The organism is Pseudomonas sp. GW821-FHT05H12, assembly GCF_059419385.1.
This window is the reverse complement of the sequence record NZ_JBWKRS010000026.1, coordinates 1-51,631: the sequence shown is the minus strand read 5'-3', so window position 1 is coordinate 51,631 and position 51,631 is coordinate 1. Positions and strand designations below refer to the sequence as shown.

Annotated in this window: 50 protein-coding genes; 21 read left to right on the top strand and 29 right to left on the bottom strand. The window is 62.4% G+C overall.

What is annotated here, in order from left to right; translation table 11 throughout:
- Nucleotides 1-53: 53 nt before the first annotated feature.
- Entirely contained in the window at nucleotides 54-347 is a 294-nt protein-coding gene (locus tag AC07SU_RS21425; protein ID WP_494998161.1) for a hypothetical protein, read from the bottom strand.
- A 257-nt stretch (nucleotides 348-604) separates the two neighbouring features.
- Here AC07SU_RS21425 and pbpC point away from each other — a divergent pair, with 257 nt between their 5' ends.
- From pbpC to AC07SU_RS21395, 6 genes are all read left to right on the top strand, one after another.
- Nucleotides 605-2,917, top strand: a complete 2,313-nt coding sequence (gene pbpC / locus AC07SU_RS21420) for a peptidoglycan glycosyltransferase PbpC (protein WP_494998160.1) — start codon at nucleotides 605-607, stop codon at nucleotides 2,915-2,917.
- 148 nt (nucleotides 2,918-3,065) lie between these two features.
- Entirely contained in the window at nucleotides 3,066-3,374 is a 309-nt protein-coding gene (locus tag AC07SU_RS21415) for a MazG-like family protein (RefSeq protein ID WP_176999429.1), read from the top strand.
- The gene (locus AC07SU_RS21410; protein ID WP_494998159.1) at nucleotides 3,367-4,116 is read left to right on the top strand and encodes a methyltransferase; all 750 of its coding nucleotides are present in this window, start codon (nucleotides 3,367-3,369) and stop codon (nucleotides 4,114-4,116) included. The genes AC07SU_RS21415 and AC07SU_RS21410 overlap by 8 nt, the downstream gene beginning before the upstream one ends.
- Nucleotides 4,117-4,140: 24 nt before the next feature.
- Complete coding sequence (locus tag AC07SU_RS21405) at nucleotides 4,141-4,743, top strand: DUF4136 domain-containing protein (protein ID WP_176999427.1); 603 nt, start codon at nucleotides 4,141-4,143, stop codon at nucleotides 4,741-4,743.
- 45 nt (nucleotides 4,744-4,788) lie between these two features.
- On the top strand, nucleotides 4,789-5,346 hold the full coding sequence (locus AC07SU_RS21400) for a DUF4136 domain-containing protein (protein WP_494998158.1): 558 nt from the start codon (nucleotides 4,789-4,791) through the stop codon (nucleotides 5,344-5,346).
- A gap of 214 nt (nucleotides 5,347-5,560) precedes the next feature.
- Nucleotides 5,561-7,510 (top strand): pilus assembly protein TadG-related protein, encoded by a 1,950-nt coding sequence (locus AC07SU_RS21395; protein ID WP_494998157.1) that lies wholly within the window; start codon nucleotides 5,561-5,563, stop codon nucleotides 7,508-7,510.
- Here the strand turns inward: AC07SU_RS21395 and AC07SU_RS21390 are convergent.
- The gene (locus tag AC07SU_RS21390; protein WP_494998156.1) at nucleotides 7,507-10,242 is read right to left on the bottom strand and encodes an ATP-binding protein; all 2,736 of its coding nucleotides are present in this window, start codon (nucleotides 10,240-10,242) and stop codon (nucleotides 7,507-7,509) included. The genes AC07SU_RS21395 and AC07SU_RS21390 overlap by 4 nt on opposite strands.
- The gene (locus AC07SU_RS21385) at nucleotides 10,239-10,676 is read right to left on the bottom strand and encodes a TadE/TadG family type IV pilus assembly protein (RefSeq protein ID WP_176999423.1); all 438 of its coding nucleotides are present in this window, start codon (nucleotides 10,674-10,676) and stop codon (nucleotides 10,239-10,241) included. Before AC07SU_RS21385 ends, AC07SU_RS21390 begins: the two co-directional genes overlap by 4 nt.
- A gap of 72 nt (nucleotides 10,677-10,748) precedes the next feature.
- Between AC07SU_RS21385 and AC07SU_RS21380 the strand changes: the two genes are divergently transcribed.
- Together AC07SU_RS21380 and AC07SU_RS21375 are read left to right on the top strand one after the other, a co-directional pair.
- Nucleotides 10,749-11,198, top strand: a complete 450-nt coding sequence (locus AC07SU_RS21380) for a prepilin peptidase (protein ID WP_494998155.1) — start codon at nucleotides 10,749-10,751, stop codon at nucleotides 11,196-11,198.
- A 126-nt stretch (nucleotides 11,199-11,324) separates the two neighbouring features.
- Nucleotides 11,325-12,107, top strand: a complete 783-nt coding sequence (locus AC07SU_RS21375) for a response regulator (protein ID WP_176999421.1) — start codon at nucleotides 11,325-11,327, stop codon at nucleotides 12,105-12,107.
- Between the two features lie 37 nt (nucleotides 12,108-12,144).
- On the opposite strand, the gene AC07SU_RS21370 is transcribed toward AC07SU_RS21375, so the two are convergent.
- Genes AC07SU_RS21370 through cpaB form a run of 8 tightly spaced genes read right to left on the bottom strand, consistent with a single transcriptional unit; the run spans nucleotide 12,145 to nucleotide 19,584 of the window.
- On the bottom strand, nucleotides 12,145-12,414 hold the full coding sequence (locus tag AC07SU_RS21370; protein WP_176999420.1) for a DUF3613 domain-containing protein: 270 nt from the start codon (nucleotides 12,412-12,414) through the stop codon (nucleotides 12,145-12,147).
- Between the two features lie 10 nt (nucleotides 12,415-12,424).
- Complete coding sequence (locus AC07SU_RS21365) at nucleotides 12,425-13,150, bottom strand: tetratricopeptide repeat protein (RefSeq protein ID WP_176999419.1); 726 nt, start codon at nucleotides 13,148-13,150, stop codon at nucleotides 12,425-12,427.
- Nucleotides 13,151-13,160: 10 nt separating this feature from the next.
- On the bottom strand, nucleotides 13,161-14,048 hold the full coding sequence (locus AC07SU_RS21360) for a type II secretion system F family protein (RefSeq protein ID WP_494998154.1): 888 nt from the start codon (nucleotides 14,046-14,048) through the stop codon (nucleotides 13,161-13,163).
- Nucleotide 14,049: 1 nt separating this feature from the next.
- On the bottom strand, nucleotides 14,050-14,931 hold the full coding sequence (locus tag AC07SU_RS21355; RefSeq protein WP_176999417.1) for a type II secretion system F family protein: 882 nt from the start codon (nucleotides 14,929-14,931) through the stop codon (nucleotides 14,050-14,052).
- Between the two features lie 19 nt (nucleotides 14,932-14,950).
- Nucleotides 14,951-16,225 (bottom strand): TadA family conjugal transfer-associated ATPase, encoded by a 1,275-nt coding sequence (locus tag AC07SU_RS21350; protein ID WP_176999416.1) that lies wholly within the window; start codon nucleotides 16,223-16,225, stop codon nucleotides 14,951-14,953.
- Entirely contained in the window at nucleotides 16,222-17,415 is a 1,194-nt protein-coding gene (locus AC07SU_RS21345; protein ID WP_494998153.1) for a CpaE/TadZ family protein, read from the bottom strand. The genes AC07SU_RS21350 and AC07SU_RS21345 overlap by 4 nt, the downstream gene beginning before the upstream one ends.
- Nucleotides 17,412-18,629, bottom strand: coding sequence for a type II and III secretion system protein family protein (locus tag AC07SU_RS21340; RefSeq protein WP_494998152.1), 1,218 nt, complete (start codon nucleotides 18,627-18,629; stop codon nucleotides 17,412-17,414). Before AC07SU_RS21340 ends, AC07SU_RS21345 begins: the two co-directional genes overlap by 4 nt.
- Nucleotides 18,630-18,648: 19 nt before the next feature.
- On the bottom strand, nucleotides 18,649-19,584 hold the full coding sequence (gene cpaB / locus AC07SU_RS21335; protein WP_494998151.1) for a Flp pilus assembly protein CpaB: 936 nt from the start codon (nucleotides 19,582-19,584) through the stop codon (nucleotides 18,649-18,651).
- A 330-nt stretch (nucleotides 19,585-19,914) separates the two neighbouring features.
- On the opposite strand from cpaB, the gene AC07SU_RS21330 reads away from it, so the two are divergent.
- The gene (locus AC07SU_RS21330) at nucleotides 19,915-20,118 is read left to right on the top strand and encodes a Flp family type IVb pilin (protein WP_176999412.1); all 204 of its coding nucleotides are present in this window, start codon (nucleotides 19,915-19,917) and stop codon (nucleotides 20,116-20,118) included.
- A gap of 59 nt (nucleotides 20,119-20,177) precedes the next feature.
- Nucleotides 20,178-20,582, top strand: a complete 405-nt coding sequence (locus AC07SU_RS21325; RefSeq protein ID WP_176999411.1) for a response regulator — start codon at nucleotides 20,178-20,180, stop codon at nucleotides 20,580-20,582.
- Nucleotides 20,583-20,744: 162 nt separating this feature from the next.
- Here AC07SU_RS21325 and AC07SU_RS21320 read toward each other — a convergent pair whose 3' ends face one another.
- The 4 genes from AC07SU_RS21320 to AC07SU_RS21305 all read right to left on the bottom strand — a co-directional run bounded on the left by AC07SU_RS21320 (nucleotide 20,745) and on the right by AC07SU_RS21305 (nucleotide 26,658).
- Nucleotides 20,745-22,427: a ShlB/FhaC/HecB family hemolysin secretion/activation protein gene (locus AC07SU_RS21320; RefSeq protein ID WP_494998150.1), complete on the bottom strand. Its 1,683-nt coding sequence runs from the start codon at nucleotides 22,425-22,427 to the stop codon at nucleotides 20,745-20,747.
- A 181-nt stretch (nucleotides 22,428-22,608) separates the two neighbouring features.
- Nucleotides 22,609-24,162, bottom strand: a complete 1,554-nt coding sequence (locus tag AC07SU_RS21315; RefSeq protein WP_494998149.1) for a collagen-like triple helix repeat-containing protein — start codon at nucleotides 24,160-24,162, stop codon at nucleotides 22,609-22,611.
- A 301-nt stretch (nucleotides 24,163-24,463) separates the two neighbouring features.
- Nucleotides 24,464-25,312 (bottom strand): MaoC family dehydratase, encoded by an 849-nt coding sequence (locus tag AC07SU_RS21310; RefSeq protein WP_176999408.1) that lies wholly within the window; start codon nucleotides 25,310-25,312, stop codon nucleotides 24,464-24,466.
- Between the two features lie 2 nt (nucleotides 25,313-25,314).
- Nucleotides 25,315-26,658: a 3-oxoacyl-ACP reductase gene (locus AC07SU_RS21305; protein ID WP_494998148.1), complete on the bottom strand. Its 1,344-nt coding sequence runs from the start codon at nucleotides 26,656-26,658 to the stop codon at nucleotides 25,315-25,317.
- Between the two features lie 113 nt (nucleotides 26,659-26,771).
- Between AC07SU_RS21305 and AC07SU_RS21300 the strand changes: the two genes are divergently transcribed.
- Both AC07SU_RS21300 and AC07SU_RS21295 read left to right on the top strand, forming a co-directional pair.
- A complete protein-coding gene (locus tag AC07SU_RS21300; RefSeq protein WP_494998147.1) occupies nucleotides 26,772-28,049 on the top strand; it encodes an acetyl-CoA C-acetyltransferase in 1,278 nt (425 codons plus the stop codon).
- Nucleotides 28,050-28,173: 124 nt separating this feature from the next.
- Nucleotides 28,174-29,073 carry a PA4780 family RIO1-like protein kinase gene (locus AC07SU_RS21295; protein WP_178918476.1) on the top strand — a complete coding sequence of 300 codons (900 nt, stop codon included), beginning with the start codon at nucleotides 28,174-28,176 and terminating at the stop codon, nucleotides 29,071-29,073.
- 154 nt (nucleotides 29,074-29,227) lie between these two features.
- Here the strand turns inward: AC07SU_RS21295 and cueR are convergent, their stop codons facing one another.
- The 3 genes from cueR to AC07SU_RS21280 form a co-directional block, all read right to left on the bottom strand.
- Nucleotides 29,228-29,626, bottom strand: a complete 399-nt coding sequence (gene cueR / locus AC07SU_RS21290; protein ID WP_176999405.1) for a Cu(I)-responsive transcriptional regulator — start codon at nucleotides 29,624-29,626, stop codon at nucleotides 29,228-29,230.
- Nucleotides 29,623-31,824, bottom strand: coding sequence for a heavy metal translocating P-type ATPase (locus AC07SU_RS21285; protein ID WP_494998146.1), 2,202 nt, complete (start codon nucleotides 31,822-31,824; stop codon nucleotides 29,623-29,625). Before AC07SU_RS21285 ends, cueR begins: the two co-directional genes overlap by 4 nt.
- A 157-nt stretch (nucleotides 31,825-31,981) precedes the next feature.
- Complete coding sequence (locus AC07SU_RS21280; RefSeq protein ID WP_176999403.1) at nucleotides 31,982-32,362, bottom strand: hypothetical protein; 381 nt, start codon at nucleotides 32,360-32,362, stop codon at nucleotides 31,982-31,984.
- Nucleotides 32,363-32,593: 231 nt separating this feature from the next.
- On the opposite strand from AC07SU_RS21280, the gene AC07SU_RS21275 reads away from it, so the two are divergent.
- Nucleotides 32,594-32,791 carry a heavy-metal-associated domain-containing protein gene (locus AC07SU_RS21275; protein WP_176999402.1) on the top strand — a complete coding sequence of 66 codons (198 nt, stop codon included), beginning with the start codon at nucleotides 32,594-32,596 and terminating at the stop codon, nucleotides 32,789-32,791.
- An 87-nt stretch (nucleotides 32,792-32,878) separates the two neighbouring features.
- Entirely contained in the window at nucleotides 32,879-34,072 is a 1,194-nt protein-coding gene (locus AC07SU_RS21270) for a multidrug effflux MFS transporter (protein WP_178918478.1), read from the top strand.
- 8 nt (nucleotides 34,073-34,080) lie between these two features.
- Here AC07SU_RS21270 and AC07SU_RS21265 read toward each other — a convergent pair whose 3' ends face one another.
- From AC07SU_RS21265 to AC07SU_RS21255, 3 genes are all read right to left on the bottom strand, one after another.
- Nucleotides 34,081-34,263, bottom strand: coding sequence for a hypothetical protein (locus tag AC07SU_RS21265; RefSeq protein WP_176999400.1), 183 nt, complete (start codon nucleotides 34,261-34,263; stop codon nucleotides 34,081-34,083).
- Between the two features lie 145 nt (nucleotides 34,264-34,408).
- Complete coding sequence (locus tag AC07SU_RS21260; protein WP_494998145.1) at nucleotides 34,409-35,422, bottom strand: zinc-binding alcohol dehydrogenase family protein; 1,014 nt, start codon at nucleotides 35,420-35,422, stop codon at nucleotides 34,409-34,411.
- Nucleotides 35,423-35,444: 22 nt separating this feature from the next.
- Nucleotides 35,445-35,738 (bottom strand): putative quinol monooxygenase, encoded by a 294-nt coding sequence (locus tag AC07SU_RS21255; protein WP_176999398.1) that lies wholly within the window; start codon nucleotides 35,736-35,738, stop codon nucleotides 35,445-35,447.
- Between the two features lie 118 nt (nucleotides 35,739-35,856).
- Between AC07SU_RS21255 and vimR the strand changes: the two genes are divergently transcribed.
- From vimR to AC07SU_RS21240, 3 genes are all read left to right on the top strand, one after another.
- Nucleotides 35,857-36,786 (top strand): transcription regulator VimR, encoded by a 930-nt coding sequence (gene vimR, locus AC07SU_RS21250; RefSeq protein ID WP_494998144.1) that lies wholly within the window; start codon nucleotides 35,857-35,859, stop codon nucleotides 36,784-36,786.
- Between the two features lie 134 nt (nucleotides 36,787-36,920).
- The gene (locus AC07SU_RS21245; protein WP_494998143.1) at nucleotides 36,921-37,655 is read left to right on the top strand and encodes an ArsR/SmtB family transcription factor; all 735 of its coding nucleotides are present in this window, start codon (nucleotides 36,921-36,923) and stop codon (nucleotides 37,653-37,655) included.
- Between the two features lie 47 nt (nucleotides 37,656-37,702).
- Nucleotides 37,703-39,073 (top strand): MFS transporter, encoded by a 1,371-nt coding sequence (locus AC07SU_RS21240; protein WP_494998142.1) that lies wholly within the window; start codon nucleotides 37,703-37,705, stop codon nucleotides 39,071-39,073.
- A 128-nt stretch (nucleotides 39,074-39,201) separates the two neighbouring features.
- On the opposite strand, the gene AC07SU_RS21235 is transcribed toward AC07SU_RS21240, so the two are convergent.
- The gene (locus AC07SU_RS21235) at nucleotides 39,202-40,155 is read right to left on the bottom strand and encodes an adenosine deaminase (protein WP_178918484.1); all 954 of its coding nucleotides are present in this window, start codon (nucleotides 40,153-40,155) and stop codon (nucleotides 39,202-39,204) included.
- Between the two features lie 194 nt (nucleotides 40,156-40,349).
- Here AC07SU_RS21235 and AC07SU_RS21230 point away from each other — a divergent pair, with 194 nt between their 5' ends.
- Nucleotides 40,350-41,444 carry a calcium:cation antiporter gene (locus AC07SU_RS21230; protein ID WP_494998141.1) on the top strand — a complete coding sequence of 365 codons (1,095 nt, stop codon included), beginning with the start codon at nucleotides 40,350-40,352 and terminating at the stop codon, nucleotides 41,442-41,444.
- A gap of 154 nt (nucleotides 41,445-41,598) precedes the next feature.
- Here AC07SU_RS21230 and AC07SU_RS21225 read toward each other — a convergent pair whose 3' ends face one another.
- From AC07SU_RS21225 to AC07SU_RS21215, 3 genes are all read right to left on the bottom strand, one after another.
- Nucleotides 41,599-42,957 carry an 8-oxoguanine deaminase gene (locus AC07SU_RS21225; RefSeq protein WP_494998140.1) on the bottom strand — a complete coding sequence of 453 codons (1,359 nt, stop codon included), beginning with the start codon at nucleotides 42,955-42,957 and terminating at the stop codon, nucleotides 41,599-41,601.
- A gap of 172 nt (nucleotides 42,958-43,129) precedes the next feature.
- Nucleotides 43,130-43,816 carry an SDR family oxidoreductase gene (locus AC07SU_RS21220; RefSeq protein ID WP_494998139.1) on the bottom strand — a complete coding sequence of 229 codons (687 nt, stop codon included), beginning with the start codon at nucleotides 43,814-43,816 and terminating at the stop codon, nucleotides 43,130-43,132.
- A 25-nt stretch (nucleotides 43,817-43,841) separates the two neighbouring features.
- Complete coding sequence (locus tag AC07SU_RS21215) at nucleotides 43,842-44,192, bottom strand: MerR family transcriptional regulator (RefSeq protein ID WP_178918488.1); 351 nt, start codon at nucleotides 44,190-44,192, stop codon at nucleotides 43,842-43,844.
- 83 nt (nucleotides 44,193-44,275) lie between these two features.
- Here AC07SU_RS21215 and AC07SU_RS21210 point away from each other — a divergent pair, with 83 nt between their 5' ends.
- The gene (locus tag AC07SU_RS21210) at nucleotides 44,276-44,692 is read left to right on the top strand and encodes a hypothetical protein (protein WP_494998138.1); all 417 of its coding nucleotides are present in this window, start codon (nucleotides 44,276-44,278) and stop codon (nucleotides 44,690-44,692) included.
- Nucleotides 44,693-44,758: 66 nt separating this feature from the next.
- Here the strand turns inward: AC07SU_RS21210 and AC07SU_RS21205 are convergent, their stop codons facing one another.
- The 4 genes from AC07SU_RS21205 to AC07SU_RS21190 form a co-directional block, all read right to left on the bottom strand.
- Nucleotides 44,759-45,340 carry an IMPACT family protein gene (locus AC07SU_RS21205; protein WP_494998137.1) on the bottom strand — a complete coding sequence of 194 codons (582 nt, stop codon included), beginning with the start codon at nucleotides 45,338-45,340 and terminating at the stop codon, nucleotides 44,759-44,761.
- A gap of 12 nt (nucleotides 45,341-45,352) precedes the next feature.
- Nucleotides 45,353-46,012, bottom strand: a complete 660-nt coding sequence (locus AC07SU_RS21200) for a TetR/AcrR family transcriptional regulator (protein WP_176999471.1) — start codon at nucleotides 46,010-46,012, stop codon at nucleotides 45,353-45,355.
- A gap of 87 nt (nucleotides 46,013-46,099) precedes the next feature.
- Nucleotides 46,100-47,494, bottom strand: coding sequence for a uracil-xanthine permease family protein (locus AC07SU_RS21195; protein WP_176999470.1), 1,395 nt, complete (start codon nucleotides 47,492-47,494; stop codon nucleotides 46,100-46,102).
- Between the two features lie 80 nt (nucleotides 47,495-47,574).
- Nucleotides 47,575-48,495, bottom strand: a complete 921-nt coding sequence (locus tag AC07SU_RS21190) for a LysR family transcriptional regulator (RefSeq protein ID WP_159962882.1) — start codon at nucleotides 48,493-48,495, stop codon at nucleotides 47,575-47,577.
- Nucleotides 48,496-48,620: 125 nt separating this feature from the next.
- On the opposite strand from AC07SU_RS21190, the gene aptA reads away from it, so the two are divergent.
- The gene (gene aptA, locus AC07SU_RS21185) at nucleotides 48,621-49,970 is read left to right on the top strand and encodes an omega-aminotransferase AptA (RefSeq protein ID WP_494998136.1); all 1,350 of its coding nucleotides are present in this window, start codon (nucleotides 48,621-48,623) and stop codon (nucleotides 49,968-49,970) included.
- Nucleotides 49,971-50,009: 39 nt separating this feature from the next.
- Nucleotides 50,010-51,503 carry a CoA-acylating methylmalonate-semialdehyde dehydrogenase gene (locus tag AC07SU_RS21180; RefSeq protein ID WP_176999468.1) on the top strand — a complete coding sequence of 498 codons (1,494 nt, stop codon included), beginning with the start codon at nucleotides 50,010-50,012 and terminating at the stop codon, nucleotides 51,501-51,503.
- Nucleotides 51,504-51,631: the final 128 nt, after the last annotated feature.

The window sequence follows — 51,631 nt, the reverse complement described above, 5'->3', positions numbered from 1 at the left end:
CTCCCCCCCCCCCCCCCCCCCCCCCCCCCCGGCTCCTACAAGGGATTGCGGTGTCAGTGCACCACCCAGCTCAGCAGCCACAACCCCAGCATCAACCAGATGATCCCCATGATGATCGACGCCCGCATGAACGCGCGCACGGCCGAATACAGCAGCATCAGGCCGATGATCAGGGTAAGGATGCTAATGATCGAGGTGTCCATGTCCAACGTGCGCGACAGGCCTTCGATAAAGTTGCCGCCGGCGTGGGTCAAGGCACCGAACAAACCGCTGAGCCCGTCGACGATAAAGCGGATGACGGAACCGAGCGCCTGGCCCAACCATTCGAAGAAGCTTTCTACCTGCATATGTGTGTCCTGATGAGAAGGTGGGCGTATCTGTGCCTTTGGTTGTTAATGCGACAGGCTAGTTCCCTACCAGCATAGAGGTTTGAAGGTTTAAACATGGGTTTCCTTTATCGCGGGTGTACTCGGTCCAATGTGGGAGCTGGCTTGTCGAAACGTCGCACCGCAGCGAAGGCGGTGGAGCGGTGACACATCTGCCAACTGTCTCACCGCCACCGCCACCGCCACCGCTATCGCCGGCAAGCCGGCTCCTACGGGTTTTGCGCTGGGCCTTGGGCATTGTGATGTTGATCATTGCCCTGCTGTGGCTCGCCGACCGCATCTGGCCCTTGCCCTTGCCCAAGGACGACCTGGCCCGGGTGGTACTCGCCGAGGATGGCACGCCGTTATGGCGGTTTGCCGATGCCAACGGCGTGTGGCGCTACCCGATTCAAACAAGTGAAGTCTCACCCTATTACCTCGACGCGCTGCTGACCTACGAAGACCGCTGGTTCTACCAGCACCCCGGGGTAAACCCGCTGGCGCTGGTGCGGGCGACGTGGCAGAACCTCACCGGCGCACGGGTGGTGTCGGGCGGTAGCACCTTGTCGATGCAGGTGGCGCGGCTGCTGGACCCACATTCGCGCACCTTCCACGGCAAGTTGCGCCAGTTGTGGCGCACCGCGCAGTTGGAGTGGTACCTGTCCAAGGACGAGATCCTCAACCTGTACCTCAACCGCGCACCGTTCGGCGGCACCTTGCAGGGCGTGGCCGCGGCCAGTTGGGCATACCTGGGCAAATCCCCGTCCCAACTGACCCACGCCGAAGCTGCCTTGCTCGCCGTATTGCCCCAAGGCCCCAGCCGCCTGCGCCCGGACCGTCACCCCCAGCGCGCCCAGGAAGCTCGCGACAAAGTGCTGCGCCGTCTCGCCGAATTTCAGGTGTGGCCGCAGTCAGCCGTCGATGAAGCCCTGGAGGAACCGCTGCTGCTCGCGCCCCGCCTGGAGCCGAGCCTGGCGCCGTTGCTGGCCCGGCGCCTGAACCGCCCCGACAGTCCGCCGTTGATCCGCACTACCCTGGACGCCACCCTGCAACGCCGTCTTGAAGACCTGCTGCTGGGCTGGCGGGCGCGTCTGCCGGAGCACACCTCGGCCGCGATCCTGGTGGTGGAAGAAGAGAGCATGGCCGTACGGGCTTACCTGGGCTCGGTGGACATCAACGACGCCAAGCGCTTTGGCCATGTGGACATGGTCAGCGCCCTACGCTCACCTGGGTCGACTTTGAAGCCGTTCCTGTACGGCATGGCCCTGGACGACGGGCTGATCCACTCCGAATCCCTGTTACAGGACGTGCCCCGGCGCTATGGCGATTACCGGCCGGGCAACTTCTCCATGGGCTTCAGCGGTGCGGTGCCGGCGAGTACGACATTGTCCAGCTCGCTGAACCTGCCGGCCGTGCAGTTGCTGGAAGCCTACGGGCCGAAGCGGTTTGCCGCGCAGATGCGCATCGGTGGCGTGCCGTTGGCCTTGCCGGCGCTGGCCGAGCCCAACCTGGCGCTGATCCTCGGCGGTGCCGGCAGCCGCCTGGAAGACCTGGTGAGTGGCTACAGTGCCTTCGCGCGGGACGGCAAGAGCGCGACGATTCGTTTGCAGCCCGACGATGTACTGCGCGAGCGCCCGATGCTGTCGCCGGGGGCGGCGTGGATTGTGCGGCGCATCCTCAGCGGCCAGGCCCGGCCCGACCGTGACCCTCGTGCCGAATTGGTGCAGCGCCCGGTGCTGGCCTGGAAAACCGGTACCAGCTATGGCTTTAGGGATGCCTGGGCGATTGGCGTGGGGCCGCGTTACCTGATCGGTGTGTGGATCGGCCGCCCGGACGGCACACCGGTGCCCGGCCAGTTCGGCCTGGCCTCGGCGGCGCCGTTGATGTTGCAGGTGCATGACGTGCTGACCAACCGCGACAGCCAGCGCGGCATCAGTGCCCCGGTTAAGCCGGTGCCGGCCAATGTCGGCGTGGCGGCGATCTGTTGGCCGCTGGGCCAGCCCATGAGCCGCTCCGACCCCAACTGCCGCCGCCAGCGCTTCGCCTGGACGCTGGACAACACCACGCCGCCAACCCTGCAGGCGCTGGATCAGCCGTTGAGCGTGGGGTTGATGGAGCCTGTCTGGGTCAATGCGAAGGGCTTGCGGGTCGATGCCAGTTGCCCGGGAGCGTCGCTCAAAAATATCGCCCTCTGGCCCGCGCCCTTGGAACCATGGCTGCCCAGGATCGAACGTCGCGAAGCCCGTATTCCGGCCGCTGATCCCGACTGCCCGCCACCGGCGTTGGCGGCGTCTTCACCCCTGTCGATCGTCGGCGTGCGTGAGGGCGATCAACTGCGGTTGCCAGCGGGTAGCCAGCAAGCACTGCGCCTGAAGCTTTCCGCACTGGGGGGCAGTGGGCGGCGTTGGTGGTTCCTCAATGGCGCGCCGTTGGGGGACAGTGCTAACCAGGATTTTATCAACACCAGTTTCGAGCAATTGGGGCGTTATCAATTGAGTGTGCTGGATGAGGCTGGCCAAACTGCCCGGCTGGAGTTCAGCGTCGTCGATTAGATCGCTATCGCGGGCAAGCCCGCTCCCACATTTTGACCGTGTGAACCCAATCAACTGTGGGAGCGGGCTTGCCCGCGATGGCGGCCTAAAGGTTCACTTGCCTTCAACGCCCATCCCCCCGAAGCTATACACCTTCAGGAGCCCCCGCATGAACCTCGAACACCTCACCGAACGCCTGCACCGCATCCGCGATAACAACGACTGGAAGCCATTTCACAGCCCGAAAAACCTGGCCATGGCTGCCAGTGTGGAAATGGCCGAGCTGGTGGAGATTTTCCAGTGGTTGACCGAAGACCAGTCGCGCCAGTTGCCCGCTGACAAACTGGCCCACGCCGGCCAGGAAGTCGGCGATATCGTGCTGTACCTGCTGTTGCTGTGCAGTGAGTTGGGCCTGGACATGAATGAGGTGGTGCGCGCCAAGTTGGCCGACAGCGAACGGCGGTTCTCCCATGAGTGATCGTCATTTCGACCAGTTGGCCACGCGTTTTGCCGAGAAGATCTACGGCGGCGCCAAGGGGGCTATCCGCCTCGCGGTGCTCCAGGCTGACCTGACTGAAGCGTTGCCGGCGCGTCCGTTGCGTGTGCTGGATATCGGCGCGGGCCTGGGGCACATGTCATTGTGGCTGGCCGAGCAGGGCCACCAGGTGACCCTGGCCGAGCCCGCCGAGCCGATGCTCGAAGGCGCGCGCCAACGGTTCGCCGACGCCGGGCAGACCGCCACGTTTATTCACGCACCCTGGCAAGACCTGCTCGGCCAGCTCACCGAACCCTACGACCTGGTGCTGTGCCACGCCGTGCTGGAATGGCTGGCTGAACCCCACGCGATCCTGCCGGTGCTGCACCAACTCACGGTGCCCGGGGGCTGGCTGTCGCTGGCGTTCTACAATCGTGATGCGTTGATTTATCGCAACCTGCTCAAAGGCCACTTCCGCAAAATGCGCAAGAACGACATGGCCGGCGAGAAGCAGAGCCTCACGCCGCAACAACCGCTCGACCCACGCGAGCTGGCGGCGCAACTCGAAGGGCTTTGGCAGGTCGAAAGCCAAAGTGGCGTGCGGGTGTTCCACGACTATATGCCGGTGGAATTCCAGGCCCGCGCCGATTTGCAGGACCTTTTGGAGATGGAACTCGCTCACCGTCGTCACCCAAGCTTTGCCGGACTTGGGCGTTATTTGCACTGGATCTGCCGTCCGGTTTAAGCGGCCCAGTCTGCGGAGGTCGAAATGCGTCGTCTCTGTTTGATCCTGTTGTCCCTGGGGTTGGGCGCCTGTTCCAGCCCCAACCCATATGTTGCTGCTTCGGCGCCGATCCCACCGGCGCCGGCCCAGGCGGCGAATACCTTCGATGCCAGCGCTTATCCGGCGCCGGTGCGTGACTACGGCGCCTACCGCAATTGGGCCTGGCTCAACGGCCAGTTGCCGGCGGGCTCGGCCTGGGCCGACTCGGCACAGATTGCCGAGGCGGTCAGCGGCGCTCTGGACCAACGCGGCCTGCGCCCCCTGCATGACAAGCGTGCGCCGGACCTGTTGGTCAGCGCCGACGTGCGCCTGGAGAAACGCCTCAAGCAAGTCCAGGACGACTATGGCTACGGGTATGGCGGCTATAACCGCTATGGCAACGGCTACGGCATGTACAACTCGGTGCCGGTGGTGCGTACCTATGAAGTGACGGTGGCGGTGGTGCGGGTCAACCTGTTCGATGCGCGCAACGGCCAGCCCGTGTGGAGCACCAGCGCGGAGACCACCAGCCAGGGCAGCCTCAGCGAGCGCGCCGACTCCCTGCGCGAGGCCGTGCAGAAGGCAATGACGGCCTACCCGCCCAGTTAACCGCTATTCTCATCTCAAGAACGCCTCGTTTTTTGGAGAACAACCATGCTTCGTCGCATCGCTGCACTTGCTGTCGTTGTATTGCTGGGCGGCTGCCAGACCAATCAGGTCAACCATGACTTTGACGCCAGCCGCGACTTCGGCGCCTACCGCAGCTGGGCCTGGAAAGACCCGGCGCTGCAATATCGCCCGGATGACCCGCGAATCAAGAGTGACCTTACCGAACAACGCATCCGCGAGGCCGTGGGCGAGCAACTCGACCAGCGCGGCCTGCGCCCCGCAGCACCGGGTACCAAGGCTGACGTGAACGTGCAGGCCTACCTGATCGTCGAAGACCGCCAGCAACAGGTCACCACCAACTACGGCGGCGCCTGGGGCGGCCCGTGGAACGGCTATTGGGGTGGCCCGATGTACAACGAAACGCGCAACATCACCTACAAAGTGGCCACCATCCAGATCGACCTGCTCGACGGCAAGGACGGCAAGCTGGTGTGGCGTGGCAGTGACGAGCAGATGATGAGCAGCACGCCGAACCCTCAGGACCGCAGCAACGCCATTCGCACTACGGTGAGTCGGATCCTCTCCACCTACCCACCCCACTAAAACCCTGAAGCTCCCTTGTGGAAGCAGGCTAGTGTGGGAGCTGGCTTGCCTGCGATGCGGGCACCTCGGTCTTTCAGGTAGACCGAGGTGATGCCATCGCTGGCAAGCCAGCTCCTACAGGGGGCTGTTGTGTCTGTAAAATCGTCATCACCCCTGCCTAGCCTTGACTACACTTCATTGCACCTACGGAGAGTAAGCGCCAAAGGAGTGCTCGATGTCTCCCCGACTTCGTTCCAGGCAACGTGGTGCAATTGGCCTGATGGCGGCGGGTACCTTGGCGCTTGCCTTGATATTCATGCTGTTGGCGGTCGACAGCGGGCGGTTGTACCTCGAAAAGCGCAAGGTGCAATCCATCGCCGACACCTCGGCGCTGGAGGCCGCAGGCCTGGGCGGGCAATGCGGCAGCAGCAGCACCGCCAATGCCTATGCCGTGCAAAATGCCAAGCGCAACGGTTTTACCCTGGTGGCCGGCGACAACAGCCGCACGCTGGTGGTGACCTGCGGCACCCTTGCCACCAACGCCAGCAACCTGCGTGTGTTTACCGCCGATGCCACCAAGAACGACGCGATCCGCGTGGTGGCCTCGCGTACGGTGATGACCAGCATCGCCAATGGCATCCTGAACTTGTTCCACGGTAAAACGTTCAACGCGCAGACCATTCTGAGTGCTACCGCCGTGGCGGCCCAGGCACCGCCGGTCGCGCAACTGACCATCCGCAGCAGCCTGGCCACGGTCGACTCCACGAAATCGCCACTGCTGAATTTCACCTTCGGCAATTTGCTCGGCGGCAGCCTGTCGCTGACGGCCGCGGGTTGGAACGGGATCGTGTCTACCAACGTCAACCTGCTCGGTTACCTGGACCAGCTGGCCATCCGACTTAACGTGACGGCGGGCGATTACACCGCGCTGCTGGCGGCCAAAGCCTCCGCCACGGACCTGATTCATGCGACGGTGATGCTGCTGCAAAAGAACGGTGCCGCGGCCACGGCGGTCATCAACAACGTACTGGCGCTGGAAGCTATCGCCCCCAATACCCAACTGCTGACCGTGGGCAGCTTGCTGAACGTGGCCACCGGCACGCCGATTGCGGCCTTGAACTCCACGGTGCAGCTGTTCCAACTGCTGGAGGCGGTGGCGCAACTGTCCAGCAGCAAGAGCGCGGTGAGCGCGGCGGTTCAACTCAATATCCCCCTCGTGGGCAATGTCTCGATCCAGACCAAGGTGATCGAACCGCCGCAACTCTCGGCGATTGGCAACCCCGCACTGGCCAAGGCCGGGCTGGCCAAGACACCGCCGACCGATCAGATTTTCGTGCGCACGGCACAAGTGCGCACCCTGGTGGTGGTACAGGCACCGGTGCTCAAGCTGGTGTCGGGGGTGGCCTCGATCCTGACCGGTCTCGCCACGCCCGTGTCGAAGGTGGTGGGTGGTCTGCTGAACCTGAATATTCCTGCGGTGGTCGGGGGTGTCCTGTGCCTGGTGGCGTGCAACGTCACGGACGTGGATATCACCCAGTCCCTGTCCATCTACATCGAGGCCGCCAGCGCCGAGAGCCACGTGACGGATTTCAGTTGTGCCACACCGGCCACCAAGTCGTTGACGGTGCAGGCCACTACCGCCGTCGCCACGTTGGGCGTAGGTTATGTGGACCCTGTATCGGCGTTTTCGTCCTCGGCGCCGGTCAATGTTCAGCCGGTCAGGCTGATCGACTTTGGCGAACACTATTGCATCGTGCTGACCTTGATCTGCGGCCCACGCACGGCCGGGGTAGGGGGCGGCTTGAACTTGAAAGCGTTGTCCACCATCGGCCAGCAAACCAGCCCCTTGCTGTTTCTACCGGTGGCTGAAATGAATGCGACACCGACGTATAAGAGCCCTCCCGGCACAGCGAATATCATCAACAGTCTGGGCGCCACGCTGTCGGGCCTGCAGGTGACTTACGTGCCGCCCACCGGCAGTACGCCCAACAGTGGCAACGCGACGGTGGCCAACGCGTTGACCACCATCATCTCGTCGTTGGTGGGGCTGATCCAGAATGTGCTGGCACCGGTGCTCGACCCCATCGTCAACACGCTGCTTTCGGCCTTGGGCATCAGCCTGGGCAACGCTGAAGTCGGGGCCAACCTCACCTGCCATATGGGCCGCGCTTACCTGGTGATCTAGGCGGCGCTTATCGGCAGTTCCACGCAGAACCGGGCGCCGTGCTCGCCGTTGCTGACACTCAGGCGTCCGCCCATGTTTTCCACGATGCCGTAGCTCACCGACAAGCCCAATCCGGTGCCCACGCCAATCGGCTTGGTGGTGAAGAACGGCTCGAAAATCCGCTCCAGCAGACGCGGGTCGATGCCGCCACCGTTGTCCTCGACCCAAATGCGCACATGGCGGCTGTCATGCTCGGTGTGAACGGCGATCCAGGGGTTCAAACCGGGATTTTTTTCCCGCTGGCTCAGCAGGGCATCGCGGGCATTGACCATCAGGTTGATCAGCACCTGTTCAAGCTGGTCCGCGTAGCCGATAACCTTCACCGAGAAGTCCGCAGGCGTCAGGCGCACTTCCACACCCTTGCCACGCAAGCCTTCGCTGAGCAGCGACAGCGTACCTTCCACGGCCTGCGCCGGGTCGAAAGGCTGCTGTTCGATTTCCGAGCGGCGGCCGAACACACGCATATGGTCCACCACCTTCGCGGCCCGTTGCACTTGGGCATCGATGCGCTGGAGCTTTTCGGTGAGGTAGTCGATCTGGGCGTCGCCGTTGCTCAAGCGCTTGAGCACGTTGACGATGGCCATGCGCATCACGTTCAACGGTTGGTTGATCTCGTGGGCCAGGCCGGTGGCCATTTCGCCAAGGGTGGCCATCTTGGCGCTTTGGGTCAGTTGTTGCTGGGAGCGGCGCACTTCGGTGTTGTCCCGGCCAACGGCTTGCACTTCTACCAGGGTGCCGCTTTCATCGAACACCCCACGGTCCGACCACACCCACCAGGCATGCTCGCGCCCCGGCAATTGCAGGCTGATTTCGGCGGTGCTCACGGGGAATTCCGGGGTCAGTTGGCTGATGCGCTGCACAAAGGCGTGCCGCTGTTCGGTCGACAGCCATTCCCCCAGGTTCACCCCCGGCAGTTGCGCCGGCAGGCATTCCAGGTAATTGGCAAGGGGCGTGTTGCCGAACGTCAGGGTCAGGTCGGGCCGGTAGCGGCAGATCATCGCCGGGGAGTCTTCCACGAGGATGCGGTAGCGTTCCTCGCTCTGCTTGACCTGTTCGGCCGCCAGTGTCGCTTCGGTGACGTCCAGCCACAGGCCGACCGCTTCCACCGGCAGGCCGAGGTCGTCGCGCAGCAGCTTGGCCTCGTCGAGCAGCCAGTGGTAGTGGCCCTGTTTATCGCGGACCCGGTAGCGACTGCGCACGGTGCCTTCGCGCAGCAGTTGGCGGGTGCGTTCGAAATACAGTTCGCGGTCTTCGGGGTGGATCAGCAATGCCAGCGCGACCCCGTCGCACTCGGCCAGCGTCCAGCCCAGCAGCGGCAGCAGGCTGTCGCTGAAGAACACCGGTTGCAGCGCCCCGTTGACGTAGCGCTGCACATAGATCACGGCAGGGGAGCTGGCGATCACGTTATCCAGACGCGCATGGGCGGCGGCGGCTTGCAGTTGCTGGTTCTTGATGTCGCTGATGTCGAGCATGAAGCCGATCCAGCGACGATTGTCGCCCACGCCGAGCACCTGGCCCTGTACGCGGTACCAGACAGGGTGCTCGGTATCGCTGCGTTGCAGGCGCACGCTGGTGAGCAAGGGTTTGCCCAAGGCTTGCAGGTCATGCAGGCGACTGCCGAGTTCCTGGCGGTCGGCGGGGTGGATCAGTTCCAGCCATAAGTCGAGGGGCTGGCGAGTGGGGCCGTCGTCCTGGCTCAGGCTGCGTTGCAGTTGCGGGGCCAGTTGAATCTCCTGGGTGGCCGGCAACAGCTCCCACCAACCGGTGCCGAGCAGACCTTGCAAGGCTTCGACACGCTCCAGTTGCTGGTGGTGACGCTGCTCACGCAACCGGCTCAGCAGGGGGGCGGCGAGGGCGGCGGTGAGGTTCAGCCAGTCCCGTTCGCTGGTCTGGGATTGGCTGTTGTAGAACCCGCACAGCAACCAGGCGGCCACGCCTTGGCCATCGCGGTAAGGCACCAGGAAACCGTCGGCATTGCCGAACACGCTGTGCAGGCGCGGGTTGTCGTTGTGGCCCCGGGCGATGTCCAGGCTCAGGGGGGCATTGCCGTTGACGCTGTCCAGGCTGGTGCCCAGGCGTTGTGCGGTTTGCCACAGCGTAGGGGCGTCGTGGGCGGCGTACTGGCCGTAGATGCGCCAACCCTGGTCGTCATCGTCGAGCAACGCCAGGGCAATGCAGGGGATGCGCCAGCGTTGGGCCACGCTGGCCAAGTGTTCGTTGAGCACCTCCGGCAGGCGGCTGAGGGTGCAGACCCGCAACTGTTCGCTCATCTGGCAGGCCAACTGGTGGTTCTGCTCACGGTGCTGGGCCAACTGGCGGCCGGCCAACAGGTCGCTGACGTCGAGCAGGCGTAGGGTCCAGTGGTCGCCATCGGGCTCGATCCAGCCACGGGTGTGCAGGGTTTGGCCGGCGATGCCCTGGAAGTCGAGGTCCAGGCCATGGCGTTGCCAGTCGACAGGTTGGCCTTCAATGCTCAGCGCGCTGTTGGCACGCAGTAAGCTGTGCAAAGGCGGCGTGGCGTTGTGGGTCAGGTGTTGGGCGAGCTGCGTGCGCAAGGTGCCGGTGATGCTCAGCACATGGCCCTGAGCGTCCAGTTGCAGTTGCAGGCCATTGAACGCTGGGGGCGTCGCATCGAAAGGCAGCGGGCTGCTGCGGCCCAGCAAACGCCCGAGCAGCTTATCCCCCGGGGTCAAAACTGAAGGCTCGACGTGGCGGAGAGGTAAGTCGGCAGTTTGGGCACTGCGCCTATGCCGGGCAGCACCAGCACCGGCAACACGGACGTGAGGCTGGAGGAGGGGTAACTGATCGTCACCGTCAGGGTGGTGCCGACGTAGGTCGCATTCACGTAGCTGGGCAGGAATTTGAACGAAGCGGGAATCCAGTTCAGTTGCGCCAGGGTGGCGGCCTGGGCGCGTTGCGTCACCAGGCCTGAGTAGCCGACGGTGGCAGGGTCCAGTGACACGCTGCGGCGCACGCCTTCGGCGGCCGCCTGGTGGAACGACTGCATCAGCAGCAACGGCAGGCTATAGCTGACCAGTCCGTAGAACACGGCAAAAAAGATCACGAACACCAGGGCGAACTCTATCGCCGCGGCACCTTTTTGCTTGCGGGGGAGGCTTGTTTGCATGACCGCGTCTACCCTGACGGCTACTACTTGATATCAGCATAGAATCATTCAGCGAAAAGGGATGTTTTTTACGTGACCCAAGGCTTGGTAATCCTGCTCTGGTTGGTGCTGTGCTCAGTGCAAGACATTCGACAGCGGCAAATCGCCAACGGGTTGACGCTGGGCGTCGGCCTGGTCGCGCTGATCTATCTGCTGTGGATGGGGGGCACCTGGATCGGAGCCCCGGCCGGTGAGGGCGGCTGGGCCTTTGCCCTGGCGCTGCTGCTGGGCTTGCCGGGCTATGTATTGGGGCGCTTTGGCGCCGGTGATGTAAAGCTGCTGGCCGCGCTGGCACTGGCGACTAACCCCGACTATTTGCTGTGGTCGCTGATCGGGGCCGCCGTGGCAATGGGCGCATGGGTCGTTGTGGGTCAAAGGCTTAGCACGCGTGTTGCGCCTGGGCCCGATCAGGCGCCAACAAAGCAGCCGTTTGCACCCTATTTACTGACAGGTTTTGCCTTGTACTGGCTTTGGATCCATTAGTCGCAGAAGGCCTCTATCGCTATGTACATAGTCGGAAAGTAGGTCTACGTTTATTGAGTAGATGTATAGGATTCTTCGTCAGAAGGGATAGGTCAAACTTTTGGCTTGCCAGGCATGGAGTAGCGCGTGAACAAGCTTACGTCAGCAGTGAAAGTGCTCGTGGTCGACGACCAGCCGTTGATCGTTGAAGAGCTCTGTGAGTTTCTTGAAGGCAACGGCTACCGTTGCGTGCCCTGTGAGTCCAGCCGGCACGCCTTGAAGCGTTTCAGCGAAGACACCGAGATTGGACTGGTGCTGTGCGACCTGCACATGCCGGACATGGACGGTATCGAGCTGGTGCAAGCCCTGCAGCGGGTGGCCGGCAAGCAGCGTGCGTTCGAGGCGATCATGCTCACCGGCCGCGCTGACAAGCAGGACGTGATCAAGGCCCTGCGTGCGGGCATCTCCGATTACTATCAAAAGCCGATCAACCTCGATGAACTGCTCGAAGGCCTGCAGCGCCAGGAAGCGGCCTTGGAGGAGCGGCAGAAGGAGCTGCAACTGGGGCACTTGAACCAGAAATTGCAGTACCTGTCCGAGTCCATCAACGACCTGTACCAGGACCTCGACAAAGTCCGTCGCAGCCCTGCGCAGGACACCGATGGCGATACTTCGGCAGACGACGCAGTGCCGCTTGAAATTCCGACGATCTTCAACCAGCTGTCACCTCGGCAGTTGGATGTTGCGAGGCTTGTGGGCAAGGGCCAGACCAACTACCAGATCGCCTGTGAACTGGGGATCACCGAAAACACCGTGAAACTCTATGTGTCCCAGGTGTTGCGTTTGACCCACATGCATAACCGCACCCAGCTCGCGTTGGCGCTATCACCGAGCAATTCGGCCATGCGCCAGCGGGTCACCGCCCATTGAAGTGGCCGAGGTGAGGGAGCGTGCTCCCCTCGCCTCGTCATTTGCTGGAACCGCTTCCTGACTTGCCCCCGGTGCCAGTCTCAAAAAACTCCGGAATCGGATGCTTGTTGCTGTCCAGCCAACGCTTGAACGCCTGGTCGCGCTCAGTCGGGCTCACCTTTTGCGGGATGCTCGAGGCTGCGCGACCGCTCACCTGCAACGTCATCCAGTTTTCGGTCTCGGCCTGCTGCGGGGACGAGGGGCCGGGCTCGATGGCTTGGGCCATCAACGGCAGCAGGGCCAGGCAGGCGAGGTAGTGGGCTTTCATCTTCAACTCCCTATTTCACGGTGGCTGGCAGCGCATCGCTGACGGCGGCCACTTGGTCCTTGGGTTTACGCGCTACCGCCTTGCTCGACGTCTTGAGCTTCTGGGCCCGAACCTGTGCATTGTTCACCTGTTCCGGGCTCAGGCTCAGTTGGCTGACGAGTTGCGCGGCTTGCCCCCAGTTGTCCTGGTAGATCAACAGGGTCATCAGGTTGACGGCGGCCAGTTGGTCGCTCGGCTTGAGCTCCATGGCCGTGAGGAATTCGAAGCGGGCGTCCTCCAGGCGCAACTGGTCGAGGTACACCACCCCCAGGTCATTGCGGATTTTTTCGTTGGTCGGGGCCAACTGCGCCGCCCGTTGCATGTGGGCCAGGGCCTGGTCGTTGCTGCCCCTGGCCGACGCCAGCTGGCCCAGGCCATGCTCGCCTTCGGCAGCCAGGCAAGTGCCCACCAGGCTGCGGTACATCGGCTCGGCCTCGCTGCGGCCCAACAAGCGCGCGGCCCGGGCCTTGCGCAGGCGCACCTGGGGCAGTGCATCGGGCAGGCTTTGCAGGTTGGCCAGGCTGGCGTGCAGCTTGCCTTCGTTGGCCATGTCATCGGCCAGGTTCAGCGCCAGCTCCTGCTCGGCGCTGGGCTTGGAACAACTGGTCGAGCCGCTCAGCGCGGCCCAGGGTGTTTGGCCGTTGGTGGCACAGCCGCCAAGCATCAACAGGCTCAGTGCGCCGATCAGTAGTTTCATCAAAGGCTCCTCAAAAGTTATTCAGGGCGCGGGCGATCGCGATAAAGGCCGGCCCGCCGAGTACCGTCAGCAGGGCCGGGAACAGGAACACCATCATCACCACGGACATCTTGGCCGACATCTTCGAGATGTATTCCTGCAGGCGAGTCAGGCGCCGGTCATCGAGCAGTTGCTTGAGCGCCAGCAGCGACTTCATCGCGCCGCCGCCCTGCGTGATCAGTTGCTGCAGGATCACGCAGGTGTCGGTGAACTCATCCACGGCCAGCAACCGTGCGGTCTTGCCCAGCTCTTCACCCAGCTCCAGGCCGGAGTCGACCCGCGCCAGGATCAGGCGCAGCTCCTGGGTAAGGTCCGGCAACAAGCGCTGGGCCTCGGTGCCCAGCACGCGCAACGATTGCTCGACTGCCATGCCCGATTCGAAGAGGATGCGCAGCAGCGGGATGAACGTCGAAATCTCCCGGGCGATACGTTGCTGACGGGCTTTCGCCGCCGCAGCCAGAATGCGTTTTGGCAGCAGGTAGCCAATGCCCAGGGCGATTACGGGCGCGATCCACGGCGATTGCGCATGGGGGAACAGCAACTGCTGCCCGACCACCGACACCGCCAGCAACACAATGGGCACGCCAACCTGAAAGGCGGCAAACAGCGAGCGCTGGTTGGTCTTGCGCCAACCGATGCGGTTGAGCAGGGTCTGGGTCTCGTTGTCCAGGCTCACCGAACGCTGGGCGAGGGGGCTGGCGCCCAACTGGCGCAGCAGGCTGCCGAAGCGGTCTTCGCGGCTCAGTTGGCCCTGCAGGCGCTGGGTGACCAGGCGCTGGCGCCGGCGTTGTTCCAACCAGCGGCCGCTGATCAACACCACGGCAGCGAGCAGCAACAAGGCACTGGCCAATAACGTCATCTCAAATACTCCGCAACATGCGCCACATGACGAAGGTGCCCGTCACGTCCATCGCCAAGGCACCGAACAGCAAATAGCGCCCGGTTTCATCGTTCCACATCGTCATCAAGTAGCCGGGGTTGATCATCAGGAAGTAGCCGACCATGAGCACCGGCAAACCCGCCAGCACATAGGCGGTCATGCGCGTTTCGCCGGTCATCGCCTTGAGCTGGCGGCGGCCTTGCTCGCGCTCGCGGATCATCTTGATCAGGTTTTCCAGCAGCTCGCTGGCGTTGCCGCCGTAGCGGTGGTTGACCTTCAGGCCCAGGGCAAACAGGCGGAACTCATCCTGCTCGTAGAACTCGGCGAAATCGCTCACGGAGTCCGGCAGGCTCACGCCCATCTGCACGTTGCGCTGAATGCGGCTCATCGCGTGCTTGAGCGGGTTTTCGGTGCTTTCGATGCCGCCCAGCACCGCGTCTGCCAAGGTGCGCCCGGACTTGAGGCTGCGCACGCTGTGGTCCAGCAACTGCGGCAACTGCTCGATCATGCGTTGCATACGCCGTTGGTAGCGCCAGGCGATGTACAGGCGCATTGCCAGGGGCGGTAATACCAGCATCGCCAGCGCGCCCAACCAGTGGGCAAGGTAGTAGCCAACCGGGGCGCACAACGCCCAACCCGTGAGCCATAGCCATAGGCGGTCGGTAGGTTTGCCCAGGCCGGCTCGCTGGAACATGCGCTCCACTGCGGTCCAGGTGGTGCTCGGGGCTTCCTGCACCGGCTGGCCGTCGGTGAGGCGCTCCAGCACACGGTCGTTGCCGGCCTGGCGCAAGCCGTGTTGAAACAGGCGATATGACAGGCCGATGAGGATGATGCAGATCAGCAGCAGAATGGGTCCGGTCATCCGTCCTCTCCCCTCTGGGCTATGGCAGCGGCAAGGCCGATTCGTGACGCAGCTTGTCGCCTGCGGGGTTGATCGCCTCGCGCAGGAAACCAAAGCCGGTACGCCGGTCCAGGCGGAACAGGGTATTGATGACGTAGACGTCGTCACGCACGCCGACCACTTCCACCACCTCGCTCACGCAGCGGCGACCGTCGGGCAGGCGGGTCAGCTGGATCACCACGTCGAGTGCCGCGCAGATCATCTGCCGCAAGGTCTTTTCCGCCACCACGCGACCGGTCAGGCCCACGAGGGTTTCCAGGCGCAGCAACGCGTCCTGGGCGTTGTTGGCGTGCACGGTGCTCATGGAACCGTCGTGGCCGGTGTTCATCGCGGTCATTACATCGAGCACTTCCACACCGCGGATTTCGCCGAGGATGATGCGGTCGGGGCGCATCCGCAGGGCGTTGCGGATCAGGTCACTGGCCTTGACCTCGCCGTGGCCTTCGGCATTTGGCGGGCGGGTTTCCAGGCGCACCACGTGGGGGTGGCCCAGTTGCAGTTCGGCCACGTCTTCGATGGTCACCAGGCGCTCGTGAGGGTTGATCAACTGGCTGAGGATGTTGAGCAAGGTGGTCTTGCCGGTGCCCGTACCGCCGCTGATCAAGACGTTGCAGCGTTTGCCCACCGCCTCCTGGAAGAACTCGAAGATGCTTTGGTCGATGGTTTGCATCGCCACCAGGTCGCTGCTCTTGAGCATGTCCTTGCGAAACTTACGAATCGACAGGCAGGGGCCATCCAGGGCAATCGGCGGGATGATCGCATTGACCCGGCTGCCATCGGGCAGGCGCGCGTCCACCATCGGCGAAGACTCATCCAGGCGCCGGCCCAGCGGCGCCAGGATGCGCTGCATCACCCGCTCCACGTGGTGGGCGTCGATAAAACGCAGGTCGCTTTGGTGCAGCAGGCCGTCGCGCTCGATAAACACTCGGTGCGGGCCGTTGACCAGGATCTCGGTCACCGACGGGTCGCGCAACAGCACTTCCAGGGGGCCGAAGCCGGTAAGTTCGTCGACGATCTCTTCGGCCAGGCGCTCCATCTCGTAGCGGGAAATCGCCAGGTGCATGCGCGTGATGTACTCGGACACTTTGTCGATCACAAACTGCGCGAGGGATTGGCGCGAACCTTCCAGCAGGTTTTTGCCCGACTCTTCGATGGCATCGATGATGTAGCGATGCAGCACCAGTTTCAGGCCGTCGTGGTCGCTGTGGCCCGCCGCGCCACGGGCGGGTGCGCCGAAGAGTTTTTCGCCGTTCATCGACCACTTCCCATCAGGCGCTCGAACCAGCTCATCGACGGTTTCGCCAGGCCTTCGGAGCGTTTGGCCAGGCGTTCGCCCAGGGTTTTGAGGGCATGGGTCAGGCTTTCGCGGGGCGACAAGGTGAACAGGGTCTGGCCCTGGTTCTTGGCATTGAGGCGCACCTCCGGGCTGAACGGCAGCACGGCAATCACCTCCAGGCCGAAGCTTTTGCCGAGGGCTTCGGTGTCGGGGGCGCAGCCCTTGAGGTAGCGGTCGACCAGCAGCTTGGCGTGATCCAGGCGCATGCCTTTTTCGCGCCATTGATTCAGCACTGCAAGGTTGCGTCGGCAGTCGAGCACGCTCTGGTCGGTGCACCACAGCAGCTTGTCGCAATGGCTGACAAAGGTGCGCAGCGCTTCGCTGTCGGGCTGGCCGGTAAGGTTCACCACGATGTGCTGGAAGTGTTGGCGCAGGGCGCTGAGCAGCATGTACAGCTCGGCGGCGCTGGTCAGTTCCAGCGGCTCATCGCTGGGAGCATAGGCAAGGATGCGCAAGCCGTCCTCGGCGGTGGCGAAGGCGCTGTTGATCAGGGTGGTATCGAGGCGGCGCAGGTGACGCAGGGCGTCGCCGAAGTTGAAGGTACTTTCCAGGCCCAGCAGCGCCAGGCTGTCGCCCCGTGGCAGGCCCAGGTCAAGCAGCAAGGTCTGTTGCCCGCTCTTTTGCACCACCATGGCCAGGTGGCTGGCCAGCAAGGCGCCGTCCGCGTTGCCTTGGGTGCCGTAGAGCACGGTGAGGCCGCCCAGTTGGGTATTCGGCGTGGCAGGTGGCAGGCGTTTGCTCAGGCGCCGCACCAGCCCGGCCACTTCGCTGGAGCGTGAACCGTAGGCGACGAAGTCCCGTGCTCCGGCGCGCATGGCATTGAGCACGAGCTGGTTGTCCATGCCATCGCCGAGCGCCACGATTGCCAGCATCGGCTTGGCTTCCAGCGCGCCTTCGATCAATGCGCTTTGAGCCACCACGTGCTCACGATCCAGGCCCACGAACACCAGGTTGGCGAAGGTCACGTCCACCAGGGCCAACAGTTCATCCAGGCTACCGCCACCGGCGCTGACCACCTGGCCCAAGGGCGCGAGGGCACCCTGCAGCCATTCCAGGTCAGTGGTGTTGCGTGTGATTGCCAGAAACGTCTGGCTCAGGCTATCGCTCATTGGGAAAGTCCACTGCGACGGTCGAAGTTGCCGTTTTCCAGGAAGAACAGGCGGTACCAGTTCGGGTCGTAGTTGCGCAGTTTTTCACCGGGCAACGAGGGCAGTTGGGCGTTGGCAGCCAGCGGTTGCACCAAATGCGGCGTGACGATCATCAACAGCTCTTTCTCTTCGCGGCTGATATTGGAGTCGCGGAAAAACGCACCCAGGATCGGGATGTCACCCAGCCCCGGAAACTTGCTGATAGAGGATCGGTTGGTACTGCTGATCAGGCCGCTGATCACGAAGCTTTCGCCATCGGCCAGGGACACACTGGTGTCGGTACGGCGCACGGTGAGGGCGGGCACCTGGATGCCTTCGATCTGCACTGCGTTGCTGTAGTCCAGCTCGCTGACTTCGGGCGCCACCTTGAGGGTGATGCGGTTACGGTCGATGACGGTGGGTGTGAGGGTCAGGCGGATACCGAACTCCTTGTATTCGATGGAGATGCTGTCGCTGCCGCTGCTGGGCACCGGGATCGGCACTTCGCCACCGGCGAGGAAGGTCGCGCTCTGCCCGCTGAGGGCCACCAGGCTGGGACGTGACAGGGTGTAGGCGAAGCCGCTCTGCTCCAGGGCGTTGATCATGGCCGAGATCCGCCCGCCACCAAAACCGATGTTGAAGAAACCGTTGTTCACCCCCTGCCCACGGAAACTGTTGGCGGTGGTGGCGGGAATGGAGCCGTTGCCCGGGCTGCCGAACAGGAAGTTGCCGCCCTGGCCGAACAGCGACGTGCTGGCCTCCTTGAGCTTGGTACGGCTGACTTCGACGAAGCGGATATCGGTCTGCACCTGGCTGGGCAACGTCGGGTCTTCGGAAGGCGACAGCGACAGGCTGGTCAGGGCCGAGGTGGCCTTGCCTTTGACGAACACCATGCTCTGGCGCGGGGTGGTCGAGCAACCGGTCCAGACCATCAGGCTGGTCGCCCCGGCGCCAACGCCGGTCAACAGGAAGTTGCGGTCGCCGTTGATCCGTACATCGGCAATCCTGGGGTCGCCGATGGCCAATCGTGTAATGGCGACCGGCGATTGCATTTCCTGTTGCAACCCTTCTCCCACCTCAACCACGGCGGGCAACTGGCCCAGAGCGCTGCAGCTACCTGGCGCGGCGAAGGCCATGCCCACGGGCAGGCTCGACAGCATCAGGACCAAGGCCATTTGAGCGTAGCGATGGCTCATTCAAGGCTTCCTTGTTCAATCAGGGCGTTTGTTGGGCGGCTTGCGCACCACGGATCACTTCAATGCCACGGCGTTGGCCGCCAGGAGCGGTCGCGACCGGTGCGATTCTTTTTGGCGGGGGCGCCATCGCCAACTGGGTGAATTGGTAGAGATCGCGGTCGGCGCTTTGCACTTTTTCCGCTGAGTCGTTTTCGCCGGCCCAGTAACGGCTCAGCAGTTGTTCGTCGGCGCTGCGTACGGCCAGGCGCAAAATGCCTGCCTGGGACGCCAGCATCAGACGACTCAATAAGGGTTCGGGAACCGCCAGCACCACCGTGCGCGCGGCGGCTCGGCGTTGGGCGGCCTGGGCTTTTTCTTCGGGTGTGGAGGGCGGCAGGACGGCGGGTTTGCCGTCATTGGCCAAGCCGACCTGGTCGCCCACGCTGAGCAGACGCATGGCCGGAAGCACCACCTGCGCCGACTGCTCGGTATTGCCGGGCTCCTGGCGCAGGAACAGCAGGATATCGACGAAGTCGCCGGGGCTCAGTTGGCCTCCCGCGCCGATCACCTCGTCGACAGGCACCGCCAGGGCGCGCTCGTCTGGGCGAATCATGCGGGCCAGCGGGCCTCCGGCGCTGAAGCTTTCCTCACTCAACCAGTTGCCGGCACCCAAGGTGCGCAGCGGAATACGGCCGATGGCTTGATCGAGGCGGGTGAGGCTGCCCGCGGGCACGGTGCGCAGGTTTTCGATGACCAGGTCAGTGGCGGCGAGGGGGACGAAGGGGGGCACGTCATGCACCAGCACCACCACCGGCTGGCGGGTTTTGTCTTCGACGGCGGCGACGCTGTTTTCGACGGAAATGACAGGTGCTGCAATAGGTTCCGGTGCGCGGCTCAGCGCCAGACCCCAATAGCCGGCGATCAAGGCTCCTATTAGAAGTACGCCGGCCAGGATCATGCTGAAACGACTGTTCATGACGGCTCTCCTTATCCCGTTGCACCGCTGCCCGCTAATCCAAACGGGTTAATCCGCAACACTGGCTGCTATGAACATCTAACTATTTCGCTATTGGAAGGTAGTTCAGCTAGGACGAAATGCCATTACCCGCGGCAAAATTTCTCTGAACTAAAAAAGTTTTCATGAAAAGCACGGTTTTATGACGCCAACTTTACGACTAATACTTTGTGATTAATTCGTTCTTACAGTTGTGAGGGTGAGGTTTGTTGACAATGCTCTAATGGCACACGGCAATCATCGTGCAACACAGCTGTACCGGCGCTCTGCGGCGCATTAGGGAGAAGTATTATGTTCCTTGACTTGATCTTGAAGGCGTTTGTCCAGACCCAGTTGTTTTTTCGACGCAGGGATGGGGCATCGGCCATCGAATATGTGATTATCGTGGCGATTGTCGCGCTGGTAATTATCGGTGCGGGTTCTGGGCTCGGCGATAAGATCAAAGGTGTTTTCACTTCTGTATCAAATGCGTTACCGGCGGGTAGTGGTACTTGATTTTTAACTAAGTTGCATACAACGCTCTGTTGGCGAACATTAATCACTGGGTATCGTCTATGACACCGTCGTCGTCTCGCCGCCAGCAAATCCTATTGGTGGACGATGAAGAGGACGCCCTGATCGAACTTGCCGAATCCCTCGAAAATGAGGGATTCGTGTGCTTCACCGCCACCTCTGTCACTTTCGCCTTGCAGGAGCTGACCCTCAACCCGGATATCGCCCTGGTCATCACCGACCTGCGCATGCCCGAGGAGAGTGGCATCTCCCTGATCAAGCGCCTGCGCGAACACACCTCGCGTTCACACTTGCCGGTCATTGTGATGTCGGGCCATGCTGAAATGGACGACGTCAGCGACATGCTGCGTCTGCAGGTACTGGACCTGTTCCGCAAGCCGATCTACCTGGTGCGCCTGATCGACACCTTGAACAGCCTGTTCCCCCTCCCCAAACCTCGCCTCTGATGTAGTGAGCGGGCTTGCCCCGCGCCGAGGCGGCAAACCCACCCCGAACTATTCGACGCGGGTTGGTTGAAGGCATGAGATCGGTGGTGGGGCTGGCGCGGGGTAAACCCGCTCACTACAAGGACCGGTGTTTATACCCCGCCCCGGCCCCGACGTCGGGTTTCAAAGCTGGTAGCTGAAACTCAGCGAATACCGTGGCCGCCGGTCATAGTTGTCAAACGCCACCTCCGACAACGGCTTGGCCGCCTCGAGCGCTATGTTGTAGTACTTGGCGTCGCCAAAACGCAGGCCCAACGCCGCCGATGACATGTCGTTGCCGTGGATCGGCAGGTCGTTGTACCAGGTCTTGGCGCGGTCGAAGACAACGTACGGCTGCAGGATCCTCACCCAGTCGCCGGCGCGGTTGTAACTGTAATTGACCTCGTACGCCAAGCCCCAGCCCTTGTCGCCTGAACCCTGGTCATCGGGATAACCACGGCCGAAGTTTTGCCCGCCAAAGGTGGCCCGCTCGCTGTCAGGCAGGGTGTCATTGGTCCAGTAAGCCGCAGCCGACAGCACGCCTTGCCAATTATCGAACAGCTTGTTGCTCTGCACCCCCGACAGCCGCACGCGGAAGAAGTCGAGGTCTGGCGTGAGGCCGCCGAAGTCCGAGTGGGTCCTGGCGCCCATGCCGTTGATGCCTTGGTACAACCCGGCGCTGAGGATGCGCAGTTGGGTGGTGTCGGCCTTGCGCCAATCGCCTTCAAACGCGAGGGCGCGCAGGTCGGTTTTCAGGTCAAAGCGTTGTGGGAAACCCTCCAGTTTGTAGCGGGTGGTCTGGTCGACGGCGTACAGGCGCGTACCCAGGCTCAACGACTCGCTGGGCGAGGCGATAAAGGGGTGGGTGAACCCCACGGAGTAACGGTCGATCTCCTGGTGTGGCTTGAGCTCCAGGCCGTCCCCCAGTTGCACGTTGGTACGGGGGTCGGCGCGATAGCGTTCGCCCGACAGCACCAACTGCGTGCCCTCGGCATTGATGAACTGACTGTAGGCCGCACGGTAGTAGTGTTCTTTGTCGTTCCCGGGCGGGAACAGTCCGCTGACGCTCAGTTGCTCGCCCATGGACGTCTGCGAATTGCTGGTGGCGCTGAGCAGTGCCTGGGTGCCGGCCCGGCTGGCTTCGGTGAGGCTCATGCTGGTAGTGAACGGCTTGCGGCTGGCGGTGATTTGCATATGGGTGCCGCCGCCGGTGGTGCTGGGGGGCGGTACTTGGGCTTGCAGTGTCACGCCCGGAATAGTGCTCATCAAGGTGGTGTAGCGCTCGAAGGTCTTGCGGGTCAACGGGCGTTCGGCCTTGAGTTTTTCTGCCAGTTTGTCGATGTAGGACGAGACCGAGCCGACGTCGCCTTGCAGCTGGTAGTCGCGGATATAACCCTCCACCACCACCACGTGCACCAGGCCGTCGTCGAAGCTTTGTTCCGGCAGGAACGCGTAGGACAGCAGGTAGCCGTCCTGTTGATAGCGCCGGGTGATACCGCGCGTGGCTTCGATCAGTTGAGCCAGGTTGGTCTCGTGGCCGGTCAGCGGCTCGAAGACCTGGGCCAATTCCTTGAGCGGGTAAATCGTGCCGCCGTCGATCTGCAGTTTGCGAATGGTCACTTTGGTGTCCATCAACAGGGGTTGGGCTTCAGTGGCGGCGGGTGTCGGCAGTTGGGTTTGCGGGGCGACCGGACGATAGGCGTCGGCGGGCAGGTTGGGCACGGGCAGGTTGCGGATGGTGTCGTTGCTATTGAGGAAGCTGGGTAGGGTATCGGCGCAGGCGTAAGTACTGAGGGTGAGCAACAACAACGGCGTCAAAGCGCGCATAGGACACTCCATGGTCAAAGCAGCAGCGTTTTGCAGATTCCCGCCGGGCTCTGGGGGCGCGGTTCGGGTACTTCCCGGGCATTTCATTTGCCCATAAAAAAGACGAGAGGCTTATAAGGTCTCTCGTCTCAACCAAGCGTAGGCGCTGTAGGTGAGGCCGTCTAATCGGCCAGGTGCAATTCTATTTTTTGCCGGTCAGGCCACCGAGCAAGCCGCCCAGCAGACCGCCGTTGGCGCTGGCGCCGGCACTGGCCCCTGCGGAGGCAGATGCGCTACCCCCCAGGTTCAGGCCGCCACCGAGCAAACCACCCCCGGCGTTGGTGCCGCCGGTGACCAGGCCACCGATGGACGCTACGGTGCCACCGACGGCGCTGACAGTGCCGCCCAAGGCGTTGGTGACCGGGTTGGCGTTGGCGCCGCTGAGGGCACCGCCCAGGTTGCTGATTGCGCCGCCTGCGTTGGTGACCAGGCCGTTGATCGGTGCACCCAGGCCGGTTGCGCCGCCGACGTTTTGGGTCAGGCTGGTGACGCCGTTGGTCACAGGGTTGAGAGCATTTCCGAGCACCTGAGTCACTTGCCCAACCGGTGCGCCCGCTGCGGTGTTCGGTACGCCACTGCCACCCAGCAGAGTGCCCAGGGACGCCACGGTGCCACCCGCTTTGCCACCGGTAGCGCCTGCTGCGCTGACCACACCGTTGGTGCTGCCTGCATCGAGGCCGTTACCGGCGCCGGCGATGATGCCGCCAATCAGTTCTGGCAAGCCGAGATTACCCGCGCCGCCAGTGCCGCCGCCGCTACCATTGCCGGAGCCGGTGCCGGTGGCTGGGTCGACATAGCCGCTGGCTTTATCCACCACGGTGCCTACACCATTGAGTACGTTACCCACGATGCCGGTCACAGGGTTGCCGGTGCCGCCAGCGTCGGCGACTTTATCGCCCAGGCCGTCGACGGTGCTGCCGACTTTCTTCAACAGGCCGCCTACTGGGGTATCCAGGCCGGTCGCGGTGCCCACTTGGCCGGTGGTTTTTTCCACCAGCGACACAACCGGTACCAGTACTTTTGCGCCGACGGTATTGGTGACCGAGCCCAGTGGGCCGGTGGTGCTCGCAGTGCTCAAGGTGTCGCCGAGCATGGTCACGACATTGCCGACCTTGTCGACCACGCCGCCAACGACAGGGGCTGCGCCGGCAACGACCGGTACGTTCCCCAGCAGGGTGGCCACATTGCCACCTGTGGTGCTGACGCCATCGCCCAGGTCGGCGACGCCTTTGCCGACACCGGCCAGTGTTTTGCCCAGTGCATTGCTGTCGGTGCCGATGGTACCGAGTCCTGTGGACAGGCCGTCGCCGATGCTGCTGACCGCGGTGCCAGTGGCGGTCACCAGGCCGCCTGTGGTTGCGCCGACAATCGGCAAGCTGCCAAGGGTAGTGCCGAGGCTTTTGACGGCGCCGCCAACGCCGGTCACGGTGTCGCCCAGGGTGTCGACTACGGTTGCGGTCACCAGAGGCGTGGTGGTACCGCCACCGGTGCCACCGCCTGTTCCGCCGCCGGTGCCACCACCGGTCCCGCCACCTGTACCACCGCCCGTGCCACCACCGGCTGCCGAGTCGGTTGAAGCCGAACCACCACTGTGATGTCCACCGCCACCGCTGCTGCAGCCTCCGAGCGCCAATGCGACTGCCAGGGCCAGCGCTGTACTTGTTTTCCAGATCACCACTTGAGTTTGAGTGTTCATGATTGAGTTCCTTGCACCTGTACAACCTTGGGTTGTTTTCAAACGCTCGTTATTTCTTGGATAGCGATGCGTTTGTCCGTGTGGCTATAACAGACCCGGGCACTCTTTCTCACAATGCTCAACTTGGTATTAACGATTTATATACTGGGTTCAAGTCATGGCTTAATGACTAATACCAAAGCGATAAAGGGTAGATGTATCTGGATATATATATTTTAAAAATCAACGACATAAATAAAAAAGCGGGCTTAAAAAAGCCCGCTATAACTTAGGGTGTATATATACAATTAATCGGTGATTTTCACGCGATCGGCTGCCACTTGCCTACCATGTGTTGTAGTTCGCCCGCGCCTTTCAACAGCAACTCGCCGCTGGAACCGGGGGCGCTGCTATACAGGGTGACTTCACTGGGCAGGCGCACGGGCTTATTGAACTCGACATGCAGTTCAATATTGGCAGCGGGCAAATGTTCACCCAGCGCAGCAAGGGTATGCGCTGTGTTCCACAAGCCGTGGGCGATGGCCTGCGGGAAGCCGAACAGCCTGGCGGTCAGGGCGCTGAGGTGGATCGGGTTGTAGTCGCCGGAGACCCGCGCATAACGGCGCCCGATATCGGCAGGGGCTTTCCAGCGCGTCAGTTCGCTGATTTGGCTGGGCGTGGGCAGTGGATTATCCAGCGCCTCGCCTTCGAGCTTGACGCCCCGGCACAACATGCGGCTTTCGGCTTCCCATAACAGCCCGAGGGAATCCTCGGCGGTGGTCAGCAAGTCAAAGGTTGCCCCTTTGCTGTGGGGCTGGAGGTTGCATGTCTGTACGCTGATCGTCAGTTCACTCACGCCGCCCAAAGGGCGGTGAATGCGGATGCGGTTGCTCAGGTGAACCAACCCCAGTAACGGGAAGGGAAAGTTCTTGGCCGTGAGCAGCTGCATCTGCAGGCCGAACGCCAGGATATGCGGATAAGTCGCCGGCAGGATTGGGCTGTCGGCGAAACCACAGACCTTGCGATACGCCGCCACGTCGTTGGGGTTGATGCGCACCCGGCAGCGCAAGCCCTGCTCGGGCAAGGTGGTGCCGGTGATCTTGCGTTTGAGTGCCGCTCGCCAGTACAACGGCGGCAAGAAGGGTGTGCTGCCTAAGGTGTGCCAATCCATGTTTATGCTCCCAAAAGGCTTTGCCCACACACCCGCAACGCTTGCCCGCTGACCGCGCCGCTGCCCGGCTGGCCGAGCCAGGCGACGGCTTCGGCGACGTCCTGGGGCAGGCCGCCCTGGCCCAGCGAACTCATGCGCCGCCCGGCTTCACGCAAGGCGAAGGGGATGTGTGCGGTCATCTGAGTTTCGATAAACCCGGGCGCTACCGCGTTGATGCTGATACCCCGCGCTTTGAGCAGCGGCGCCCACGCCTGGGCCAGCCCGATCAAGCCCGCCTTGCTCGCGGCATAGTTGGTCTGCCCACGGTTGCCGGCGATACCGCTGATGGACGCCAGCAACACCACGCGGGCGTTGTCGTGCAGGGTGCCGCTGTCGAGCAGCGCCTGGGTCAGCACCTGCGGAGCATTGAGGTTGACGGCCAGCACGGCGTCCCAGTATTCCGGGGTCATGTTGGCCAGGGTCTTGTCGCGGGTAATGCCCGCGTTGTGCACCAGGATGTCGAGGCCGTCGGGCAGGTGTTCCACCAGCTGCGTGGCGGCGTCTTCGGCGCAGATATCCAGCACCACCGTGCGCGCGCCCAGGCGCGCGGCGAGGGCTTCCAGGTCGGCCTTGGCCTGGGGCACGTCGAGCAGGATCACGTCGGCGCCGTCGCGGGCGAGGGTTTCGGCGATGGACGCACCAATGCCCCGGGCAGCGCCCGTGACGAGCGCCTTGCGCCCGGCGAGGGGGCGCGTCCAATCCTCGACCGGGGTGGCACACGCTTCCAGGCGAATGACCTGGCCGGAGATGTAGGCACTTTTCGGTGAAAGGAAGAAGCGCAGAGCACCTTCCAGTTGGTCTTCGGCACCTTCGCCAACGTAGAGCAGTTGCAGCACGCCACCGTTGCGCAACTCCTTGGCCAGAGATCGGCTGAACCCCTCGAGGGCGCGTTGGGCGCTGGCGGCAAAAGGATCGCTGAGGGTTTCTGGAGCACGGCCGAGGATCACCAGGTGCGCGCTGTTATCCAGGTTCTTCAACAGCGGTTGGAAGAACTCGCGCAGTTGCTTGAGCTGATCGGTGTGTTGCAGGTCGCTGGCGTCGAACACCACGGCCTTGAGCTTGGGGCCATGTCCGGGAATCCACGTCGAGGCCTCGGCGCCGTAGGTGTAGGTCGCGTCGGTCAGCTTGTGGGCGAACGCTTGCACCTTGGCCGTCAGCGCACCGCCGCCCAGTAGCAGGGCACCTTCAACGGGGCGCAAGCGCCCGGCTTGCCAGCGTTCCAGGCGTACCGGTGACGGCAGGCCAAGGGCAGCGACCAGGCGATGGCCGAGGCTTGAGTTGGCGAAGTCGATATAACGGTCAGACATGGAACGCTCTCCGAAAGCTGGGGTTCAAAGGGTTGACCACCCCGGGGCGGTAGTCGTTCGATCAGCCTAGGCTAGGCTGGATGATTACACCCACAACCCACAGGGAGCTTTCCATGACTCAATTGCGCCGTGTAGCGATCATTGGCGGTAACCGCATTCCATTCGCTCGCTCCAATGGCCCGTATGCCACGGCGAGCAACCAGGCAATGCTGACTGCGGCCCTGGAAGGCCTGATCGAACGCTACAACCTGCACGGCCTGCGCCTGGGCGAAGTGGCTGCCGGTGCGGTGCTCAAGCACTCCCGGGACTTCAACCTCACCCGCGAATGCGTGCTCGGCTCGCGCCTGTCGCCGCAGACCCCGGCCTATGACATTCAACAGGCCTGCGGCACCGGGCTGGAAGCAGCATTACTGGTGGCCAACAAGATTGCCTTGGGCCAGATCGAGTGCGGCATCGCCGGTGGCGTGGACACCACCTCCGACGCGCCGATCGGCGTGAACGAAGGGCTGCGCAAACTCCTGCTGCAAGCCAACCGCAGCAAATCGTTGGGGGATAAATTAAAACTCCTGTTACAACTTCGCCCCCATCACCTCAAGCCCGAGCTGCCGCGTAACGGCGAACCGCGCACCGGGTTGTCCATGGGCGAACATTGCGAGTTGATGGCGCAAACCTGGCAGATCCCCCGCGCCGAGCAGGACCAGTTGGCCCTGGAAAGCCATCAAAAATTGGCCGCGGCCTACGCCGAGGGCTGGCAGAACGATTTGCTCACACCGTTTCTCGGTCTTACCCGCGACAACAACTTGCGCCCCGACCTGACCCTGGAAAAACTCGCCAGCCTCAAGCCGGTGTTCGAGCGCAGCGAAAAGGGCACGCTCACGGCGGGCAACTCCACGCCGCTGACGGATGGCGCCTCGCTGGTGCTGCTGGGCAGCGAAGCCTGGGCCAAGGAGCGCGGCCTGCCGATCCTGGCGTACTTGCGCGACGGTGAGGCGGCGGCGGTGGATTTCGTCAACGGCGCAGAAGGCCTGTTGATGGCGCCGGTGTATGCGGTGCCGCGCCTGCTGGCCCGCAATGGCCTGACGTTGCAGGACTTCGATTACTACGAGATCCACGAGGCCTTCGCTGCCCAGGTTTTGTGCACGCTCAAGGCCTGGGAAGATGCCGACTACTGCAAGACGCGCCTGGGACTTGACGCCCCCTTGGGGTCCATCGACCGCAGCCGGCTGAATGTGAAGGGCAGTTCCTTGGCGGCGGGGCACCCGTTTGCGGCCACCGGAGGGCGTATCGTCGCCAACCTGGCCAAGTTGCTGGACGCGGCCGGCAAGGGGCGCGGGCTGATTTCCATCTGTGCAGCAGGCGGGCAGGGGGTTACGGCGATCATTGAACGCTGAAATTGGCATATTGGATGCATTCTTAAGTGATCAACGGTCGGTAGCCTCTCCCACCGGCGAGCCGATTGCCGTATAACGAGTGCCATACGCGTATTTGGTAATAAAGGACCCACAATAAAAGCTGATGAAGACTCCTAAACGCATTGAACCCCTGATCGAAGACGGTCTGGTCGACGAAGTGCTGCGCCCACTCATGAGTGGTAAAGAAGCAGCTGTTTATGTGGTGCGCTGCGGCAACGAATTGCGTTGCGCCAAGGTTTACAAGGAGGCGAACAAACGAAGTTTTCGTCAAGCGTCCGAATACCAGGAGGGCCGCAAGGTCCGTAACAGCCGTCAGGCCCGGGCCATGGCCAAGGGTTCCAAGTTCGGCAAGAAAGAAGCCGAAGATGCCTGGCAGAACGCTGAAGTGGCGGCGTTGTTCCGCCTGGCCGGTGCGGGCGTTCGCGTGCCCCAGCCGTTCGACTTCCTTGAAGGCGTGCTGTTGATGGAGTTGGTGGCCGACGAGTACGGCGATGCGGCGCCGCGCCTGAACGACGTGGTGCTGGAGCCGGACCAGGCGCGTGAATACCACGCCTTCCTGATCTCCCAGATCGTGCTGATGCTGTGTACCGGCCTGGTGCACGGTGACTTGTCCGAGTTCAACGTACTGCTTACGCCGACGGGCCCGGTGATCATCGACCTGCCCCAGGCAGTGGATGCGGCGGGCAATAACCACGCGTTCAACATGCTGGAGCGGGACGTGGGCAACATGGCTTCCTACTTCGGGCGTTTTGCCCCGGAGTTGAAGAAGACCAAGTACGCCAAAGAGATGTGGGCGCTGTACGAAGCCGGCACCTTGCACCCGGCCAGCGTGTTGACCGGTGAGTTTGATGAGCCCGAAGAGTTGGCGGACGTGGGCGGCGTGATGCGCGAGATCGAAGCGGCGCGGCTGGACGAAGAGCGTCGCCAGGCGATCCGCGCGGCGGATGAAGCGCCACCGAGCAAGGTCCCGGACGAGCCACCGCCGCCGCCTTGGATGCAGTAACACGCTGTGGGAGCTGATCCTGTGGGAGCTGGCTTGCCTGCGATAGCATCCCCTCGGTGCAACTGATGGACCGAGGTGTCCGCATCGCAGGCAAGCCAGCTCCCACAGGACCGGCTCCCACAGTTGGTTTTGTGTTTCGTCAGATGAATCCGTGTCAGCAGCAATTGCCCGATGCCAACTCCTTGAGAATCGGGCAATCGGGCCGGTGATCGCCCTGGCAGTGTTCCACCAGGTCCTGCAGCGTATCGCGCAGTTGCCCAAGCTCCAGGATCTTCTGGTTCAGCTCCTCGATGTGCTGGCGCGCCAAGGCTTTCACATCGGCGCTGGCCCGTTGCCGGTCCTGCCACAGGGCCAGCAGTTTGCCGACCTCCTCCAATGAAAACCCCAAATCCCGCGAGCGTTTGATAAACGCCAGGGTGTGCACCTCGTCCGGGCCGTACACACGGTAACCGCTGTCGGTACGGTGGGCGGCTTTGAGCAGGCCGATGGATTCGTAATAGCGAATCATCTTGGCGCTCAGCCCGCTGGCGCGAGCGGCTTGGCCGATGTTCATGGGCGCTGATCCTCCAGGTCCAGGGGTTTCCAAGTCTTCAACAGTAACGCATTGCTCACCACGCTGACGCTGGACAAAGCCATCGCTGCGCCGGCCAACACCGGGTTGAGCAGGCCGAAGGCCGCCAGTGGAATACCGATCAAGTTATACACAAAGGCCCAGAACAGGTTCTGGCGGATTTTTGCGTAGGTCTTGCGGCTGATCTCCAACGCGGCGGGCACCAGGCGTGGATCACCGCGCATCAGGGTGATGCCGGCCGCGTGCATGGCCACGTCGGTGCCGCCGCCCATGGCGATGCCAATGTCGGCGGCGGCCAGGGCAGGTGCGTCGTTGATGCCGTCACCGACCATGGCAACCACGCCGGTTTTTTTCAACGCGGCGACCGTGGCGGCTTTGTCGGCGGGCAGCACTTCGGCGTGAACATCGTCGATGCCCAGGGCCTGGGCGACCACGCGGGCGCTGCCGCGATTGTCGCCGGTCAGCAGGTGGCTGCTGATGTGTTGAGCTTTAAGCCGGTTCACTGCCTCCAGTGCGCCCGGCTTGAGCGTGTCACCAAAGGCGAATAGTCCCAGCACGCGCGGTTGCGCGCCTTGCTCGATCAACCAGGACAAGGTGCGGCCTTCGGCTTCCCACTCGCTGGCCTGGGCGGCCAGGTCGCCAGCGCTGAGGCCGCTTTCTTCCAGCAGGCGACGATTGCCCAGGGCCAGTTGCCGGCCATCGAGGGTGCCGGCAATGCCGCGCCCGGTCAGGGATTGGCTGGCCGTTACATCGGCGACCACCAGCCCCCGCTCGCGGCAGGTATCCAGCACCGCCTTGGCCAGGGGATGTTCGCTGCCGCGTTGCAGCGCGCCGGCCTGTTGCAGGATCGCCGCGTCATTGCCGTCCACCGCCACCAAGTGCGCAATGTTCGGCGCGCCGGAAGTGAGGGTGCCGGTTTTATCGAACACCACGGCGCTCACCTCATGAGCGCGCTCCAGGGCTTCGGCGTCCTTGATCAGGATGCCATAGCGCGCCGCGACACCGGTGCCGGCCATGATCGCCGTCGGTGTGGCCAGGCCCAGGGCGCAGGGGCAGGCGATCACCAGCACGGCCACCGCATTGATGATCGCGGTTTCCAGCGACGCGCCGTACAACCACCAGCCCACCAGCGTGATCAACGCCAGCACCAGCACGGCCGGGACGAACACCTGACTGACTTTATCTACCAGTTTCTGGATCGGCGCCTTGGCGGACTGGGCGTCTTCTACGAGGCGGATGATCCGCGCCAGTACGCTCTCGGCGCCGATGGCCCGGGTGCGTACCAGCAAACGGCCTTCGCCGTTGATGGCGCCACCGGTGACGCTGTCGCCCGGTTGTTTGGGCACCGGCAGGCTTTCGCCGCTGATCAGCGCCTCGTCGGCATGGCTCTGGCCTTCGACCACTTCGCCGTCCACCGGGAAACGCTCGCCGGGTTTGACCAGCACCAGGTCGTTGATCCGCAGCGCATTGATCGCCACGTCTTCCTCCCGGCCTTCAAACACTCGGATCGCCCGCTCCGGGCGCAAGGCTTCGAGGGCACGGATGGCGCTGGCGGTCTGGCGTTTGGCGCGGCTTTCCAGGTATTTGCCGAGCAATACCAGGGCGATCACCACTGCCGAGGCTTCGAAGTAAAGGTGCGGCATGCTGCCCACAGGCGTGGTGAGCCATTCATAAATGCTCAGGCCGTAGCCGGCGCTGGTGCCGATGGCCACCAGCAGGTCCATGTTGCCGGCGCCGGCGCGCACGGCTTTCCAGGCGGCAATGTAGAAGCGCGCCCCGAGGATGAATTGCACCGGGGTGGCCAGGGCGAACTGCACCCACGCGGGCAGCATCCAGTGCAGGCCAAAGGGTTCCACCAGCATCGGCAGCACCAACGGCAAGGCCAGCACGATCGCCACTAGCAATGACCAGCGCTCGCGGTGCAGGCGCTCGGCTTGATTGGCCTCGGTGGCGGTTTCGCTCTGGGGCAGGGTAGCGGTGTAGCCGGCCTTGTCGACGGCAGCGATCAGGACACCGGGGTCCATCTGGCCCAGCACCTCGACATGGGCGCGTTCGTTGGCCAGGTTGACGCTGACGCTTTGCACCCCCGGCACCTTGCCCAGCGCGCGCTCGACGCGGCCGGCACAGCTGGCACAGGTCATGCCGCTGATGGGCAGGTCAAAGGTGGTGGATCCATTCATGGGGCAGTCCTCCAGGAGAAGTTGCCCCTAGGATCAACCTTGACCTGTGGGGAAGGTCAAGCGGCTATTTACTGTAGGAGCCCGGCTTGCCGGCGATGAGGCCCTTAACACCGCCATCGCCGGCAAGCCGGCTCCTACAAGGGATAGATCGAATGGATCAGTATTCGAGGGCGGCGGCTTTGAGGTACATGCCGTCCGGACCCTGGGCGATCCGCAGCTTGCGCACATCACCGGCCTTGAGGGTGATGTTCTGCGCCGGTGGCGCGAGCATGCCCGGCAGGCAGCCAGGGGACTGGCCGGGCAACAGCTTCAGGCGCAACGACAGGTTGCCCGCCGGCAGGTTGAATGAGGTGGCTTGTTCCTGGAACAGCCGGCCGGCCAGCTGGTCGTTGAGGTACAGGCCGATCTCGCAGTTGGTCGGTACTTCCAGGCGCTCCCGGGAAATGATCAACACCGCATAGTCCTGATCGGCGCTGGCCTGGGGGGCGATCGCAGACAAACTCATCAGGCCGGCAAGGGCAAAAAACGACCAGCGCATGGCGAATGCTCCGTGGTTCATATCTAAGATGGATGAAGCTTGGCCGAGGCCGCGGCCGAATACCAGCCCGGCCGATGTTTTTGAAACTTGACCTTGCCACGATGGCAAGCTCGACACTTGATGTGCGCTGGCTAGCTCTGCGGTGCGGTGTGTCAGATAAGTGCGCGGCATCTGGTACACCGCGGCGCGGGGCAAGCCCGCTCACTACGGGCTTATTTGAGGAGTTATGTCATGCAAGTATTCAATGTTGAAGGAATGACCTGCGGCCATTGCGTTCGAGCGGTGACCCAGGCGGTGCAAAGCCAGGACCCGGCGGCGAGCGTGAAGGTCGACCTGGCGGCAAAGGAAGTCGGCGTCGAAAGCCGACTGTCGGCCGAGCAGGTCATCAGCCTGATCACCGAAGAAGGCTACAGCGCCAAGCTGGCGTGAATTTTCTGATAGTTAGCGAGCTAACGTAATGTTCATGGCACCCAAGCGCGGCTAGACTGTCGGGCTGCCGACTCACTTGGGTGTCTGATGAACCTCCGCATAATCCTGATTCTGGGCGCCCTGAGCGCCTTCGCGCCGTTGGCGATCGATTTTTACCTGCCGGGTTTTCCGGCGATGGCCACGGCGTTTGCCACTGACGAAAAACATATCCAGTTGACCCTGGCGGTGTATTTCGCCGGCCTGGCCATCGGGCAGTTGATCTACGGCCCATTGGCAGACCGCTTTGGCCGACGCGGCCCGCTGCTCAGCGGCGTGACCCTGTTTACCCTGGCGTCCTTCGCGTGTGCCTATGCCCCGTCCCTTGAATGGCTGATCGGTGCGCGCTTTGTGCAGGCTCTGGGCGGTTGCGCGGGCATGGTGATTTCGCGGGCGGTGGTCAGCGACAAGTGTGATGCCGTGGGGTCGGCCAAGGTGTATTCGCAACTGATGCTGGTGACCGGCCTGGCGCCGATCCTCGCGCCCTTGGCGGGCGGTGTGATGGTGGGCGTATGGGGCTGGCAGTCGATCTTCCTGGCGCTTTCGGTGTTCAGCGTCATGGCGGCCATTGCGGTGGCGTTCGGGTTGCCTGAAACCTTGCCAGCCAATCAGCCGCGCCAGCCGTTGTCCGGCTCACTGCGCCGCTATATTGGGTTGTTGTCGGACCGCGTCTATCTCGGCTATGCCCTGACGGGCGGTATCTCGATTGCCGGGATGTTTGCCTACATCGCCGGCTCGCCTTTCGTCTTCATCAAACTCTATGGTGTGCCCGCCGAGCATTACGGCTGGCTGTTCGGCTCCAACGCGGCCGGTTTTATCCTGGTCGCCCAGGTGAATGCGCGGTTGCTGTCCAAGCGTGGCCCGGCTTTCCTGTTGTCACGCTCGGTGTGGGTCTACGTGCTGGCGGCCCTGACGCTGCTGGGTATCGCCGCCTTGCGTACGGACGCGCTGTGGCCGTTGCTGGTGCCGTTGTTTATCTGCATTGCCAGCCTGGGCTGCATTTTGCCCAACACCTCGGCCTGCGCCATGGCCGGGCAGGGCGCACGCGCCGGTAGCGCGTCGGCGTTGCTGGGCTGTATCCAGTTTGGGGTGGCGGCGGGCGCTGCGTCGCTGGTGGGGGTGTTGCACGACGGCACGGCGATGCCGATGGCCATGGTCATCAGCTTGTGCGGTGTCTTGGCGGTGACGATTGCGGTGTCGACCCAGCGCCTGCAACGGGCGAGGGCCGCGCAGGCGCAGGTCTGAAGTGCAGGTCAGCCAGCGGCGGAACGTTGCTGGCTGAGGGGAATGCGATGGGGCGCCTGGATACGGGCTTGCAGAGTGTCGGCAAAGGCGCGGGCCTCGGCCTCGCTGCGGAAGGTGAAGGCGTCTCGGTCGAGACTCACCTGCCATTTATTGCCTGCAGATTTTGCTAACGCTTTTATCAGGATCTTCATTGCTGACTTCCTCACGTAAAAGAATCGTGGCAAAGGCGGCCAATATAAACCCGAATACGCTCGCAAATATGACAAAGATCAACTGTCGGACTAATGGTGCCATCCATCACTGCGGTGAATAACGGACGGCACCCATGATCCTTTCCTAGAACCCTTCCAGCACGATCTTGCCCTTGGCCTTGCCGCTTTCCAGCAGGGTGTGGGCACGGCGCAGGTTCTCGGCGTTGATCACGCCGAAATGTTCACCCACCGTGGTTTTCAAGGTGCCGGCGTCGATCAGTTCCGCCACGCGGTTGAGCAGGTGGTGCTGCTCAATCATGTCGGGCGTCTCGAACATCGAGCGGGTGTACATGAACTCCCAGTGCAGCGACAGGCTCTTGCGCTTGAGCTTGCTGACATCCAGCGCCTTGGGATCGTCGATCAACGCCAGCTTGCCTTGCGGTTGCAGGGCTTCCACCAGTTGGTCCAGGTGATGGTCGGTCTGGGTCAGGCTGGCGACGTGAGTCACTTGCGGGTGGCCGGCGTTTTTCAGCGCTTCGCTGAGCGGCTGGCTGTGGTCGATCACCAGGTCGGCGCCAAGCGCCTTGGCCCACGCTTGTGTTTCCGGGCGTGAAGCGGTGCCGATGACTTTCAACGCAGTGAGCTGGCTGGCCAGTTGGGTCAGGATCGAACCCACGCCACCGGACGCGCCGACGATCAACAGGCTTTGGCCTTCGTCTTCTTTACCTTCACGCACTTGCAGGCGCTCGAACAACAGCTCCCAGGCGGTGATGGCAGTCAGCGGCAGTGCAGCGGCGTCGGCAAAGCCCAGGCTCTTGGGCATATGGCCGACGATGCGCTCATCCACGGTATGCAGTTCGCTGTTGCCACCGGGGCGAACCAGCGAGCCTGCGTAGAACACCTTGTCACCGGCCTTGAATAGCGTGACGTCGCTGCCGACGGCCTTGACCACACCGGCCACATCCCAGCCCAGCACTTTGGCCGCGCCGTTTTCGGGGGCTACGTTCTGGCGCACCTTGGTGTCCACCGGGTTGACCGAGATGGCTTTGACTTCCACCAGCAGGTCGCGTGGGCCGGCGACCGGCGCGGGCAGTTCGATGTCTTGCAGGGATTTTGGGTCGTTGATCGGCAGGGATGCGTAGTAGGCGATAGCTTTCATGGGAACTCCGGAATAGGGCTGATCAGGCAAGAAACTTCAGACGCTTGAGGTCGAACAATTCGAGCACCTCCGGAGCCTTGGCGCGGAAGCTCTGGATATGCGCGCTCTGGTCGTGGGCGGCCAGGGCGGCGTCGCTGCTCCAGCGCTCGATCATGTAAAAGGTGCCGGGGCTTTGCAGGTCCTGGTTGAGTTCGTACTGCTCGCAACCGGCTTCAAGACGGGTGGGCTCCAGCAGGCCACGTAGCAGGGTTTCCAGGGTGGCTTCCTGGCCGGGTTTGGCGATCATGGTGGCGATGACATTAAAGGCAGTGGACATCTTCAACTCCTGACACGTGATGAACGGGATGGCCAGATGATTGGCTATTTCCTACAAAGATAAAAGCCGCTAAAACAGAGGTCTGTTTCAATAAAATTTTGATAATGAGTGGGAATGCATGCTGCGGTTTGATGATTTGCAGTTGTTTGTACGCGCAGCCGACCTGGGCAGCCTGTCGGCCGCTGCGCGGGTGATGGACCTGTCTCCCGCCGTGGCCAGCGCGGCGCTCAAGCGCCTCGAGCAGCAACTGGGCACACGTTTGCTGGCGCGTTCCACCCGCAGCCTGCGGTTGACCGCCGAAGGCGAGGGCTTCCTCGAATATGCCCGTTCCGCGTTGGGTTCGCTGGATGAGGGGCGGCGGTTGTTGTCCAGCAGCCAGGACCACGTCAGCGGTGTGTTGCAACTCTCGGCACCGTCGGACCTGGGCCGCAACCTGTTGCTGCCGTGGCTGGACGAATTCCAGCACGAGTACCCGCAACTCACTGTCCGGCTGCTGCTGGGGGATCGCATCGCCGACCTGTTCCGCCAACCGGTGGATATCGCCCTGCGCTACGGCGAGCCCGAAGACTCCAGCCTGATCGCGTTGCCCATCGCCCCTGACAACCTGCGCGTGCTGTGCGCAGCGCCCAGCTACCTGGCCCGGCACGGTGAACCGCGTAACCTGGAGCAACTGGCCCAACACAATTGCCTGCTGTATATGCTCGGCAGCCGGGTGCATGACCACTGGAGCTTTCACGACGGCAAACGCGACGTGAGCCTCACAGTCAGCGGTGATCGTTTCAGCGACGATGCCGATGTGGTGCGCCGTTGGGCAGTGGCGGGTGTAGGCATTGCCTACAAGTCCTGGCTGGACGTGAGCACGGATGTGCTGGCTGGGCGTTTGCGCGTGATCCTGCCGGAGCTGCGCGGCGAGCGCACGCCCCTCAATTTGCTGTGCGCCCACCGTGCCCAATTGAGTAAACCCATCAACCTGCTGCGCGAAATGCTCGTGGCCCGTTGTGCGACATTGACGGCGCAATGGCCGGAGCGCGTGCGCCCTACGCCATAACCTCACTCACAGCAGGAAATTTCACTCAACCCCTGTCCCACTCCGAGCTGTCAGACGGCGCGGAACCGACGGCGTGCGCACCTATACTTTGGCGCCAACCGCTGTAGATACCTGATTCAACAGGGAGTGAATACATGCAAGAAGCACTTTGTATCAGCCAGATCGCCAGCTTGCTCGCCGAGCCCAAACGCACCGTCATCTTGTGGGCGTTGATGGACGGCTCGGCGAAATCCTCGGTCGAGCTTGCCAGGCTTGCCGGGTTGTCATCGGCATCGGCCCATGCCCATCTGGGCCGGTTGACCGCCGGCGGGTTGCTGCGGGTCGAGGTCCGACGCGGCGCGCGTCTGTTTCGGCTGGCGGCTGCCGATGTCAGTGCGGCGATCGATGCGCTGGCCAGCACCACCGTGGCCAGTGCGCTGCGCAGTGCACCGGACCTGTTGCCGCCTGCATTGGTGGTGCCGCAGCCGTTGTGTCGAGCGCGGCTGTGCCATGACCACTTGGGCGGCGAGATAGCGGCAAGGCTGTATGAGCGAATGCTCGAAGCCGGATGGATTGAGCGTCATGAACAACGCCTCCACGTCACGGCCAAGGGCGCACACCATCTGGCGCTTCGCGGTATTTTCACCCAGGCGCTCGCAGCGCCGGTGGCGTGCGACTGTTTTGACTGGAGCCAGCAGCAATCGCACCTGGGAGGCGCCTTGGGCGCAGGGTTACTGCAGCTGTTCTTGCAGTCCAGTTGGGTCAGTGTGATAGGCGAGTCACGCGCCGTCTCGGTCACAGAGGCGGGGCTGGCGGAAATCAACCGGCTGGTCACGCCCGAGGCGTCGTTCAGAGTTTCAGTCAGGTCGCATCCAGCAATAAGTCGCTGAAACGATGCCGCACACTCGCCGAGGGGTTTTTCATACAGGGGTGCGGCATGGACAGGCAAGGCTATAGCGCGGCAGAACGGTTGGAACGGTTACCCATCAGCGGTTACCACCGAGTCATCTTCATCATCATCGCCCTGGCGTTTTTCTTCGACTCCATGGACCTGGCGATGATGACCTTTCTGTTGGGCTCGATCAAAACCGAATTCGGCCTGAGCACGGCGCAGGCCGGGTTGCTCGCCAGTTCGAGTTTTTTCGGCATGGTGGTGGGCGCTTCCCTGTCCGGCATGCTGGCGGACCGTTTTGGACGCAAGCCGGTATTCCAGTGGAGCATCGTGTTGTGGGGCATTGCCAGCTACCTGTGTTCCACGGCGCAGACCGTAGAGATGCTGACGTTGTTTCGCATCCTGCTGGGAATCGGTATGGGCATGGAGTTTCCGATTGCCCAGTCGATGCTGTCGGAGCTGATCCCGGCCAAGGGGCGTGGGCGCTACATCGCCTTGATGGATGGCTTCTGGCCGTTGGGTTTTGTAGCGGCGGGAGTGCTGTCTTACTTTTTGCTGCCGGTGATTGGCTGGCGCGACATCTTCCTGGTGTTGGCGGTGCCGGCCGTGTTCGTGTTGGCGATCCGCTTTTTTATCCCGGAATCGCCGCGCTGGCTGGAGCAGGCCGGGCGGGATGAGGCAGCCGACAAGGTGTTGCAGGGGATCGAGCAAAAAGTGCGCGACTCGCTGGGCCGCGCCGACCTGCCGGAACCGATTCGCCTGCCACGGGTGGAGACCACGCCGGGGACGTTTTTCTCGGCCTTCCAGCAACTGTGGTCGGCACAGTATCGACAGCGCACGTTGATGATCTGGAGCGTGTGGTTCTTTGCCTTGCTGGGGTTCTATGGCCTGACGTCCTGGCTGAGTGCGTTGCTGCAGCAGTCGGGTTTTGCCGTGACCCAGTCGGTGTATTACACGGTGATCATTTCCCTGGGCGGGATTCCTGGCTTCCTGATGGCCGCCTGGCTGGTGGAGCGTTGGGGGCGCAAGCCGGTGTGCGTCGTGACGTTGCTGGGCGGCGGAGTGATGGCGTTTCTGTATGGGCAAAGCGCGGTGTTTGGCGGCAACGTGGCGTTGTTGATCACCTCGGGCTTGCTGATGCAATTCTTTCTGTTTGGCATGTGGGCGGTGTTGTACACCTACACGCCGGAGCTGTATCCCACGTCGGCGCGGGCGACGGGCTCGGGGTTTGCTTCTGCGATTGGTCGGGTCGGGTCGTTGCTGGGGCCGTTGGTGACCGGGCTGGTGTTCCCCATTACCGGGCAGGGCGGGGTGTTTGCCTTGGGCGCGCTGTGCTTTGCGGTGGCGGCGCTGGTGGTGTGGGTGTTTGGGATGGAGACGAAGGGCAAGACCCTGGAAGAACTGACCCAGGCTTGAATGCAATGAGGTCAGTGTGGGAGCCGGGCTTGCCCGCGATGGCGGTGTGTCAGTCACCTCAGGTGTTGACTGTTAGATTGCTATCGCAGGCAAGCCAGCTCCCACATTTTTAGAGCGTGTTTATCCCGTTATGGCTTCACGAGCCGGGCATCCAGGCTGTTTTGCGCCAGGCGTTTGGCCTGGTCCTGTGTCATGCCCAGTGCGGTGTGCAGCGCGTGGAAGTTTTCGGTGACGTAACCGCCGAAGTACGCCGGGTCATCGGAGTTCACCGTGACTTTCACGCCACGCTCGAGCATGTCGAGGATGTTGTGCTGGGCCATGTCGTCGAACACGCAGAGCTTGGTATTGGACAGCGGGCACACGGTCAACGGGATCTGCTCGTCGATGATGCGCTGCATCAAGCGCTCGTCTTCGATGGCGCGCACGCCATGGTCGATACGCTGGATTTTCAGCAGGTCGATAGCTTCCCAGATGTACTCGGGCGGGCCTTCTTCGCCGGCGTGGGCCACGGTGAGGAAGCCTTCGTGACGGGCACGGTCGAACACGCGCTGGAACTTGCTCGGCGGGTGACCCATTTCCGAACTGTCCAGGCCCACGGCCACGAACGCGTCACGGAACGGCAGCGCCTGGTCCAGGGTTTTCTCGGCTTCGGCTTCGCTCAGGTGGCGCAGGAAGCTGAGGATCAAACCGCTGGTGATGCCCAGTTGCTGCTCGCCATCTTTAAGCGCTGCGGCGATGCCATTCAGTACCACTTCGAAGGGAATACCACGGTCAGTGTGGGTCTGCGGGTCGAAGAACGGTTCGGTGTGGATCACGTTCTGTGCTTTGCAACGCAGCAGGTAGGCCCAGGTCAGGTCGTAGAAGTCCTGGGAGGTGCGCAGCACATCAGCGCCCTGGTAGTACAGGTCGAGAAACTCTTGCAGGTTGTTGAAGGCGTAGGCCTTGCGCAGGGTTTCAACGTCATTCCACGGCAGCGCGATCTTGTTGCGTTCGGCCAGGGCGAACAGCAACTCCGGCTCCAGCGAGCCTTCCAGGTGCAGGTGCAATTCAGCCTTGGGCAGGGCGTTGAGCCAATCGTACATTTCTAAACTTCTCATCAGGTGCAATGGCGGCATTCTACAGGCCATGGCTGAAATAATCGGTAAAACCTGACCAGCAGGAGAGTTTCGTTTGTGTTTGCGCAAGGGCCGCGTGAACTAAGGTGTAACGAAACGTTAGCAAGCTGCCGTAGTCTGTACCCCATCAATGACTGATTTGTTGTGCGAAAAGGCCCGGAATGCTCACCTCTCTCAAGCAAGAAAAATTCATGCTGCTGGCGCTGATTGCCGCCATCGCCGCCTACCCGCTGGAGCACTGGATGCTGCACAGCGGGCAGATGGTCGCGCTGCTCGGCGGCGTGGTGCTGATCGCGTTTATCGTGGTGGCGTCGATGCGCGTCGCCCACCACGCCGAACAGTTGGCGGAAAAGGTCGGCGATCCCTACGGCACCATGATCCTCACCCTGGCCGCCGTGCTAGTGGAAGTGGTGATCCTGGCGATCATGATGAGCAACGAACCGTCGCCGACGTTGGTGCGCGACACCATTTATTCGGCGGTGATGCTCGACATCAACGGCATCCTCGGCCTGGCCGCGCTGATGGGTGGCATCAAGCATGGCGAGCAGTCCTACAATGACGACTCGGCGCGCAGCTACAGCGTGATGATTCTCACGGCCATGGGCGTGTCGATGGTGGTGCCTGAATTTATCCCCGAGGCCGACTGGAAAATCTACTCGGCCTTCACCATCGGCGCGATGGTGCTGCTCTACACCCTGTTCCTGCGTATGCAGGTGGGCCCGCACAGTTACTTTTTCAGCTACAGCTACCCGGAAAAACGCCGCAAGAAACAGCCGGAAGAAGAACACCAGGAGCCGCCGATCAACCTGGCGTTCTCCATCGCGACGTTGGTGTTCGGGGTGATTGTGATTGGCGCGTTGGCCGAGGTGATGTCCAAGACTCTCGACCTGGGGCTGGAAGGCACGGGCGCACCACCGGTGATCACCGCGATCGTGGTGGCCGCGATCTCGGCGGCGCCGGAGATTTTGACCGCGTTGCGTGCGGCGTTGGCCAACCGCATGCAGTCGGTGGTGAATATTGCGTTGGGGGCGTCGTTGTCGACGGTGATCCTGACGGTGCCGGTGATGGAGGCCATGGCGCTCTACACCGGCCAGCCGTTCCAGATGGCGATGACGCCGGTGCAGACGGTGATGGTGTTCATCACGCTGATTGTCAGCGCGATCAACCTCAATGATGGCGAAACCAATGCCATCGAAGGGATGACGCATTTTGTGTTGTTTGCGACCTTTATCATGTTGTCGCTGCTGGGCCTCTAAGCACCGCCGAGACTGATGTGAAAGCCAGTTTTGTGTAGGAGCTGGCTTGCCTGCGATAGCATCACCGCGGTTTTGCTGACAGACCGAGGTGTCTGCATCGCAGGCAAGCCAGCTCCCACAAAAACCAGTTCCCACATTACGAAGGGTATGCGGCTTAGGTTCCGGCGATCAGTTGGCGCGCGGCCTGGGTGTGATCGGCAATCAAACCCTTGAGGTCGAGGCCTTCGACCTGGCCGTCGATGACTCGCCATTTACCCGCCACCATCACCCGGTCGGCACGGTCGGCGCCGCACAGCAGCAGGGCCGAGAGTGGGTCATGGCTGCCGGAGAAGCGCAGCTCATCAAGCTTGAACAACGCCAGGTCGGCCTGTTTGCCCACAGCCAGTTCACCAATATCCGTACGCCCCAACAACTGCGCCGATCCCTTGGTGGCCCAGTCCAGCACGCCTTCGGGCGTGATCTTCTCGGCGCCGTAGCGCAGGCGCTGGATGTACAGGGCCTGGCGGGCTTCGAGGATCATGTTCGATGCGTCGTTGGAGGCCGAGCCATCTACGCCCAGGCCGATGGGCGCGCCTGCAGCGATCAGGTCCAGGGTCGGGCAGATGCCGGAGGCCAGGCGCATGTTCGAGCTTGGGCAATGGCAAATGCCGGTGCCGGCCGCGCCGAGGCGGGCGATCTCATCCGGGTTGAAGTGGATGCCATGGGCCAACCAGGTGCGCGGGCCGAGCCAGCCGACGCTGTCGAGGTAATCCACGGTGCGCAGGCCGAAACGCTGCAGGCAGAAGTCTTCTTCGTCGAGGGTTTCTGCCAAGTGCGTGTGCAGGCGCACGTCGAGGCTGTTGGCCAGTTCGGCGCTGGCTTCCATGATTTCCGGGGTGACCGAGAACGGCGAGCAGGGCGCCAGGGCGATCTGGATTTGCGCACCGTCGCCACGCTGGTGGTACGTGTGGATCAGGCGTTGGCTGTCGTCCAGGATGACCTGGCCTTGTTGCACGGTTTGCTGCGGAGGCAGGCCGCCGTCGGCTTCGCCCAGGCTCATGGAACCGCGGGTGAGCATGGCGCGCATGCCCAGCTCGCGCACGCTTTGCACTTGCACGTCGATGGCGTTTTCCAGCCCGTCGGGGAACAGGTAGTGGTGATCCGCCGCCGTGGTGCAGCCCGAGAGCAGCAGTTCGGCCAGGGCGACTTTGGTGGCCAGTGCGAGTTTTTCCGGGGTGAGCCGGGCCCAGACCGGGTACAGGGTTTTCAGCCACGGGAATAACGGCTGGTTGACCACTGGCGCCCAGGCGCGGGTCAGGGTTTGGTAGAAGTGGTGGTGGGTGTTGATCAACCCGGGGAGGACCACATGTTCGCGGGCGTCAAATACTTGCGCACAGGGCACGGCGGGTTCGCGTCCCCAGCCCAGCACTTCGGTGATCACACCGTCTTGCAGCACCAGGCCGCCACGGGCATCGAGGCCATTGGCAGTAAAAATCGCGAGGGGGTTTTTTAACCAGATACGGGTCGCAGGCATTGGCCGGCTCCTCTGAATGATGGGTTCAGGTTTGCCAGCTCAGTGTTGCCCTGTCTGCTGATCCAGGGTCGCCGGTGAGGGCGAGGCGTGTAGATTACGTGTTGTTGGCGGTTGGGTCTACTGAGTCACTGTGGGAGGGGGCAAGCCCCCTTCCACAGGTTGATTGCGGTATTTACCAGGCGATGGTGTCGCCCTTGTAGTCCACAAAGTGATGGCCGCCTTTGCCGGTGAACGCATTCACCTGGTCCACCAGGCCACGCACGCTGGTGTCGACATCGATGTGCGCGTTTTCGCCGCCCATGTCGGTTTTCACCCAGCCCGGGTGCAGCGACAGCACGGTGAGCGTGTGATCGCCCAGTTGGGTAATGAAGCTGTTGGTCATGGAGTTGAGCGCGGCCTTGCTGGCTTTGTACAGCGCCAGGTCCGAACCGTCGGGAATTGTCACGCTGCCCAGCACCGAACTCATGAACGCTAGCACGCCGCTGTCCTTGCGGATCTGCCCGGCAAAGCGCTGCGCGAGGTTGATCGGCGCCACGGCGTTGGTGAAGAACAGTTGGCCGACTTCCGCGAGGGTGGCGTGGCCCGGTTCCTGGTTGGCCGGGCCCTTGACGCCGGCGTTGACGAACAGCAGGTCGAACGTCTGGCCTTTGAGGCGCTGGCTCAGGGCGATCACGGCTTGCTGATCGTCCATGTCGAGTTTCTCGATGTGCACCGGACCAACGGCTTTCAGGGCGTCGGCCTTGTTCGGGTCACGCACGGTGGCGGTCACATCCCAACCGTCCTGGAGCAATTGCTTGACCAGGCCCAGGCCCAGCCCGCGCGAGGCGCCGATGATCAGTGCGGTTTTTGGCGTAGACATGAAGGGCTTCCTTTGGAGTGGAGGTTCACGGGTTCAGTGGACAACGTTGCCCAAGCCTTTGCTGCAACTCGTTGCGCAGCTGGCCGAGTTCGGTGATGCGGTTTTCGATCAGGTTGAGCTTGTCTTGCAGCAGTTGCGTGACGGCGCTGTCGGGGTCCGGCGCCTGCCACAGGGCGGCAACACTGCTGCCGATTTCGCCAAGGCTGAAGCCCAGGCGTTGGGCGGTCTTGATGTAGAGCACCAGTTGCACCATGTCTGCGGGGTAGTCGCGGTAACCGTTGGCGCTGCGTTGTGCGGCGATCAACCCGCGCTGCTCGTAGAAGCGCAGGGTGTCGCGGCTGACCTGGCTGGCCTGGGCTAATTCGCCGATACGCATGGGGCGGGCTCGTGGGGGCTTGACCTTGGAGCATACTCCAGGCTTTAGCCTGCTGGCTTCTTGAATTGAAGGAGTTTGCGGGTATGTGGAGCATTGAACAGTACCGAACCCTGGTGCGTGCCAGCGCCTGGTATGACTTGATCGTCACAACGGCGTTTGTCACGCCCTGGAGTTTTCTGGCGCTGCACAGCGTGTTGCAGAGCCTGAACCTGCCGGGGGCGTTTCCTGCGTTCGCGCCCGTCCATGTGCTGATGGCCAACCTGCTCGGGTCGATCGTGTGCGTCTGGGCGGTGCTGCGCATACGCGATCCGCAACGTGCGTTTGGGTTGTACGACGCGGCTGGACGCGCGCTGTTTGCGACGTGGCAACTCTATGCGCTGGCTCAAGGCGCCACGTCGATCCTGTGGGGCATTCTGTTGTTTGAAGTGCTGTGGTGCATCACGCAAATCCTGCCGGTACGCGCTGATCAAAAAACGATCGACGCTCGACAGCCCATATGACAGAAGGGCTACACGCGGATGTGCTCAGGTTATCCACAGGCAGGTGCACAGTAGATGTGGGCAGTTTCAGCGTTGCAGCAGAATGCGCCCACGGCTAAGGTCGGCGAGTTGGGTTTGCAAGGTGTCGATGTGCGCTTCGCCAAGTGCCAGTTGCAGCTCGACGCCGTTGGCGGTGAAAGTTTCCTCCACCACCAGCCCGCCCAGGTCGGCGACGCGCAATTTCACCAGGTTGAGTTCGGAAAATCCGCAGGCGCAACTGAGCGGCACGCGGCTGATCAACTCAATGCGTTCGGCGTTCTGCAGGCATTTGTTAGCCCCGCCGCCATACGCACGGGCCAGTCCACCGGTGCCCAACTGGATGCCGCCGTACCAGCGAATTACCAACACTGCGACCTGATCAAACCCCTGGGCCTCGATGGCCGCGAGTATCGGTCGCCCAGCCGTACCTCCGGGTTCGCCATCGTCATTGCTGCGGTACTGGTCCGCCAGTTTCCAGGCCCAGCAGTTGTGCGTGGCATTCAGGTCGCTGTGCTGCTCGAAAAACGCCTGGGCGTCCTGGGGGCTGGTGATCGGCGCGGCGAGGGTGATGAAGCGGCTTTTGCGGATTTCTTCGCGAAATTCGCAAACGCCGGTAAGCGTGAAAGGCATAAGTCGCTTCGTTTATAGGGCCGGCTTGACGCCACAGCCTTTGAGGATGATGTGGATCAGGTTGGTACCGGCGTCTTCCATGTCTTGCTTGGTCAGCTTGGTGCGACCGGTGACGCGGCAGATCTGGGTGGCGAAGTCGGCGTAGTGCTGGGTGCTGCCCCACAGCAGGAAGATCAGGTGCACGGGGTCGATGGGGTCCATCTTGCCGGCGTCGATCCAGGCCTGGAACACGGCGGCCCGGCCACTGAACCAGGCGCGGTAGTCCTGGCTGAAATATTCGGTGAGGCATTCGCCGCCGCTGATGATTTCCATGGCAAAGATCCGCGAGGCTTGCGGGTGGCGCCGGGAGAACTCCATCTTGGTGCGAATATAGCGAGTGAGGGCCACGGCCGGGTCGTCCTCGGCGGTCAGCGCGTTGAAGGTGCTATCCCACAGGTCGAGGATGTTGCTGAGCACGGCGATATACAGGCCCAGCTTGTTGGTGAAGTAGTAATGCAGGTTGGCCTTGGGCAGCCCGGCACTCGAGGCAATGGTGTTCATGCTGGTGCCTTTGTAGCCATGGCGCGCGAACTCGTCTTCAGCAGCCTGCAGAATCGCTTGTTCGTTCTTTTGCCGAATGCGGCTGGCGGGTTTACCGGCGTGGTTGCTGTGGGCAGGAACTTCGAGGCTCATGGAGGTTTCCGTGCTGATCGATAGAGACGACGTGTGCACAGATAACCCACCCTCAAGCCTCAGACAAGTCCCGATGCAATAAAACCGTCAAAGCGGTTCCAGCGTGTCGCTTTCCGGCGCGCGGTTTGCGGCAGCGTGGGTCGTTTTGGCTTCCGGCAACAGCAGGCACAACACGATGGCGGTCAGCCCGCCGCTGGTGATGGCCGAGTCGAACAAGTTCTGCACCAGCGCGGGCATCAGGTGCAGCAGGTTCGGTTGAGCGGCGATACCCAGGCCGACGCCAAAGGAGGTGGCAATGATCAGCATGCTGCGTCGGTCCAGCGGCGCCTGGGCCAGAATGCGCACACCGGCTGCGGCCACGCTGCCGAACATCACCAGGGTGGCACCACCCAATACGGGTTTTGGAATTTGCTGCAACACCGCACCAATCAGCGGAAACAGCCCCAGGCAAAACAGCAGCACGCCGATGTACAAGCCGACGTAGCGGCTGGCCACGCCGGTGAGTTGGATTACGCCGTTGTTCTGGGCAAACGTGGTGTTGGGAAAGGCGCTGAAGGTGGCGGCGATCATGCAACTGACGCCGTCGCCCAATACGCCGCCTTTGAGTCGGCTTATATAAGAGGGGCCGCTGATGGGCTGGCGGGCGATCATGCAGTTGGCGGTGAGGTCGCCGACGGTTTCGATGCTGCTGATCAGATAAATCAGCGCGATCGGCAGGAAAGCGCTCCAGTCGAACGTGAAGCCGAAGCGAAAGGGCATCGGCACGCTGATCAACGGCAAGACGGGCAGGGCCTGGGGCACCAGTTTGCCGCTGCCCCAGGCGGCCAGGCTGCCGAGGGCCAGGCCGATGATGATGGCGGAAAGGCGCACCCACGGCGTATTCGAGCGGTTGAGCAGAATGATGGTCAACACCACGAACAGGCCAAGCGCCAGGTTGGTGGGGGCGCCGAAGTCCGGGGCGTTGAAACCGCCGCCCAAGTCGGTGATGCCGACTTTGATCAAGCTGATGCCGATCAGAGTGATGACAATGCCCGTCACCAATGGCGTGATGACGCGGCGCAACTGGCCAATGAAGCGGCTCAGCACGATCTGCACGGCGGCGCCGAAAAAGCACACGCCGAAAATCATCGCCATGATGTCTTCCGGGCTGCCGCCGCGTTGCTTCACCAGAAAACCTGCCGACAGCACCGCGCCGAGAAAGGCGAAGCTGGTGCCTTGCAGGCAGATCATCCCGGCGCCGATACCAAATGGCCTACGCGCCTGGATGAAGGTGCCCACGCCGGAGACCATCAGCGCCATGCTGATCAGGTAGGGTAGGTGCGCGGTAAGGCCGAGGGTGGAGCCGATGATCAGTGGCGGCGTGATGATGCCGACGAACGCCGCGAGCACGTGCTGCAGGGCGGCGAGTAGTGCGGGAAACGGTTTGGGTCGGTCGTTGAGGCCGTAGATCAAATCGCTGTTGCTGGCGGATTCTGGTGGCATGGCGGGCAAGCTCAAGGTCTATGTGCTTGTGCTCCTGCAAAAAGCTGTCCAACTGCTCAGCTTTCTGCGTTCGGCCCGAGTTAGCGCGTTGCGGCCAGGCTTTCGAGAAAACTTTCCAGCACCAAATGAGGGCGACGGCCTTTGCGCGTGACCGATGCCAGGCTCAAATCGTAAAAACGTGTAGCCGGTTTCAGCGCGCGCAGTCGGCCTTGTTGCACCCAGAGGCTGGCGTAGTGATCGGGCAAGTAGCCGATATAGCGACCGGTGAGAATCAGGAAGGCCATGCCTTCGCGGTCCGAGGCGCTGGCCGTGCAATTAAGTGCCTGGTAATGAGCCTGGATCTCGGCGGGCAGGCGGAAGGTGGGGGCGATGGCGTCCTGGCTGTCGATGCGCGTGTCGTCCAGTTGTTTGTCGTCGGCGTAGAACAGTGGGTGGCCGACTGCGCAGTAGAGCAGCGAACGTTCGCTGTACAGCGGCTGGTATTCCAGCCCCGACAGAGCGCTGGCCTGGGGTACCACGCCGACGTGCAGGCGCCCGTCGAGTACACCTTGTTCCACTTCGTTGGGCGCGATCATGCGGATCTGGATCTGCACGTCCGGGCCACGCTCCTTCAACTGTGCCAAGGCGTGGGTGATGCGCATGTGGGGCAGGGTGACGAGGTTGTCGGTGAGGCCGATGATCAGCTCGCCACGCAAGTGCTGGTGCAGGCCGTTGACCTCGGTGCGAAAACTTTCCAGGGCACTTAACAACTGCAGGGCAGATTGGTAGACCTCGCGGCCTTCTTCGGTCAGGGAGAAACCGGCGCGGCCGCGTTGGCACAGCCGTAGCCCAAGGCGCTGCTCAAGGTCACTCATCTGTTGGCTGATGGCTGAACGGCCGATGCCCAGCACGGTTTCCGCCGCCGAGAAGCCACCGCACTCTACTACGCTGCGAAAGATGCGCAGCAAGCGAATATCGAAGTCGCTGACTTGGGCGAGAGGGTCTGGGCGACGGCTGCTCATAGTTTAGTAAGGGCCTGACTGAAGGTTAGAAGAGTTGAATTTCACCGACTTTATCGCCGTGGCAACTTAGCTGCAACAACGCTTTTCAATCCCGACGCTGCCTTTTGCCTTGCGAGGTTTTGCTGATGAACATGCCTGAAAACGCCCCATCGTCCCTGGCCAGCCAACTGAAGTTGGACGCTCACTGGATGCCTTACACCGCCAACCGTAACTTCCAGCGTGACCCGCGCCTGATCGTGGGGGCGGAAGGCAGTTGGTTGATCGATGACAAGGGGCGCAAGGTGTACGACTCGTTGTCGGGCCTGTGGACCTGCGGCGCTGGGCACACCCGTAAGGAAATCCAGGAAGCGGTGGCCAAGCAATTGGGCACCCTGGACTACTCGCCGGGCTTCCAATACGGTCATCCGCTGTCCTTCCAGTTGGCGGAAAAAATCACCGACCTGACGCCGGGCAACCTGAATCATGTGTTCTTCACCGATTCGGGGTCCGAGTGTGCCGATACCGCCGTGAAGATGGTGCGTGCTTACTGGCGCCTGAAAGGCCAGGCCACCAAGACCAAGATGATTGGTCGCGCCCGTGGTTACCACGGTGTGAACATTGCCGGTACCAGCCTGGGTGGGGTTAACGGCAACCGTAAGATTTTTGGTCAGGGCTTGATGGACGTTGACCATTTGCCGCACACCTTGCTGGCGAGCAATGCCTTCTCCCGTGGCATGCCGGAGCAGGGCGGTATCGCGTTGGCGGATGAACTGCTCAAGCTGATCGAACTGCACGATGCGTCGAACATTGCTGCGGTGTTTGTCGAGCCTATGGCCGGTTCCGCTGGCGTATTGGTGCCGCCTCAGGGTTACCTCAAGCGCCTGCGTGAAATTTGCGACCAGCACAATATCCTGCTGGTGTTCGACGAAGTGATCACCGGTTTCGGCCGTACCGGCGCCATGTTCGGTGCCGACAGCTTCGGAGTAACCCCGGACCTGATGTGCATCGCCAAGCAAGTTACCAACGGCGCCATCCCAATGGGCGCGGTGATTGCCAGCAGCGAGATTTATCAGACGTTCATGAACCAGGCGACGCCTGAGTACGCGGTGGAATTCCCACACGGCTACACCTATTCGGCCCACCCGGTCGCCTGTGCTGCTGGCCTGGCAGCATTGGACCTGTTGCAGAAGGAAAACCTGGTGCAGAGCGTGGCCGAAGTCGCGCCGCACTTTGAGAATGCGCTGCACGGTTTGAAGGGCAGCAAGAACGTGATCGACATTCGTAACTACGGCCTGGCCGGTGCGATCCAGATTGCCCCGCGTGACGGTGATGCCATCGTGCGTCCGTTCGAGGCTGGCATGGCTTTATGGAAAGCCGGTTTCTACGTGCGCTTTGGCGGTGACACCTTGCAGTTCGGGCCAACCTTCAACAGCAAGCCGCAAGACCTGGATCGCTTGTTCGATGCTGTCGGCGAAGTGCTGAACAAGATCGACTGATTTCTCCTTCTATATAGAACAACTTTTCAGGAGCCCTGCATGAGCCTTATCCAGCACTTGATCAACGGTGAGTTGGTCAATGACAGCGGCCGTAGCGCCGACGTGTACAACCCGTCCACCGGCCAGGTGATCCACCAGGTGCCGTTGGCCAGTCGCGAGACTATTCAACAGGCGATCGACGCGGCCAAGGCGGCGTTCCCGGCCTGGCGTAATACGCCAGCGGCCAAGCGTGCTCAGGTGATGTTTCGTTTCAAGCAATTGCTGGAGCAGAACGAAGCGCGCATCTCCCAACTGATCAGTGAAGAGCACGGCAAGACGCTGGAAGATGCGGCCGGTGAATTGAAGCGCGGGATCGAGAACGTGGAGTACGCGTGCTCGGCGCCGGAGATTCTGAAGGGCGAGTACAGCCGTAACGTAGGACCGAACATTGATGCATGGTCGGACTTCCAGCCGTTGGGTGTAGTCGCAGGTATTACCCCGTTCAACTTCCCGGCGATGGTGCCGTTGTGGATGTACCCGTTGGCGATCGTTTGCGGTAACTGTTTCATCCTGAAGCCTTCGGAGCGTGATCCAAGCTCGACGCTGCTGATTGCGCAACTGTTGCAGGAAGCCGGTTTGCCTAAAGGTGTGCTGAGCGTGGTGCACGGTGATAAAGGCGCGGTGGATGCTCTGATCGAAGCGCCGGAAGTGAAGGCGCTGAGCTTCGTGGGCTCGACGCCGATTGCCGAGTACATCTATTCCGAAGCGACCAAGCGCGGCAAGCGCGTACAGGCGCTGGGCGGGGCGAAGAACCATGCGGTGCTGATGCCTGATGCGGACCTGGACAACGCGGTCAGTGCTCTGATGGGCGCTGCTTACGGTTCTTGCGGCGAGCGTTGCATGGCGATTTCGGTAGCGGTGTGCGTCGGTGACCAGGTGGCGGATGCGTTGATTGCCAAGTTGGTGCCGCAGGTGAAGGCCTTGAAGATTGGGGCGGGCACGTCTTGTGGACTGGACATGGGGCCGTTGGTGACTGGCCAGGCGCGGGATAAGGTCAGTGGGTATATCGAAGACGGTGTTTCTTCGGGCGCCAAGCTGGTGGTTGATGGTCGCGGGTTAAGCGTGGCGGGCCATGAAGAAGGTTTCTTCCTGGGGGGCAGCCTGTTTGATCGTGTGACGCCTGAAATGCGCATCTATAAAGAAGAGATCTTTGGACCGGTGCTGTGCGTGGTACGGGTGAATAGCCTGGAAGCGGCGATGCAGCTGATCAACGATCATGAATACGGTAATGGTACGTGCATCTTTACCCGTGACGGTGAAGCGGCGCGTCTGTTCTGCGACGAGATCGAAGTGGGCATGGTGGGGGTTAACGTTCCGCTGCCGGTGCCGGTGGCTTATCACAGCTTTGGCGGCTGGAAGCGTTCGCTGTTTGGCGACTTGCATGCCTATGGGCCGGATGGGGTGCGCTTCTATACCCGTCGCAAGGCGATTACCCAGCGCTGGCCGCAGCGGGCCAGCCATGAGGCTTCGCAGTTTGCGTTCCCAAGCTTATAAGCAGTAGTGAAAGCCGGCCCCTTGGGGCCGGCTTTCGCGTTTTTAGGGGCGTTTCTGACCTTTATGACAGAAATGTGAAGAAAGGCGTTGACGGCAGATTATATCTGTCTATAATTCGCCCCACTTCC

Bases quoted from the DNA above. Each gene is read 5' to 3' on its own strand.
- AC07SU_RS21220 (WP_494998139.1), bottom strand. From the start codon at position 43,816: ATGTCTACGCCAAAAACCGCACTGATCATCGGCGCCTCGCGCGGGCTG.
- AC07SU_RS21315 (WP_494998149.1), bottom strand. From the start codon at position 24,162: ATGAACACTCAAACTCAAGTGGTGATCTGGAAAACAAGTACAGCGCTG.
- AC07SU_RS21310 (WP_176999408.1), bottom strand. From the start codon at position 25,312: ATGGATTGGCACACCTTAGGCAGCACACCCTTCTTGCCGCCGTTGTAC.
- AC07SU_RS21180 (WP_176999468.1), top strand. From the start codon at position 50,010: ATGAGCCTTATCCAGCACTTGATCAACGGTGAGTTGGTCAATGACAGC.
- vimR (WP_494998144.1), top strand. From the start codon at position 35,857: ATGCTGCGGTTTGATGATTTGCAGTTGTTTGTACGCGCAGCCGACCTG.
- AC07SU_RS21255 (WP_176999398.1), bottom strand. From the start codon at position 35,738: ATGTCCACTGCCTTTAATGTCATCGCCACCATGATCGCCAAACCCGGC.
- AC07SU_RS21405 (WP_176999427.1), top strand. From the start codon at position 4,141: ATGCGTCGTCTCTGTTTGATCCTGTTGTCCCTGGGGTTGGGCGCCTGT.
- AC07SU_RS21245 (WP_494998143.1), top strand. From the start codon at position 36,921: ATGCAAGAAGCACTTTGTATCAGCCAGATCGCCAGCTTGCTCGCCGAG.
- AC07SU_RS21200 (WP_176999471.1), bottom strand. From the start codon at position 46,012: ATGAGCCTCGAAGTTCCTGCCCACAGCAACCACGCCGGTAAACCCGCC.
- AC07SU_RS21340 (WP_494998152.1), bottom strand. From the start codon at position 18,629: ATGAGCCATCGCTACGCTCAAATGGCCTTGGTCCTGATGCTGTCGAGC.
- AC07SU_RS21425 (WP_494998161.1), bottom strand. From the start codon at position 347: ATGCAGGTAGAAAGCTTCTTCGAATGGTTGGGCCAGGCGCTCGGTTCC.
- AC07SU_RS21350 (WP_176999416.1), bottom strand. From the start codon at position 16,225: ATGAACGGCGAAAAACTCTTCGGCGCACCCGCCCGTGGCGCGGCGGGC.
- AC07SU_RS21230 (WP_494998141.1), top strand. From the start codon at position 40,350: ATGCTCACCTCTCTCAAGCAAGAAAAATTCATGCTGCTGGCGCTGATT.
- AC07SU_RS21400 (WP_494998158.1), top strand. From the start codon at position 4,789: ATGCTTCGTCGCATCGCTGCACTTGCTGTCGTTGTATTGCTGGGCGGC.
- AC07SU_RS21410 (WP_494998159.1), top strand. From the start codon at position 3,367: ATGAGTGATCGTCATTTCGACCAGTTGGCCACGCGTTTTGCCGAGAAG.
- AC07SU_RS21370 (WP_176999420.1), bottom strand. From the start codon at position 12,414: ATGAAAGCCCACTACCTCGCCTGCCTGGCCCTGCTGCCGTTGATGGCC.
- AC07SU_RS21300 (WP_494998147.1), top strand. From the start codon at position 26,772: ATGACTCAATTGCGCCGTGTAGCGATCATTGGCGGTAACCGCATTCCA.
- AC07SU_RS21240 (WP_494998142.1), top strand. From the start codon at position 37,703: ATGGACAGGCAAGGCTATAGCGCGGCAGAACGGTTGGAACGGTTACCC.
- AC07SU_RS21385 (WP_176999423.1), bottom strand. From the start codon at position 10,676: ATGCAAACAAGCCTCCCCCGCAAGCAAAAAGGTGCCGCGGCGATAGAG.
- AC07SU_RS21275 (WP_176999402.1), top strand. From the start codon at position 32,594: ATGCAAGTATTCAATGTTGAAGGAATGACCTGCGGCCATTGCGTTCGA.
- AC07SU_RS21320 (WP_494998150.1), bottom strand. From the start codon at position 22,427: ATGCGCGCTTTGACGCCGTTGTTGTTGCTCACCCTCAGTACTTACGCC.
- cpaB (WP_494998151.1), bottom strand. From the start codon at position 19,584: ATGAACAGTCGTTTCAGCATGATCCTGGCCGGCGTACTTCTAATAGGA.
- AC07SU_RS21205 (WP_494998137.1), bottom strand. From the start codon at position 45,340: ATGCCTTTCACGCTTACCGGCGTTTGCGAATTTCGCGAAGAAATCCGC.
- AC07SU_RS21360 (WP_494998154.1), bottom strand. From the start codon at position 14,048: ATGACGTTATTGGCCAGTGCCTTGTTGCTGCTCGCTGCCGTGGTGTTG.
- AC07SU_RS21285 (WP_494998146.1), bottom strand. From the start codon at position 31,824: ATGAATGGATCCACCACCTTTGACCTGCCCATCAGCGGCATGACCTGT.
- AC07SU_RS21190 (WP_159962882.1), bottom strand. From the start codon at position 48,495: ATGAGCAGCCGTCGCCCAGACCCTCTCGCCCAAGTCAGCGACTTCGAT.
- AC07SU_RS21260 (WP_494998145.1), bottom strand. From the start codon at position 35,422: ATGAAAGCTATCGCCTACTACGCATCCCTGCCGATCAACGACCCAAAA.
- AC07SU_RS21355 (WP_176999417.1), bottom strand. From the start codon at position 14,931: ATGACCGGACCCATTCTGCTGCTGATCTGCATCATCCTCATCGGCCTG.
- AC07SU_RS21215 (WP_178918488.1), bottom strand. From the start codon at position 44,192: ATGCGTATCGGCGAATTAGCCCAGGCCAGCCAGGTCAGCCGCGACACC.
- cueR (WP_176999405.1), bottom strand. From the start codon at position 29,626: ATGAACATCGGCCAAGCCGCTCGCGCCAGCGGGCTGAGCGCCAAGATG.
- AC07SU_RS21365 (WP_176999419.1), bottom strand. From the start codon at position 13,150: ATGAAACTACTGATCGGCGCACTGAGCCTGTTGATGCTTGGCGGCTGT.
- AC07SU_RS21280 (WP_176999403.1), bottom strand. From the start codon at position 32,362: ATGCGCTGGTCGTTTTTTGCCCTTGCCGGCCTGATGAGTTTGTCTGCG.
- AC07SU_RS21265 (WP_176999400.1), bottom strand. From the start codon at position 34,263: ATGAAGATCCTGATAAAAGCGTTAGCAAAATCTGCAGGCAATAAATGG.
- AC07SU_RS21415 (WP_176999429.1), top strand. From the start codon at position 3,066: ATGAACCTCGAACACCTCACCGAACGCCTGCACCGCATCCGCGATAAC.
- AC07SU_RS21225 (WP_494998140.1), bottom strand. From the start codon at position 42,957: ATGCCTGCGACCCGTATCTGGTTAAAAAACCCCCTCGCGATTTTTACT.
- AC07SU_RS21195 (WP_176999470.1), bottom strand. From the start codon at position 47,494: ATGCCACCAGAATCCGCCAGCAACAGCGATTTGATCTACGGCCTCAAC.
- AC07SU_RS21330 (WP_176999412.1), top strand. From the start codon at position 19,915: ATGTTCCTTGACTTGATCTTGAAGGCGTTTGTCCAGACCCAGTTGTTT.
- AC07SU_RS21305 (WP_494998148.1), bottom strand. From the start codon at position 26,658: ATGTCTGACCGTTATATCGACTTCGCCAACTCAAGCCTCGGCCATCGC.
- AC07SU_RS21295 (WP_178918476.1), top strand. From the start codon at position 28,174: ATGAAGACTCCTAAACGCATTGAACCCCTGATCGAAGACGGTCTGGTC.
- AC07SU_RS21235 (WP_178918484.1), bottom strand. From the start codon at position 40,155: ATGTACGATTGGCTCAACGCCCTGCCCAAGGCTGAATTGCACCTGCAC.
- AC07SU_RS21210 (WP_494998138.1), top strand. From the start codon at position 44,276: ATGTGGAGCATTGAACAGTACCGAACCCTGGTGCGTGCCAGCGCCTGG.
- AC07SU_RS21345 (WP_494998153.1), bottom strand. From the start codon at position 17,415: ATGAGCGATAGCCTGAGCCAGACGTTTCTGGCAATCACACGCAACACC.
- AC07SU_RS21270 (WP_178918478.1), top strand. From the start codon at position 32,879: ATGAACCTCCGCATAATCCTGATTCTGGGCGCCCTGAGCGCCTTCGCG.
- AC07SU_RS21325 (WP_176999411.1), top strand. From the start codon at position 20,178: ATGACACCGTCGTCGTCTCGCCGCCAGCAAATCCTATTGGTGGACGAT.
- AC07SU_RS21395 (WP_494998157.1), top strand. From the start codon at position 5,561: ATGTCTCCCCGACTTCGTTCCAGGCAACGTGGTGCAATTGGCCTGATG.
- aptA (WP_494998136.1), top strand. From the start codon at position 48,621: ATGAACATGCCTGAAAACGCCCCATCGTCCCTGGCCAGCCAACTGAAG.